Source organism: candidate division WOR-3 bacterium (assembly GCA_016934535.1).
Classification (GTDB): Bacteria; SDB-A; SDB-A; order SDB-A; family SDB-A; genus JAFGIG01.
In genome coordinates, this window is sequence record JAFGSQ010000019.1 from 1 (window position 1) to 57671 (window position 57671).

The 57671-nt window shown below is 45.4% G+C and carries 55 protein-coding genes and 1 tRNA gene (1 of these 56 running past the window's edge); 23 read left to right on the forward strand and 33 right to left on the reverse strand.

Translation table 11 applies throughout. From position 1 onward, the window contains the following. Nucleotides 1-197: 197 nt before the first annotated feature. Nucleotides 198-1289, reverse strand: coding sequence for an IS256 family transposase (locus JXL83_03760; GenBank protein MBN2363227.1), 1092 nt, complete (start codon nt 1287-1289; stop codon nt 198-200). Nucleotides 1290-1481: 192 nt separating this feature from the next. Between JXL83_03760 and JXL83_03765 the strand changes: the two genes are divergently transcribed. After that, nucleotides 1482-2528: a DUF4325 domain-containing protein gene (locus JXL83_03765; protein ID MBN2363228.1), complete on the forward strand. Its 1047-nt coding sequence runs from the start codon at nt 1482-1484 to the stop codon at nt 2526-2528. Nucleotides 2529-2731: 203 nt separating this feature from the next. On the opposite strand, the gene JXL83_03770 is transcribed toward JXL83_03765, so the two are convergent. From JXL83_03770 to JXL83_03855, 18 genes are all read right to left on the reverse strand, one after another. Next, nucleotides 2732-2807, reverse strand: a tRNA-Asn gene (locus tag JXL83_03770). Nucleotides 2808-2869: 62 nt separating this feature from the next. Further along, the gene (gene queA / locus JXL83_03775; GenBank protein MBN2363229.1) at nt 2870-3919 is read right to left on the reverse strand and encodes a tRNA preQ1(34) S-adenosylmethionine ribosyltransferase-isomerase QueA; all 1050 of its coding nucleotides are present in this window, start codon (nt 3917-3919) and stop codon (nt 2870-2872) included. Further along, nucleotides 3906-4112, reverse strand: coding sequence for a hypothetical protein (locus JXL83_03780; GenBank protein ID MBN2363230.1), 207 nt, complete (start codon nt 4110-4112; stop codon nt 3906-3908). Before JXL83_03780 ends, queA begins: the two co-directional genes overlap by 14 nt. Then, nucleotides 4102-5115, reverse strand: coding sequence for a Holliday junction branch migration DNA helicase RuvB (gene ruvB, locus JXL83_03785; protein ID MBN2363231.1), 1014 nt, complete (start codon nt 5113-5115; stop codon nt 4102-4104). Before ruvB ends, JXL83_03780 begins: the two co-directional genes overlap by 11 nt. Continuing rightward, nucleotides 5112-5693: a Holliday junction branch migration protein RuvA gene (gene ruvA / locus JXL83_03790; GenBank protein MBN2363232.1), complete on the reverse strand. Its 582-nt coding sequence runs from the start codon at nt 5691-5693 to the stop codon at nt 5112-5114. Before ruvA ends, ruvB begins: the two co-directional genes overlap by 4 nt. Then, nucleotides 5686-6165: a crossover junction endodeoxyribonuclease RuvC gene (ruvC, locus tag JXL83_03795; GenBank protein ID MBN2363233.1), complete on the reverse strand. Its 480-nt coding sequence runs from the start codon at nt 6163-6165 to the stop codon at nt 5686-5688. The genes ruvA and ruvC overlap by 8 nt, the downstream gene beginning before the upstream one ends. After that, nucleotides 6162-6914: a YebC/PmpR family DNA-binding transcriptional regulator gene (locus JXL83_03800; protein ID MBN2363234.1), complete on the reverse strand. Its 753-nt coding sequence runs from the start codon at nt 6912-6914 to the stop codon at nt 6162-6164. The genes ruvC and JXL83_03800 overlap by 4 nt, the downstream gene beginning before the upstream one ends. A gap of 2 nt (nt 6915-6916) precedes the next feature. Continuing rightward, nucleotides 6917-7519 carry an orotate phosphoribosyltransferase gene (locus JXL83_03805; protein MBN2363235.1) on the reverse strand — a complete coding sequence of 201 codons (603 nt, stop codon included), beginning with the start codon at nt 7517-7519 and terminating at the stop codon, nt 6917-6919. Further along, a complete protein-coding gene (gene pyrF / locus JXL83_03810) occupies nt 7516-8196 on the reverse strand; it encodes an orotidine-5'-phosphate decarboxylase (protein ID MBN2363236.1) in 681 nt (226 codons plus the stop codon). Before pyrF ends, JXL83_03805 begins: the two co-directional genes overlap by 4 nt. After that, nucleotides 8193-8654: a septal ring lytic transglycosylase RlpA family protein gene (locus JXL83_03815; GenBank protein ID MBN2363237.1), complete on the reverse strand. Its 462-nt coding sequence runs from the start codon at nt 8652-8654 to the stop codon at nt 8193-8195. The genes pyrF and JXL83_03815 overlap by 4 nt, the downstream gene beginning before the upstream one ends. Continuing rightward, entirely contained in the window at nt 8647-9555 is a 909-nt protein-coding gene (locus JXL83_03820) for a dihydroorotate dehydrogenase (protein MBN2363238.1), read from the reverse strand. The genes JXL83_03815 and JXL83_03820 overlap by 8 nt, the downstream gene beginning before the upstream one ends. Beyond that, the gene (locus tag JXL83_03825; GenBank protein ID MBN2363239.1) at nt 9552-10202 is read right to left on the reverse strand and encodes a hypothetical protein; all 651 of its coding nucleotides are present in this window, start codon (nt 10200-10202) and stop codon (nt 9552-9554) included. The genes JXL83_03820 and JXL83_03825 overlap by 4 nt, the downstream gene beginning before the upstream one ends. A gap of 40 nt (nt 10203-10242) precedes the next feature. Further along, nucleotides 10243-11466, reverse strand: coding sequence for a tetratricopeptide repeat protein (locus JXL83_03830; protein MBN2363240.1), 1224 nt, complete (start codon nt 11464-11466; stop codon nt 10243-10245). 152 nt (nt 11467-11618) lie between these two features. Next, nucleotides 11619-12653: a hypothetical protein gene (locus JXL83_03835; GenBank protein ID MBN2363241.1), complete on the reverse strand. Its 1035-nt coding sequence runs from the start codon at nt 12651-12653 to the stop codon at nt 11619-11621. A 5-nt stretch (nt 12654-12658) separates the two neighbouring features. Next, nucleotides 12659-13744 carry a tetratricopeptide repeat protein gene (locus JXL83_03840; GenBank protein MBN2363242.1) on the reverse strand — a complete coding sequence of 362 codons (1086 nt, stop codon included), beginning with the start codon at nt 13742-13744 and terminating at the stop codon, nt 12659-12661. An 83-nt stretch (nt 13745-13827) separates the two neighbouring features. Further along, nucleotides 13828-16335, reverse strand: a complete 2508-nt coding sequence (locus JXL83_03845; protein ID MBN2363243.1) for a polysaccharide biosynthesis tyrosine autokinase — start codon at nt 16333-16335, stop codon at nt 13828-13830. Between the two features lie 7 nt (nt 16336-16342). After that, nucleotides 16343-16924 carry a polysaccharide export protein gene (locus JXL83_03850; GenBank protein ID MBN2363244.1) on the reverse strand — a complete coding sequence of 194 codons (582 nt, stop codon included), beginning with the start codon at nt 16922-16924 and terminating at the stop codon, nt 16343-16345. Then, a complete protein-coding gene (locus JXL83_03855; protein ID MBN2363245.1) occupies nt 16921-17238 on the reverse strand; it encodes a hypothetical protein in 318 nt (105 codons plus the stop codon). The genes JXL83_03850 and JXL83_03855 overlap by 4 nt, the downstream gene beginning before the upstream one ends. 117 nt (nt 17239-17355) lie before the next feature. Between JXL83_03855 and JXL83_03860 the strand changes: the two genes are divergently transcribed. From JXL83_03860 to JXL83_03890, 7 genes are read left to right on the forward strand one after another with little or no spacing between them, the layout of a single operon-like run. Beyond that, entirely contained in the window at nt 17356-18342 is a 987-nt protein-coding gene (locus tag JXL83_03860) for an AAA family ATPase (protein MBN2363246.1), read from the forward strand. Next, nucleotides 18339-19259: a DUF58 domain-containing protein gene (locus tag JXL83_03865; GenBank protein MBN2363247.1), complete on the forward strand. Its 921-nt coding sequence runs from the start codon at nt 18339-18341 to the stop codon at nt 19257-19259. Before JXL83_03860 ends, JXL83_03865 begins: the two co-directional genes overlap by 4 nt. Continuing rightward, nucleotides 19256-20206 (forward strand): hypothetical protein, encoded by a 951-nt coding sequence (locus tag JXL83_03870; GenBank protein MBN2363248.1) that lies wholly within the window; start codon nt 19256-19258, stop codon nt 20204-20206. Before JXL83_03865 ends, JXL83_03870 begins: the two co-directional genes overlap by 4 nt. Next, nucleotides 20199-21158 (forward strand): VWA domain-containing protein, encoded by a 960-nt coding sequence (locus tag JXL83_03875; protein MBN2363249.1) that lies wholly within the window; start codon nt 20199-20201, stop codon nt 21156-21158. The genes JXL83_03870 and JXL83_03875 overlap by 8 nt, the downstream gene beginning before the upstream one ends. Beyond that, nucleotides 21155-22168 carry a VWA domain-containing protein gene (locus JXL83_03880; GenBank protein ID MBN2363250.1) on the forward strand — a complete coding sequence of 338 codons (1014 nt, stop codon included), beginning with the start codon at nt 21155-21157 and terminating at the stop codon, nt 22166-22168. The genes JXL83_03875 and JXL83_03880 overlap by 4 nt, the downstream gene beginning before the upstream one ends. Next, nucleotides 22156-23016 (forward strand): tetratricopeptide repeat protein, encoded by an 861-nt coding sequence (locus JXL83_03885; protein MBN2363251.1) that lies wholly within the window; start codon nt 22156-22158, stop codon nt 23014-23016. The genes JXL83_03880 and JXL83_03885 overlap by 13 nt, the downstream gene beginning before the upstream one ends. A gap of 4 nt (nt 23017-23020) precedes the next feature. Further along, nucleotides 23021-24706 carry a BatD family protein gene (locus JXL83_03890; GenBank protein MBN2363252.1) on the forward strand — a complete coding sequence of 562 codons (1686 nt, stop codon included), beginning with the start codon at nt 23021-23023 and terminating at the stop codon, nt 24704-24706. Here JXL83_03890 and JXL83_03895 read toward each other — a convergent pair. Genes JXL83_03895 through JXL83_03915 form a run of 5 tightly spaced genes read right to left on the reverse strand, consistent with a single transcriptional unit; the run spans nt 24690 to nt 29803 of the window. Further along, on the reverse strand, nt 24690-25406 hold the full coding sequence (locus tag JXL83_03895) for a ComF family protein (GenBank protein ID MBN2363253.1): 717 nt from the start codon (nt 25404-25406) through the stop codon (nt 24690-24692). The genes JXL83_03890 and JXL83_03895 overlap by 17 nt on opposite strands. Beyond that, nucleotides 25403-26794, reverse strand: a complete 1392-nt coding sequence (locus JXL83_03900) for a rod shape-determining protein RodA (GenBank protein ID MBN2363254.1) — start codon at nt 26792-26794, stop codon at nt 25403-25405. Before JXL83_03900 ends, JXL83_03895 begins: the two co-directional genes overlap by 4 nt. Beyond that, complete coding sequence (gene miaA / locus JXL83_03905; GenBank protein ID MBN2363255.1) at nt 26727-27644, reverse strand: tRNA (adenosine(37)-N6)-dimethylallyltransferase MiaA; 918 nt, start codon at nt 27642-27644, stop codon at nt 26727-26729. The genes JXL83_03900 and miaA overlap by 68 nt, the downstream gene beginning before the upstream one ends. Then, nucleotides 27641-29335 carry a DNA mismatch repair endonuclease MutL gene (gene mutL, locus JXL83_03910; protein ID MBN2363256.1) on the reverse strand — a complete coding sequence of 565 codons (1695 nt, stop codon included), beginning with the start codon at nt 29333-29335 and terminating at the stop codon, nt 27641-27643. The genes miaA and mutL overlap by 4 nt, the downstream gene beginning before the upstream one ends. A 6-nt stretch (nt 29336-29341) precedes the next feature. Further along, the gene (locus JXL83_03915) at nt 29342-29803 is read right to left on the reverse strand and encodes a tetratricopeptide repeat protein (protein MBN2363257.1); all 462 of its coding nucleotides are present in this window, start codon (nt 29801-29803) and stop codon (nt 29342-29344) included. A 147-nt stretch (nt 29804-29950) separates the two neighbouring features. Here JXL83_03915 and JXL83_03920 point away from each other — a divergent pair, with 147 nt between their 5' ends. The 15 genes from JXL83_03920 (at nt 29951) to JXL83_03990 (ending at nt 47188) form a co-directional block, all read left to right on the forward strand. Then, entirely contained in the window at nt 29951-30607 is a 657-nt protein-coding gene (locus JXL83_03920) for a PHP domain-containing protein (protein MBN2363258.1), read from the forward strand. Then, entirely contained in the window at nt 30583-31836 is a 1254-nt protein-coding gene (locus JXL83_03925; GenBank protein MBN2363259.1) for a B12-binding domain-containing radical SAM protein, read from the forward strand. Before JXL83_03920 ends, JXL83_03925 begins: the two co-directional genes overlap by 25 nt. 121 nt (nt 31837-31957) lie before the next feature. Next, nucleotides 31958-33553, forward strand: a complete 1596-nt coding sequence (locus JXL83_03930; protein MBN2363260.1) for a T9SS type A sorting domain-containing protein — start codon at nt 31958-31960, stop codon at nt 33551-33553. Between the two features lie 845 nt (nt 33554-34398). After that, on the forward strand, nt 34399-34986 hold the full coding sequence (locus JXL83_03935; protein ID MBN2363261.1) for a hypothetical protein: 588 nt from the start codon (nt 34399-34401) through the stop codon (nt 34984-34986). Beyond that, on the forward strand, nt 34983-35927 hold the full coding sequence (locus JXL83_03940) for a hypothetical protein (protein MBN2363262.1): 945 nt from the start codon (nt 34983-34985) through the stop codon (nt 35925-35927). Before JXL83_03935 ends, JXL83_03940 begins: the two co-directional genes overlap by 4 nt. Further along, nucleotides 35917-36627, forward strand: coding sequence for a hypothetical protein (locus tag JXL83_03945; protein MBN2363263.1), 711 nt, complete (start codon nt 35917-35919; stop codon nt 36625-36627). The genes JXL83_03940 and JXL83_03945 overlap by 11 nt, the downstream gene beginning before the upstream one ends. Beyond that, entirely contained in the window at nt 36624-38255 is a 1632-nt protein-coding gene (locus tag JXL83_03950) for a nucleoside kinase (protein MBN2363264.1), read from the forward strand. Before JXL83_03945 ends, JXL83_03950 begins: the two co-directional genes overlap by 4 nt. Continuing rightward, entirely contained in the window at nt 38252-38623 is a 372-nt protein-coding gene (gene acpS, locus JXL83_03955; GenBank protein ID MBN2363265.1) for a holo-ACP synthase, read from the forward strand. Before JXL83_03950 ends, acpS begins: the two co-directional genes overlap by 4 nt. A gap of 6 nt (nt 38624-38629) precedes the next feature. Further along, nucleotides 38630-39601, forward strand: a complete 972-nt coding sequence (locus tag JXL83_03960; GenBank protein MBN2363266.1) for a Gfo/Idh/MocA family oxidoreductase — start codon at nt 38630-38632, stop codon at nt 39599-39601. Then, entirely contained in the window at nt 39573-40685 is a 1113-nt protein-coding gene (gene lpxB, locus JXL83_03965; GenBank protein MBN2363267.1) for a lipid-A-disaccharide synthase, read from the forward strand. The genes JXL83_03960 and lpxB overlap by 29 nt, the downstream gene beginning before the upstream one ends. Continuing rightward, nucleotides 40669-41325, forward strand: a complete 657-nt coding sequence (locus JXL83_03970; protein MBN2363268.1) for a lysophospholipid acyltransferase family protein — start codon at nt 40669-40671, stop codon at nt 41323-41325. Before lpxB ends, JXL83_03970 begins: the two co-directional genes overlap by 17 nt. Then, the gene (locus tag JXL83_03975) at nt 41313-42560 is read left to right on the forward strand and encodes a glycosyltransferase (protein MBN2363269.1); all 1248 of its coding nucleotides are present in this window, start codon (nt 41313-41315) and stop codon (nt 42558-42560) included. Before JXL83_03970 ends, JXL83_03975 begins: the two co-directional genes overlap by 13 nt. After that, nucleotides 42557-43513 (forward strand): tetraacyldisaccharide 4'-kinase, encoded by a 957-nt coding sequence (gene lpxK, locus JXL83_03980; protein ID MBN2363270.1) that lies wholly within the window; start codon nt 42557-42559, stop codon nt 43511-43513. Before JXL83_03975 ends, lpxK begins: the two co-directional genes overlap by 4 nt. Continuing rightward, nucleotides 43510-44463, forward strand: a complete 954-nt coding sequence (locus JXL83_03985) for a hypothetical protein (GenBank protein MBN2363271.1) — start codon at nt 43510-43512, stop codon at nt 44461-44463. Before lpxK ends, JXL83_03985 begins: the two co-directional genes overlap by 4 nt. Continuing rightward, a complete protein-coding gene (locus tag JXL83_03990; GenBank protein MBN2363272.1) occupies nt 44405-47188 on the forward strand; it encodes a hypothetical protein in 2784 nt (927 codons plus the stop codon). Before JXL83_03985 ends, JXL83_03990 begins: the two co-directional genes overlap by 59 nt. 89 nt (nt 47189-47277) lie before the next feature. Here the strand turns inward: JXL83_03990 and JXL83_03995 are convergent, their stop codons facing one another. From JXL83_03995 to bamA, 9 genes are all read right to left on the reverse strand, one after another. Then, complete coding sequence (locus JXL83_03995) at nt 47278-48240, reverse strand: T9SS type A sorting domain-containing protein (protein ID MBN2363273.1); 963 nt, start codon at nt 48238-48240, stop codon at nt 47278-47280. 201 nt (nt 48241-48441) lie between these two features. Further along, nucleotides 48442-51210 (reverse strand): hypothetical protein, encoded by a 2769-nt coding sequence (locus tag JXL83_04000; protein ID MBN2363274.1) that lies wholly within the window; start codon nt 51208-51210, stop codon nt 48442-48444. A gap of 301 nt (nt 51211-51511) precedes the next feature. After that, entirely contained in the window at nt 51512-53434 is a 1923-nt protein-coding gene (locus tag JXL83_04005; protein ID MBN2363275.1) for a hypothetical protein, read from the reverse strand. A gap of 124 nt (nt 53435-53558) precedes the next feature. Beyond that, the gene (gene lpxA, locus JXL83_04010; protein ID MBN2363276.1) at nt 53559-54350 is read right to left on the reverse strand and encodes an acyl-ACP--UDP-N-acetylglucosamine O-acyltransferase; all 792 of its coding nucleotides are present in this window, start codon (nt 54348-54350) and stop codon (nt 53559-53561) included. Next, entirely contained in the window at nt 54347-54790 is a 444-nt protein-coding gene (gene fabZ, locus JXL83_04015) for a 3-hydroxyacyl-ACP dehydratase FabZ (protein MBN2363277.1), read from the reverse strand. Before fabZ ends, lpxA begins: the two co-directional genes overlap by 4 nt. Then, nucleotides 54783-55634: a UDP-3-O-acyl-N-acetylglucosamine deacetylase gene (locus JXL83_04020; GenBank protein MBN2363278.1), complete on the reverse strand. Its 852-nt coding sequence runs from the start codon at nt 55632-55634 to the stop codon at nt 54783-54785. The genes fabZ and JXL83_04020 overlap by 8 nt, the downstream gene beginning before the upstream one ends. Further along, the gene (gene lpxD, locus JXL83_04025; protein MBN2363279.1) at nt 55627-56613 is read right to left on the reverse strand and encodes a UDP-3-O-(3-hydroxymyristoyl)glucosamine N-acyltransferase; all 987 of its coding nucleotides are present in this window, start codon (nt 56611-56613) and stop codon (nt 55627-55629) included. Before lpxD ends, JXL83_04020 begins: the two co-directional genes overlap by 8 nt. A gap of 12 nt (nt 56614-56625) precedes the next feature. Continuing rightward, nucleotides 56626-57570 carry an OmpH family outer membrane protein gene (locus JXL83_04030; GenBank protein ID MBN2363280.1) on the reverse strand — a complete coding sequence of 315 codons (945 nt, stop codon included), beginning with the start codon at nt 57568-57570 and terminating at the stop codon, nt 56626-56628. A gap of 15 nt (nt 57571-57585) precedes the next feature. Next, on the reverse strand, nt 57586-57671 hold the 3' end of the coding sequence (gene bamA, locus JXL83_04035; protein MBN2363281.1) for an outer membrane protein assembly factor BamA. It continues 2278 nt past the right edge of the window; the window shows 86 of its 2364 coding nt (coding positions 2279-2364); the start codon falls outside the window, past its right edge — the gene reads right to left on this strand; it ends in the stop codon at nt 57586-57588.

Genomic DNA, 57671 nt, shown 5'->3' on the forward strand with positions numbered 1-57671 from the left:
AAATCAGTGATAAAAATCAAAAGAGCCAGCAACAGTGCTATTGCCGCAATAATCAAATGCGTTCTGGTTCTTAAAGACAAAGTCCTTCCTTTTTCGGATATTTTACAGGAATTTGATTTTTTTTGAAACAGCGAATTTTTAATGTCTTCAGCCGCAAAATTCAATGGCTATTGAACAATTTGATCTTCCTTTTTCTTTCATGAACATGATACAATCCAGCGTAAATGTTTCTCGGGGCATCTTTTTTCCTTTTTTAGAGTAAAGACTGAAGATGCCCCATTCCTTTTATTGATGCAACCTTTTTGGGATAATCCGCTTTTTATTCGTAAATATACATGCCGCACGACTCGTAAATTAACATGCCGTTGTACATCAAACGCTTTCAGTGCATTTTCCTCCGTATCAGCCATGTACATTTCCTGAATCATGAACTTAGCCTTTGATTGAACACTCTTCGTCATTTTGTCAAGAATGTTTGCGGTTTTATGCACCCAACACCGCTGCCGTTTTGTTTCAGGGAACACCTCATCAAGAGCTTTCCAGAAACCCAATGCCCCGTCACCGATCGCAAGCTTTGGATCAACCTGCATTCCTTGTTTTTTGAGCCCCAAAAGCATTTCTTTCCAGCTTTCCGTACTTTCCCGATACCCGTCGTTAACTGCCAGTAATTCCTTGTTTCCAGAGCTGTCAGCCCCCATAATAACCAGGATGCAGCTTCGTTCACTTTCCAGCCGGACATTGAAATAGATGCCATCAGCCCAAATATAGGCATATTTATTTTTGCTTAGATCTCGTTTTGACCAAATCAGGAAATCGTTTTCCCAACTCTTTTTCAGACGGACTATATTGGTCGCTGACAAACCTTTAGCACCCTCTCCTAAAATTGATGCCAAGGCATCCTGAAATCCATTGGTAGATATTCCCTTCAGGTAGAGCACCGGAATCAGGTTATCGACACTTGGAATCTTTCGGAGATATCGGGGCAGGATGGCGCTAGTGAATCGTTCTTCCGTCCCCTGATCAAGTTTTCTGTCGTCTACCCGAGGCGCTTTCACATTGAATGGACCCAAGCCTGTAATAATTTTTCTCTCCGGATAATATCCGTTCCTCACGACTATCCTACGGCCTTTCTCATCGACTCTCTTTGAGTGTTTTTCAATAAATTCGTCTATCTCGTTTTCAATGGCCTGGATCAACATCCGTTGAGCTCCTTCTCTCAAAACTTTTTCCAGTACAGACCAACTGTATGTATCTTTATCTTGTTGAATTTTTGTGGTATAATCCTTCATAGAGCATCTCCTTTTGTTGCTGGTGTGGTACCAACATTTTACAGGAGGATTTGCTCTTTTTTTATCTCATCCACAACTTTTGATTATAACTCAAGCACAGTCAGTTAAATTCCCTATTATTTTATAATGTGGTTGACAATAAAAATAAATAAGTTGACAATATGAAGCGATTACATTGACAAAAGAGTTTTAATGAAAGGATACAAATTGAAAGTTCGAGCTAGAGGTGAGCAGGTCCGTCGATTTATTATAGAGAATGTAGAGAAATATCCAAAAAATATTGCTAAGTTAACAGCCAGAAAATTCAATGTCTCCCGCCAAGCAGTTAATAAACATATACAAAATCTTGTCCTTGAAGGAATTGTTTCGGTTCAAGGAAGCACGCGTAGCAGAACATATAAACTACGCTCCTTGGATCAATGGGATAAAACATTTCAGATTGTTCCAGGGCTGGCAGAAGATGTTGTCTGGAGAACAGATATATTACCATCTCTAGGTAACCTGCCTGGGAATATTATTGATATTTGGCATTATGGATTTACGGAGATGTTTAATAATGCAATCGATCATTCTGCAGGTACTTTGATTTACATACAACTTACAAAAACAGCGGCAGGCACAGAAATGATATTATCAGATAACGGGATTGGGATATTCAGGAAAATTCAAACTGAATTAAATCTTCTTGATGAACGCCATGCGATTTTGGAATTGTCAAAAGGTAAACTGACTACAGATCCAGCAAACCATACTGGAGAAGGTATTTTTTTTACTTCCAGAATGTTTGATGATTTTATTATTTTATCCGGAGGTGTTTATTTCTCACATAAATATGGTAACGAGGAAGATTGGATACTTGAACTTGATAAATTTTCTTCAGGAACAACAGTTTTTATGCTTTTGCATAATCATACATCTCGAACTCTTAAAAAGGTCTTTAATCAATTCACATCAGATGACGATTTGGGATTTTCAAAAACAATCGTTCCCGTTCGCTTAGCACAATATGGCGATGATAAACTAGTCTCCCGTTCACAGGCCAAAAGGCTATTAGCACGTATTGATCGATTTAGAGTTGTTATATTCGACTTTAAGGGAGTCGAAACAATAGGACAAGCTTTTACTGATGAGATATTTCGTGTATTTCAAAATAAACATTCCGATGTTGAACTAGTTTATATCAATGCGAATTCAACGGTATCACAGATGATAAAAAGAATAATTATTTCTAATAAGTGAAAAGGTGGATATAATAATAAATTTTTTGACCAGAGTATCTTCGTTTATACGGTATAATCTTATAGGTAATATTTGTTTTAAATATTGTACAAAAAGTATTGTCTTTTTGTTAACCACCCTGTTGTTGAAATATTTTACAACATACCGATATTAAACAAGATAGGCAGAACCTCAAATATTGAAGTTCTGCCTTTTATACAAACTGGCTGCTCGGGTGGGACTCGAACCCACGACCTAGTGGTTAACAGCCACCCGCTCTGCCAATTGAGCTACCGAGCAGTGCAGGTTAAAATTCTATCTCATTTAATCTTTTTGTCAAGAAATATCGAAAAGGCACGAGTTCAGGGAAGAATGAGCATGGCGTCCCCGTAAGAAGCGAAGCGGTAACCGCTGTCCAGCGCTTTCCTGTATGAACGCAATATGTTTTCCCTGCCGGCAAACGCCGAAACCAGGCACAAAAGAGAAGTTTTTGGAAGATGAAAATTAGTAAGTAGACCGTCAACGGTTTTGAATTCGTAAGGCGGGTATATAAAAATACTTGTCCACCCGCTCGACTTTCCTACTAATCCCCTCGATTCGGCGCAGGATTCCAAAACTCTGACTGTCGTCGTTCCCACGGCGAAAATCCTCCCTCCCTTTTTTTTAGCCGTATTTATTTTTTCAGCAGCAATTTCCGGCAGTTCGTAATATTCGGCGTGCATTCTGTGTTTTTTAAGGTCTTCAGAAAGATACGCGAATGTCCCGGGACCGACGTGCAGTAAAAGATAAACGGCTTCAACGCCTTTTTCCTCTAGATTTTCGAGGATTTCTTCGGTTATGTGAAGGCCGGCAGTCGGCGCGGCCACAGCTCCCGGAACGCCGGCGTAAATTGTCTGATACCTTTCTTTGTCAGAATTCTCGGCTTTTCTTTTTATATACGGCGGAAGAGGAGTTCCGCCGATTTTGTCTATCTCTTCCCAGGAAATCTCCTTTTCAGTGATGAATCTCACTGTTCTGAAAGAACCTTCTCTTCGGGTTTCGATGAGGATTTCAGTGTCAGAGTTGTCTAATTTTATCAGGTCATTCACTCTTATTCTCTTCGACGGCTTGACAAGGGAGTTGAAAACATTTTTTTCGGAAGTTTTCTCTGTCAGAAATATCTCCGCCGCTCCGCCCGTGGCTTTTTTTCTGCCCAGAAGTCTCGCCGATACGACTTTAGTGTTGTTCATAACGAGAACGTCGCCTTTTGATAAAAATGAAGGAAGATCAGAAACCAAATAATCGCGGGATATAGAGTTTTCGGATTTAGAGACGACGAGCATTTTAGAAGCGTCTCTTTTTTCAAGAGGAAACTGGGCTATTCTTTCCGGAGGAAGCTCGTAATTGAAATCTTCGGCTTTATAGTGAACCACTTGAAATGAATTTTTTCAGTGTTCTTCTCGCCTTGACCTTGTCTTTGACGCTGACATATACCGAGTAAATACCGTCTGCCGCTTCGGGATTTTCGACAGAAGAAGCTATCAATTCGGCGCTCAGGGCGTTCATCAGCCTGTAAGCCGGATTTCTGCCGGGGAACTCAGCAAGTTTGAAAACCTCAGTTTTCATCGAACAATCTGCCGTCAATTTTGACTCCAACGTAGGAATACGCCGCCGATGTGGCCATTCTGCCTCTCGGCGTTCTTTTTATCATGCCTTTTTTAATCAAAAAAGGTTCGTAAACCTCTTCAATCGTGTCGTCGCTTTCGCCGAGAGCGAGCGCGAGAGTTGAAAGGCCGACCGGCCCTCCTTCAAATTTCTTTATAATTGTTTCGAGGATGTCCCTGTCTATTTTTTCAAGTCCGAGCGAGTCAATGCCGTGGTTGTCCAGAGCCTGACAGGTTCTTTTGACTGAAATTCTGTTCTCCTTGCTCACCTGCGACCAATCTCTGACCCTCCTCAGGAGCCTGTTTGCTACTCTCGGCGTGCCGCGCGATCTTTTTGCTATTTCCACTGCCGCTTCCCTGTCAATTTCAATGCCGAGTATGGATGAAGATCTTTCGATTATAGTCGAGAGCTCCCGCACGTCGTAATAATCGAGCCTGAAAGTCATCCCGAATCTGGCCCTGAGAGGAGGCGTCAAAAGCCCGGTTCTCGTTGTAGCCCCAATCAGAGTAAAAGGTTTGAGTCTTATTTTTATAGTTCGCGCCGCAGGTCCTGAATCAATAATTATGTCCAGAGCAAAATCCTCCATCGCTGAATAAAGGTATTCCTCGACTATTTTGTTCATTCTGTGTATCTCGTCAATGAAAAGAACGTCTCTGAAAGAAAGGTTCGTCAGAATTCCGGCAAGATCTCCCGCTTTGTCAAGCACCGGCCCCGAAGTTGAAAAGAACTTCACTCCCATTTCCCTGGACACGATGTTCGCCAGAGTCGTTTTACCAAGCCCCGGAGGGCCGACAAAAAGGGTATGCTCAACCGCTTCTTCCCTGCCTTTAGCGGCGCTTATTGCAATTTTAAGGTTCTTTTTCAGGTCTTCCTGGCCCGGAAATTCTTCGAAAGTCTGCGGTCTTATAAGCTGTTCTGTCTTTCTGTCGCCTTCCTGAACTTTTGGATCGGTGTTTTCTTTCATATTTTCGCCAGGCTTTTTCTAATGAGCTCTTCGACGTCTATTCCGGGTTCTTTCGAAACAACCGATGCGACGGCCTTGTACGCGGCGATTCTCGAATAACCCAGTGTAACCAACGCGTTGACGGCGTCTTCTGACGAAGAAGACTCGAATTTCGCGGTTTTTCCTCCCTGAATTTTATCTTTCAGTTCAATTATCATCCTCTGAGCGGTTTTTTTCCCGATTCCTTTGAGCGTCTCCAGAAAACCGAGTTCTTCTGAACCAATGGCTTCTCTCAATCTGTCGGGATTGGATGCCGAAAGCATGGAAAGTGCCATCTTTGGACCGATTCCTTTTACTGTAGTCAGGAGAGAAAACAACTCTCTTTCATTTTGTGAAAAAAAACCGTACATCTCTATGTTCTCCCTGCCCTGCGAGGCCGAGAAGCACAGTTTTGTCCACAAAAAGGCTTCCGATCCCTCTTCCGGAAGGCTTTCAAATGAAGTGACTGAGGTAAGGACTTTGTATCCGATGCCCTGTATTTCAAGAACAGCGAAAGCAGGAGTCTTTTTTAGGAGCTTCCCCTTTAAAAATTCAATCACTGCAAAAAGACCTCTTGTTTATGTGAGTCAAAGCGATTGCTATGGCGTCGAATACGTCAAAAGCATATTCGTCTATTTCGCCTAAAATGCTTTTCACCATGTACTTGACCTGTTCTTTTCCGGCGTTTCCGTTTCCAGTGAGCGATTTTTTTATCTCCCGAGGGCTGTATTCGAAAACGCTTATTTTCTTCTCAGCAAAAAGCTCGAATATCACTCCCCTCGCGTGTGACATCATCATGGACGAACGAAAATTTTTTGACAGGAAAACAGTTTCGCACGCGGCTTCAGTGACTTTCGATCCGTCAATTACAGTTGACAAACCCTCCCGTATCAGTCTGAGCCTGTTACCCAGGGAATCGTCAGGTTTCGTTCTTATCATGCCGCAATTTTCCAGTCCGAGTCTGTTTCCGTCAGAAAAAACGAGACCGTAACCCGTAACGGTGAGACCGGGGTCTATCCCCATGACAATCACTGATTTTCCAGCGCTCCGAGAATCTCGTCAGATATGTCGAAATTGGCGTGGACGTTTTGAACGTCGTCCTGATCTTCAATACTGTCCATGAATTTCAAGATTTTTTGAGCTTTTTCCTGATTCGGGATTTTTACGGGATTGTCAGAAATCCATGCTATTTTTGCCGACAATACGCGGAATGTTTTATCAATTTTTTCCCTGACGGAATTGAAACTCTCGAACGAGGTGTATATGAAATACGAGTTTTCAGCGGGTTGAAAATCTTCGGCTCCCGCGTCGAGAGCCGCCTCCATGGTTTTGTCCTCGTCCAGACCCGAAGAATCTATTTCAATTATCCCTTTTCTGACAAACATCCATGCGACGCAGTTCGGCGAACCTAGGTTTCCGCCGTATTTTGTAAACAGGTGCTTCAGTTCGGAAGATGTCCTGTTTTTATTGTCTGTGGCAGTTTCTACAAGGACCGCGACTCCCTCAGGTCCGTATCCTTCATACAAGACCTCTTCATACACCACACCGGGCATTTCGCCAGTTCCTTTTTTTATTGCCCTGTCAATATTGTCCTGGGGCATGTTCGCGCTTTTCGCCGCGATGACGGCCGTTCTCAGTCTGGCGTTGCCGTTCTGATCGCCGCCGCCTTCTCTTGCCGCCAGAGTTATTTCCTTTATCAGTTTTGTAAAAATCTTGCCCTTCTTGGCATCGATTTTTTCTTTTTTCCTCTTTATCGTGCTCCACTTGGAATGCCCGGACATCGTCACCTCCTTAAAATCTCTTCTCCGGTTTTTGGATTTAGAAGCGGAACATTGGCCGCACACTGGGGACATTCTTCGGGCGCGTAATCTTCGCCCTGGGCGCTGTGAAGAGCTAATATCGGGGATTCGGAAGTTTTGTTTTTTCTCCTGTCAATCATTACTGCGTTGAGAACAATTATTCCGCCGGCATTTATTACCGCTTTCTCAGCCGCCTGGATCGATTTTCCAGTCGTCAGGACATCGTCAACTATTACAGTTCTCGCTCCCTGAGGTATTTTCATGCCCCTCAGAAGGCAGAATTCATCACCATTCTTCTCAAGATACACACAGCCCAAACGGAGTGTTTTTGCAACTTCGAATGCGAGTATCATTCCTCCCGTCGCGGGACCGCAAACAATGTCAATGTCTCCTGAATGTTCTTTTATTATCATCTCGGCGATCCTTCTGCACAGGATCGAGGTCATCTCTGGTTTTTCGAGAATCCTGAATTTTTCAAAATAAAATGAAGAATGCCTTCCCGAAGTCAGAACGAAGTGACCCTTTTTAACAACACCGAGATCGCGCAGAATCTCTTCGGTGCTCTTTTCAATGTTCTCTTTGATCAATTCAAAATCTCCTTTATGCTTTCTACGAACGCGCGCGGATCGGGCGACTTGATTACGGGTCTTCCCATGACAATGCCGTTCACTTTGGCAAGTTTTGCTTCTTTTGGCCCGTAGGCTCTGCGCTGATCGTCGGAAGTTTCCGTCAATCTTATTCCGGGAGTTATTATAAGAAAATCTTCGCCGTGGCGTTCCCGCAAAAAGGCAGCTTCTCCCACCGAACAAACAACGCCGTCCGCGCCGGATTCCCGGGCGGCATCAGAAAGCTTCAAAGCGTGCTCTTTAATATTCCCTGTTCCGGAAAAGCACTCTTTGAAAGATTTATCGTCAATACTCGTCAAAATTGTAATAGCGAGAAGCTTTGTCTTCGATCCCGAAATCGCTTCAGAAGCGACCCTGATCATCTCTCTGCCGCCGGAAGAATGAGCCGTCAGATATTTTACTCCAAAAGCCGCGGCTGCCTCCGCCGCTTTTCCGACGGTGTTCGGTATGTCGTGAAGTTTTAAGTCGAGAAAAACTTTCTTTTTCTGCGAAATAAATTTTTTGACCGCATCGGGACCTTCACGGCTGAAAAGCTGAAGCCCGACTTTGTAAACATCGACGGAATCGTCCAAAACTCCGACCCATTTTTCAGCTTCTTGTAAACTGTCAAAATCCAGCGGAAATATGAATTCGATCATCTAAGAATCTCAATTTTGACTCTGCCTTTGGAAAGCAGGTCGATTCTCCTAGCTGACTCGTAACTGAGATCGATTATTATACTCTCGTCCACAGGTCCTCTGTCGTTGATTCTGACGACGACGCTCTTTGAATTTTCCAAGTTGGTCACTCTCACCAAAGTTCCGAAAGGAAGGGTTCTGTGGGCGGCCGTTAAAGCGTACATGTTGAAAGTTTCGCCGCTCGCCGTCCTTTTACCGTGAAAAGCTTCTCCGTAGTAAGTCGCGTATCCGGTCGTCGAATTGTCTGTGTCCGTTCTGTCATTTTGACCGGAAGACGTGTCCCTGTCGTCTGTTTCAACATGCTGATTTAATCCGTTTTCCCTGTTTATATGCGTTGTCGACGAATTGAACATGGCGGTCGCGCATCCGGCCGCCGCAAGCACTGAGGCAACGAGTGTGAAAATTATGATTTTATTCATGTTCCAATTTTATATCATTTAACGATTTTAATCCATGTCTTGAACAGTATTTTTTCAATCCATTAAAAATTTTTTTAGGAGAATCAGGATCTGAAAACAAAACTGTTCCAAGGGATATGGCGTCGACTCCGGCGAGAAAAAACTCGACCGCGTCATTGTAATCCGTGATGCCTCCGCCGCCTATTATCGGAAGTGAAGTTGATTGCCTCAGACAATAAACGGCATAGAGCGCGAGCGGTTTTATGGCAGGTCCGCTAAGTCCGCCGGTTTTGTTGCCTATGGCAAAAGTTCTTTTTTCAGTGTCGAATAGCATTGCGGGAAAAGTATTTACAAAAGACAACGCGTCAATGCCGGTGTCTTCAGCCGTCCTGGCTATCTGAGTGTACGCGTCGCCCTGGGGAGTGAGTTTGAGTATGAGAGGTTTTTCAGTGGCTTTTCTCACTGAGTCAATCAACTGTTTCGCGGACTCTTTGTCTTTTCCGAAAGAAATGCCGCCTTTTTTAACGTTCGGACAGCTGATATTTATCTCAAAAGCCGCAACTGTTTCGCTTTCGTTCAGTTTCTCAACGACTTCGACATAATCTTCAGTTTCTTCGCCGGCGACGTTGACTACTATTTTGACAGGAAAATCCTTGAGTCCGGGAAGAATTTCATTTCTGAAAATTTCCAGGCCCGGGTTGGCAAGACCTATTGAGTTGACAAGTCCGGAATGACATACTGCAAGCCTCGGAGGGGGATTTCCCTCTCTCGGTTCTGGGGTCACTGCTTTCGTGATTACGGCTCCGACGAATGAAAAATCAGTCAAACCTTCCAGTTCAGGTCCGTTGCCTGCCGTGCCTGAAGCCAAAAATACAGGTGGACTGAATTTTACTCCCCTCAGCAACAGGGCCGATTCTTTCAATTCAGATCCTCTAGCCTGAAAACAGGCCCTTCAGCACAGACTTTTTTGCGCTCTTTCAGAAGAGGGGACACACAACCGGCGCATGCTCCTATTCCGCATACCATGTATGCTTCAAGACAAAAATAGGAATCTATTTTCTTTTCTCTGCAGATTCCGGCCAGTTTTTCGAGCATGACCGGGGGTCCGCACGCGAAAACAATTTCCTCAGGATTTCTGTATTTACTAAAATTATCCGTCACGAGGCCTTTTCCTCCCTGGCTTCCGTCTTCCGTTACAACGAGAGTTTTCCCTGGCGGCAGGTTATAACCTGGAACGGACATTGAATTTTTGGCCCCTACAAGATACCTCGCGTTAAAACCACAGCTTTCGAAAACTGCCAGAGGGGCGCATCCAATACCTCCTCCGACAGCCAGGATTTTCTGTCCGCGATCAGGATTGAAACCGTTGCCCAGGGGTCCAGTCAAGTCGGCGGTTTTCCCCTCCTCAAGACGCGCGAGAGATGCACTGAAGGCTCCTCTTTCTTCGACGAGAAACTCTATCTGTTCGCCGGAATACCTGTGAACAGAAAACGGATGCCTGAATCCGAAGTTTTCATCGATTTTTATCATAAAAAAATGCCCGGGAAGGATCTGAGTCAGACCTTGCATTTCGAAAACGAGATGCCAGGTTTTTTCCGACGCTCTATTTTTATTCTTCAGTACCGCTCGTGTCCGCATATCCGAGTTTTCCAAAAGCGTATTGAGAATAATCGGTTGACGGAAAAAACTCGATCACAGATCTGTATATCGAATCCGATTTTGAATAATCCCCTTTTTCTCTCAGGATATTCGCATACATAAGCAGGGCTTTCGGATAATATTCGGATTCAGGATAATTGACAATGATGCCCAAAAATTTCTGTTCGCCTATTTCGGAATTGTTGAGTTCGAAGTTGTAAAGCTCTGCGAGAAAAAATTCTATTTTGTCTTTTCCTTCGCCCGTCATTGTCTCCGCCTGAGCTTCGTAAACGAAAATCCTTTCGAGTGAAAGAGCTCTTCTCATCGAGAGTGAAGCCGTCAGATCATCAGGATTCGAAAGCCTCGCCTGATCATAAAGCTCCTTGGCTTTTGCAAGATCGAAAAGGTCTTCTTCGTATATTTCCGCCGAAAGGTACAACGCCTTGGCGGCTTCTCTTGTCCTGGCGTATGTTTTTACAATTTCGTCGTACATAGAAATTGCCTGCTGATATTCGCCTTTTTCTCTAAGGCATTGCGCAATTTCAATCGCAACTTCAGCGTCGTTCGAACCTGTCGTCATGCGCGATCTGAGAGATTGGAGAACTTCTATCGCTTCGTCGGTTCTGTCGAGGTGTCTCAGCGCCTGGGCGAATCTCAAATTTGTCCTGTAGTAAAGAGGAAAATTCTTTTCGTCAAGAACTTCGTGTATCTGCTGTTGCAAAAGAAACAACTGGGTCCAGTCCTCATTTTTAAAATATATTTCCGATTCTTCAAGAAGAACGGGCAGGTAAAAAGAGCTTCTTGGATATTTATCCTTGAACTCAGAAATCTTCGAAACTGCTATAGAATGTTCTCCCGACAAAACGTAAACTTTTATCTCGTTGTAAAGCGCTTCGGGCATAACATGCCTGTCTCCGGTCATGTATGCCTTGATAAAATAACTGAGCGCGTTTTCGTACTCGCCTTTCAGCGTGTAAGCCACACCAGTCTTCAGAAGCGCCATCGCGTGAAAAGAACTGCCGGGATAGAATTGCACGATTTCCTGGAATTTCCTTATGGCCATCTGATACTCGCCTTTGAGCAGAAATGCATTTCCCATCATGTAAAGCGCGTCATCAACGAACGGACTTGAGGAATTGTACTTCACTATTTTTCCGCATCTTATTATCGCCGAATCGAGTTCAATGATACCCACAAGGAGGGTGTCTCTGCCTGACAAAGCGGCGCTTTGTCTAAGTCTCAGCGCCGCACCGTAGTATTTCTTCGCGTTGTAGTACGTGTTGAAATAAGCCCTGTAGCCGCAGGAAAAAAAGACGGCTGAAAAAACAAGAACAGCTGACAGTTTTATTATTCTTTCCTTAATTCCATTCCCCTTATGAAATCAAGTTTCGCGTTGTCCCTTTCTCCGAGCTTTTCTTCGCAAATAGCCCTGTTCGTGTATGCGTCGGGGCTATACGGGTCTATCGCTATGGCTTGAGTGAAAATATTTTTCGCCTGAGTGTAGAGTCCGCTTTCCATAAGCATAACACCGTAATTGAAATACAGAAGAAATGAAGTACTGTCCAAAACCGTCGCTTCAGAAAAGCATTTCAGCGCATTTTCCTTGTCGCCGGTCATCATTTCAAGCATCGCGCGGTTGTATAATGCCGAGGCTTTTATCTCGGAGGAGGTGTCTTCGAGCGCAAAATCCAAACAGGATCCAATTTCAGCTTTGTTTATCAGGACCGTTTCCTCGTCAAGAGACATCAGCATTGAAGTTCCTAACATGTAATACTCGGCCGGTTTTAAAGACGAGTAATTTTTCAAAAAAGCCGTCACTTCAGCGTATTCACCCGATCTGAAAAGAGCGATACAATAGTTTTGTCTCGCCTCTTCGTAAAGGTTGTCCGCTTCGAGAGACTTCTCCAGGTAAACGACCGCCTGGACATTGTTATCCTCTTCCAGCATGGAAAAGCCGGCTAAATTGTAATAATAAGACGCCTCGCCGGATACAGACGCCGCAGCGACAAAACATCTCGCGGCGTCTTCGAAAAGATTTTGTCCGAGGTATTGAAAACCGGCTTCGGCGTATATTGCTTCGACTGAAAATCCGGCTTTTTCAGCATCTCTCCGAGCCTGGGTTTCCCCAAGACCCAGCGCAAAAGAAGTGTCCGCCTCAAAGGCCGCTTCCAGATATTTTCCGCTCGCATGCAGGATCAATGCGTACCTGTATCTGACAACCGCATCGCCGGGCTTTTTCGACACTTCTTTTTCCATCGTAGTCAGCGCTTCGGAATATTTCCTTTCGCTTACAAGTCCGAGACTCTTGTCCCAATATCCCGAAAAGCTCAGACAGCCCGTCAAAAAAATTGAAACGGCGAGAAGATATAAATTCCTTTTCATTTATCTCAATCGCCTAATTCCAGAGCCCTTCTGAGATCGTCCTGAGCCTTATCCCTCATATCGAGGTTGTTGTAGCTATCCGCCCTGAGGTTGTAGTATTTTGCTTCTTCTTTGATCTCTATTGCCAGGGTGATCGCATCGACGGCTTCCTGGTGCCTTCCCAGTTTGTTGTAGCTCAAACCGAGATTGTAGAGAAGTTTATCCTTGTTGGGGTCAGTATCTTCAAGTAATTCGACCGCTTCATTGATCACCGGTATTGCATCCTCGTATCTCTCAAGATTGACAAGGCATATCCCCCTGTACAGGGCTATTTCGCTTATTCTCGAAGAAGGATCAATTTGAACTGATTTCGCGAAGGCTTTTTCAGCCATGTCCATGTTTGCCGTTCTGCCTTCGATGTCGCCTTCAGAACCGAGTTTATTGGCGTTTTGAATGTAAGCAAGCCCCAGGTAGTAATTGAGCGAAGCCGACGTGTCATGAAATACCTGAGCGTTGTTAAAGGTTTGTATCGCGTTTTCGTAATCGTTAACTTCCGTAAGGTAATAAAGTCCGAGATTTCTCAGAGCCGGGAAATTGTCAGCGTCCAGAGAGAGAGCGTAATCATAGTATTTCATCATTGAATCGAACTGTTCAGATTCCTTGAAAATCGAACCCAAAATTGCATAAGGAGTCGCCGAATCCGGTTCCATCTCAATACTGTATTTCAAAAAAGAAGCGGCTTCATCGTATTTCTTTTCTCCGAGTGATTGGACGCCTCCAGCCAGAAACACCTGAAAAAAGTTCCACGCATCGATACCTTCGCCTTTGCCCCTCTTTTCTATTTCCTGAATATCAAGTCCTCTGTCCATGGCTTTTTCGAGGTAACGGCATGCTGTTGCATAGTCCTGTTTTTCCACGTAGGCAACACCCGTCCAGTAATACGGTTCCGGATTGTTGGGTTCCATTGAAATTGCCGCTTCACCTTCTCTTATGGCTTCGGGAATTCTTTTTTGCTGAAGATAAACTTTGAGGGCTGTCAATCCGCTGCTTTCACACGCAAAAGATCCAATAATTACCGCGGTCATTACCGCGCCCAATAACGCCTTTTTCATATTTTCTCCTTTCATGATTTCCATTTTTCTGAACGCTGAACACAGCAATATATCATAAGCGCTTTTTCCGTTCCAGTTCAAAGTCAAAAAAAGAAGCGCCTGACTTTTTCTTTAAAACTTTTTTCAGTCCGGGTCTTTTTCTCTCCTTCATGTCCGTAATGGTACTGATAATAATATTTGTAATAATAACCGTAGCCGTATTTTCCCGTTATGTCGACGTTGTTGAAAACAGCTCCTTTGACATCAGCTCCGATGTTTCTGAGCGCTTTCAGAGCCGCTTTTGCCGCGTCTTTATCCGTTTTTTCCGAACGGATTACAAGAATTGCTCCGTTTGTCTTTTTTGACAGTATTACGGCGTCCGTCACCGCAAGGATCGGAGGCGAATCAAAGACAATAAAACCGAAATCCGACAGCTCGTTATTAATTAAAAAATCCATTTTTTCCGAGGAGATTACCTCGGAAGGATTGGGGGGTATCGTTCCGCATGGTATAAGAAACAGGTTGTCAACTCCGGCGGGTTTAATAATTTCACCTATCTCTCTCATTCCGAAAAGGTAATCAACCAGACCAGGCGTTCTATCTGCCGAAAAAACGTTGTGCAAAACAGGTTTTCTCATATCTGTGTCAATCAGAACCGTTTTTATGTTCTGCTGGGCAAACGCTACGGCAATATTTGCTGCGGTCGTAGATTTTCCCTCTTTCGGCAAAGCGCTCACCACGGTTATCGATTTTACTTTCTTGTCAACCGAACTGAAAGTTATGTTGGTTCTGACTGTCCTGTAGGCCTCCGAAACCGGCGATTTCGGCGATACATGAGTGATCAGGCTTCTCTCAATGGCTTTTTCAGGAGCAAACTGAATTTTCGGACCGGTCTTTTCAACGTCAGCAATGAAAGGAATGATGCCGAGAAGTTTTATCTTCAGAACATTTTCGATTTCTTCCGGATCACGGATTGTAGTGTCAAGCTTGTCGAGTGCGAAGGCAATGGCGAATCCCAGAACCGCCCCTATAAAACCCGCAATGATTACGTTTTTTTTCTTCTTGGTGCCGATTGGCCTGACAGGGGTCATCGCGCTGTCTATCAGAGATAAGTTGCCAACCTGTGTTGCTTCAGAAATTTTAGCCTCCTGAAGTTTCTGAAGGAGCATTGTGTACGTCTGTTTTTCCACCTCGACCATCCGGTAAACGCGTTCAAATTCGGCTATTTCACCGGGGAGGCTTTCAAGTTCAGATTGAATCGAATAAACGGTTTTTTCCAGCGCGGAGTAACGCGCCCTCGACGACGCAAGTTCGACTTCGGTCAGGACGTAATCTTTAACTATAGCCGACCATACCGGATCTACAGGACCGGAGCCGTAAGTTTCCATCATGATCTGGGTTTCTGCTGCAATTTGTCTTTTGAGGTACTCTATTACGGAATCGAGATGCCTTACTGAAGGATGGTTTTCAGTGTATTTTCCGAGAAGTTCCGATTTCTGAATTTCGTAATTGTTTATCTGATCCTGAATTGAACGAAGCGTCGGATTTGAACTTAATTCGGGGATTGCCTGTGATTCACCGTAAAGGCTAAAAGCCCCGTTCCCTTCAAGCTGTGACCTCAGAGCGCTGATTTTCTGTTCAAGCACCCTCACTTCAATCATTGTGTTGACTCTCGCCTTTATCAGTTCCGAAAGCTGTTGTTCCACTCTCACTTTTTCTGTCTGCGCCGTAAGCCAGCCGTATTCCTCCTGAAGTTTTTTAAGATTCTTTTCGGCGTTTTCCAGACTGCTGTTCGTTATCAGCAATTGACCTTCGATGAATTCCCTGACATTCTTTGCCGTTTGTCTTCCGCTTTGAATGTCGAATTCAACCATGACTCCCGCAAAAGCGTTTGCCATTTTTCTCGCTTCTACAGGATCTGAATGATTGACGGTTACGAGCAGTATGTTTGTTTCCTCCACATTCGTTATATAAACCAGCCTCCTGAGAACATCCGCCATAACGTTTACGGGCAGTAACCTTACGTGAATTGTTCCGGTGTCGCCTTCGTCTGTTCTCAAGGTAAAAGAGACTAAATCGAGCCTGATTGTGTCTCCTAAATGAAAGGTTTCTGTCGTGTGAGACCCCGACGAATCGAACATGATTATTTCGGCGGAGTCATTTTCTTTTACTTTCAGAGAAAAAGAATCAGTTTCAATAATCTCGGCCATCCATAGAACATGTATCCCGACGTCATTTGGCCGTTCAAAACCCGTTGTATTATACATGAAGTTTTTATTAAGTTTTCTTACAACTCCTTCGGCGACAGACCTTGAACTGAGAAGCGCTATTCTGTCGTTAATCGGATTTATGTGGTAGGAATAACCCTGAAATACGTTTCCCCAAAGACCCAGGTTCTGAGTGGCGACAGACATTTCATAGTCTATCCTCAGCGCCGCTGTGGCGCTGTATACGTTTACGGATTTAGTAGTCGAGTAAACGGAAATCAGAAGTGACAACAAAAAGACAACAAATATAAGCCATCTGAAGCGCACGGCTGATTTCACCAACGCGTTGTCAAAAAGATTTATCTGCTCTGTAGCATTTTCAGTTATACCGTCAGGTTCCTGCATGCGCTTTTTATTGGGAAAGTTTGTAAAGAGTTATCATGAAAGTCATCGTCGTCATAATGGTCCCCCATTCGGTCCAGGAAGGCCACCAGACTTTGGGTACGTATATCACGTCACCTGATTTCAGTTCCACGTCCTTTTCAGTTCCCGACATTGCGAGACATTCTTTGAGATTCAGATGGATTTCATTTCCATCCCTGTACAAAGCTGCTCTTACAAGATCCGCTCTCTGAGCCGGACCTCCCGAAAGAGACAGAAGTCTGGAAGCGGTTATAGATCCTTCGACGTCATAAACCCCGGGAGATTTCACTTCTCCCAGAATAGTTATATTCCAGACAGGTATGACATATACCGTCGGGTCCCTGTATATATCCCTCAGGTAACGGGAAATTTCATTCTGTGCCTGTTCGATCGTCAGTCCTTCGACCATGATCCTGCCTACGACAGGAAGGATGATCGTTCCGTCACTCTGAATCGTGTAAAGATTTTCTCTGCTTTCGGCTGATTCGGCGACAAGTATCACTTTTAGCTGGTCGCCTTTGGCGAAGACCTGAGAGACGGAACATAAAACAATTAAAATGAGGGAATTCATCTGAGAAACTTGTAATACAGGTATGCGAAGGCGGAAAGAGCGGACACCGCCGACAGCAGTTTGAACATCAGCGTTTTTTTAAGCTGGATAGTTAAAAAATAAATAACTGAAATTGCAGTTAGAAAAAATCCCGCTTTTACCGACGCTCTCACAAAAATGAAGAGAGAACGCGGTACGAGATCGACTGAAAACACCGAAATAACGAAAAGGAACGCCATCAGAATGAATGGAAAAAGCACTCTCAATGGAAATTTACTCAAAAAACCAGTTTCGTCGAAATTTTCATGCACGGTAAATTTTTTTCGCAGATTCATTTTCTCTCTTGCTTGATAAAGAGTTAAAATTCCGAAATATTGCATTATTCTGAATCGTAATTATAATATAATGGTACATTCTTCGCCATAATAAAATTTCAAAGGAGAAAGACTGTCATGAGTGAAATAAAAGAAATTACAGAAAAAATCAAACGGAACCGCCAGATCATCGACCAGATAACTATTTCAATAAGGAAAAGAATAGTTGGACAGGACAAGATGATAAACAGGATACTGGTTTGCCTTTTGGCTGACGGGCACATATTGATAGAAGGCGTGCCCGGCCTCGCCAAAACTCTTACTGTTTCAACTCTGGCGGAATCAGTCAGAGCCATCTTTCACAGAATTCAGTTCACTCCCGATCTTCTGCCTGCGGACATAATTGGCACGCTGGTTTACAATCCAAAAGAAGGCACTTTTTCGACAAAAAGGGGGCCCGTCTTCGCCCAGATAATACTGGCTGACGAAATCAACAGGGCTCCCGCCAAAGTTCAGAGCGCCCTTCTCGAAGCAATGCAGGAAAGACAGGTGACCATAGGCGAGACGACTTTCCCTTTACCAAAGCCTTTTCTTGTACTGGCGACCCAAAATCCTATCGAACAGGAGGGGACTTATCCTCTTCCGGAAGCTCAGGTCGACAGATTCATGCTCAAAATAAATCTTGACTACCCGACTCCCGAAGAAGAACTGGAAATCCTGGACCGTATGACACAGCCCGACGACATAGTGATAGAACCGGTCGTCAATTCAGAGACAATAATAGAACTCATGAATCTCACAAAAAAAGTCTACGTCGAAAAATCAATAAAAGAATACGCCGTCAGGATAGTCGCCTCTTCGAGATGGCCCTCAAAATACAAGTTAAACGAATTGAACGGCCTGATATCATACGGAGCTTCCCCCAGAGCGTCCATTTACATAATAAAAGCCGCGAAAGCCCTCGCCCTCATTGAAGGCAGAGGTTACGTCTCCGATTACGACATCAAAGAGATCGCCCGGGACGTTCTCAGGCACAGAATAATAATCACTTACGAAGCTGAAGCTGAAAAAATTACAACAGACCAGATAATTTCGACCATACTTTCTAAAATTCCCACGCCATGAACAAGACGCTCGAAAAAAGAATCGCCGGAAAAATAAGAAACATCGAGATAAAAACAAAAAAACTCGTCGAATCGGCCATCGGCGGAAAATACACCAGTGCGTTCAGGGGATTGGGGATCGAATTCAACAAAGTGAGGGAGTACGAACCAGGAGACGACATCACTTCCGTTGACTGGAACGTCACGGCGAGAACAGCTGACGACAGACTGTACGTCAAGGAATTCATCGAAGAAAGGGAACTGCAGGTCTTTCTTGTCGTCGACACTTCGGCTTCGATGGTCTATTCAAGCCTGAAAACAGGTGAAGATGACCTCGCGCCGCTTAAAATTGACATTGCCGCTGAAATAGCGGCCGTCCTCGCGCTCAGCGCCATTAAGAACAACGACAAAGTCGGTCTCATGACTTTCTCGGGCGCCGTTCAGGAATACATTCCGCCGAGAAAAGGCAAAAGGCATGTTCTTCACATAATCCGGGACATTCTTTCCAATACAGAAGCCGTGGGACAGACAAAGCTTTCAACGACCCTTGAAAACCTTTACAGGGTCATAAACACCAAGGCAGTGATTTTCATTATCACCGATTTCATGCTCGGACAAGACGACGATTACGCAAAACCTCTGGCTGTCCTTTCAAGGAAACACGACTGTATCGTAGTCAGGATCTCGGATCCTTACGAAGAAGAATTTCCTGACGTTGGTCTTGTCAATCTGATAGACCCTGAATCGGGCAAAGAAATACTTGTGGATTCATCCTCCGGTTCTTTTCGCAGGACATTCAAAGCAAGAATGGAATCCGAAAGAGAATTTCACAGAAAGATATTAAATAAAACGGCCGTTGACGTCATTGACGTCAAAACCGACGCGGATTACATTCCAATTCTTTATAATTTCTTTAAATTGCGGACAAAAAAGAGATGAATTTCATCCTGTTTCAGGTTTGCCTTTTATCGCAGTTTTGCACGTTGAATCCCTCGAAAGACAGCGTTTACCTTGGTGAAATCTTCCAAATTGAGATCTCTTACTCACACCCGAGAAATTGTTCGGTAACGGTATCGGGAGACAGTGCCGAATGGCACCCTTTCATTATGAACGAAGCGCCCGCCAAATTCCTTCTGACAAACGGAGAAGACAGCCTTTCCACGGTTTTCACTTTATCAGGCGCCGTATACACCGAAATAGACTCGGTGTCGATTCCCATACCGCCGGCGAGTTTCCATTTACCGGACACTTCCTGGACAGATTCTCTCAGAACATTGGACATGACAATGCTTTCTAGCCTCACCGGACCAGACGACACGATTTTGTCACCTTTGAGGCCGAGGCTTGACTTCCCTCCGAAACCTCCGGAACCCCTATACAAAAGACTTTTCAGAATGACACTGCGGTTCTGGTATATCCCTTTGCTGATTATCTCGATTATATTGATTGCCTCAGCAGCTTATCTGCTTATTAAAAAATCAGCTAAAAAAGGATTCTTTGTTTTGTCTCCAAAAGAAAAAGCCATGGATGAGCTGTCTAAGATATTCAATTCATATTTGAAAGAAAAATCTCCGGTTTCAAAAGAGTTTTACGAAGAACTGACTGAAGTTTTCAAAGATTATTCGGAAAATGTTTCTACGCTTAAAACGAAAAAGATGACTGTCAGGGAAATAAGGGATGTCTTCCTTAAATCATTTTACGTTTCAAAAGATGTTGAAAAATCCCTGTCCTCTTTCAACATGACGTCTGAATTGGCAAAATTCTCCAAAAAAACCTTCGATTCCGAAAAAGGACAGGAAGATTACGAAGCCGTAAAAAACTTTGTCTGGGTCTTCCCTCTTTTTAAAAAAGACGAGAACGGAAAAAAAGGCGGAAAAAATGTTTAGGTTTTCCCATCCCTGGCTTCTTATATTCATCCCCCTGGTAATCGGTTTAGGCTTCTACCTCCAATTTTCGAAAAAGCCTTCCGTCATCTATTCGGCTTCATCTTTTTTTGGAGAAAAAACCACTTTTAGGATTTTTGTAAAAAAATCGCTCCTCTGGCTTTACGTAGCAAGTGCAATCGCGGCTATATTCGGCGCTGCGGAACCTCTGGGAAAACCCATAATAATTAACAGGGAAAAAATCGGAATAGACATAGTGCTGGCTCTCGATTTATCGACGAGCATGGAGGCGCCCGATTTTTCACCGACAAGATTCGAAGCCGCCAAAAAAATTGCCATCGATTTCATCAAATCACGGGAAAATGACAGAATAGGTCTGGCAGTTTTCGCCTACGACGCATATCTTCTCGTCCCGCCCACCCTCAATCATTCATTCCTCGTCAACAGTATTGAAGATCTGTCTCCGGGTATAATAACCGACGGGACAGCAATCGGTATGGGCCTGGCACTCGCTGCGAACGGTCTTCGCGATTCGGACAGCCCGAGCAAGGTGATAATACTGATCACCGACGGCGCCAACAATGCCGGATACGTGGACCCGGTAACGGCCGCTGAAGCGGCGAAAACACTCGGAATGAAAATATACACAATAGGCATCGGGACAGAAACGTCTTTCACTTACAACAGCCCGACTTACGGATATGTTTATGCGTCGACAGCCGATTACGAATTACTTTCAAAAATAGCCTCTTCCGAAAACACCTCCTTCAGGGCGACGGACAAAGGAGCCCTTAAAAAAGCTTTCACGATGATAGATCAACTTGAAAAAACAAGGGAAAGCGGCGAAATTCTGGCGTTGAGTCCGTCAAAGGCTCATTTTTGGGTTGCAATGTCCATTATTTTGCTCACAATCCCGTTTATTCTCGACAGGACTTTTTTCAGGAGCATACCTTGATATTTACAAGACCCATATTCCTCTATTTGATCCCTGCCGTTGTTTTACTTTCTGTCATACTCCAGACCATCAATCTTATCAAAAAGAAAAAGCTGGTCGGCAGACTTCTCGCCACCGGTCATAAATCGAGGTTGTCGCTGTCCGATTTGAGAGTGGAAATAGTCAAAGAGTCTCTCATAGCGCTCGCTTTGACTTCTTTTCTTTTCGCCGCCGCAGGTCCCGCGAATGAATCAGAAATATCGTCTCTGACAAAAAAAGGCATTGATATAATTTTTCTCTGCGATATCAGCCGCAGTATGGAAGCTTCGCAACCGGTGAAAAAAATTGAAATAGCAAAAAAGATTATGACCGGAATCATAGAAAGGAGAACCGACGACAGGATTTCTCTTGTTTTGTTTTCCGGAAGCGCGACAATCGCAAGCCCGTTGACTTTTGACCACAGAAGTCTCAGGAACTCCATTAAACAGCTGTCAACAAGAGCTACTACCAGCACCGGCACTTCATTTTTAGGAGCTTTCACGGCTGTTGAAAGAGTGATAGAAAAAGAGGCAAGCCGTTCGACAGTTGTCGTTTTACTGTCCGACGGAGAAGATTTCGGACCTGAAATATCGAATGAACTTGACTGTCTTTCCGGAAAAGGAATACCTGTTGTTTCCGCGGGAATAGGCAGTGTCAAGGGAGACCCTGTCCCTGAAATTAATTTTGAAGGTGAAATTGAGGGATACATAATGCTTTCCTCATACGACACCGCGAAAACTTATCTGGAAGAAGAAAATTTGATGTCGATATCGGACAAGACCGGCGGTGTATATTTAAGGGCGGAAAATCCGTCGAGAACCGCGGAAGAGATAGCCCGGTTTCTTGAAACCGTTCGAAAACAGGCCATAACTCAAAAACAGGACGCCATGTATGTTTACCATTATGAAATACCGCTTGCTATAGGCGCGGTTTTGATTGCCCTGTCAGTCACTGTGGAGAAAAAAAGAAGGTCATCAAAATGGTACTTTTGATTTCATTGTTTTTAACATTTTCGATTCCTCCCGACAAAGCATACGAAGGAGCACTGTCACAAGACGCTGGAAATTTCAGCAAAGCCATTGAACTTTACAGTAAAGCACTCGAAGAATCTCCTGGAAATTTTACAATTATCTACAATCTCGCTTGCGCTTATTACGACAACGGTGAACCTGAAAAAGCCGCTCTATTTTTCGATTCGATCCTGTCTCCGGATTCTGTTTTCGCCGATATGAAACCCGACATTTTATACAACGCGGGAACATCATATCTCAGATCCGCGCAATCCGGAACAGACTCCAGTTCGTCTTTTTTGGATTTATCAATAGAAAGGCTCATACAATCTCTCGTTTTAAACCCTTTCGATAACGAATGCCGGCGTAATCTTGAAATTGCCCTAAAAATGAAAAATGATCAGCAACAACAGAATCAGGATCAGCAAGATCAGCAGGACCAACAGGACCAGCAGGACCAGCAGGATCAGCAGGATCAACAAGACCAGCAGGACCAGCAAGACCAACAAGACCAGCAGGATCAGCAGGATCAGCAGGATCAACAAGACCAACAGGATCAGCAGGATCAACAGGACCAACAAGATCAGCAGGATCAACAAGACCAGCAGGATCAGCAGGATCAGCAGGATCAACAAGACCAGCAGGATCAGCAGGATCAGCAAGACCAACAGGATCAGCAGGATCAACAGGACCAACAACAGCAGGACGATTTACCTCCCATGTCCAGTGAACAAGCTGAAAGGATTCTCGACGCGGCTCTGAACTCGCCCGGTCAAGATTCGATTCTCCCTCAAAGTAACGGTAAGTCGAATCCCAGCGGCCAATGGTGATATTATGATGAAAAACGCCCTCATGATCATTTTTCTTGTTTTCGCTTCTTGTCTTTACGGAGCTGAATTGACTGTCAGGCCGGACAAATTAGAGACGGTTGTCGCCGGATCCTGTATTTTTTCTGTTGAAATAAAGACGTCGGGTTCCGAAATTCTGACGGATATTCAAATTGACGCAGACAAAACATTTCAGCTGTCAATGCCGTCGATCTCAACGAGCACAATAATTGTCAACGGCCAAAAAAGTTCTTTTCATATTTACGCTTATTCAATCTACCCGATATCCGGCGGTACTTACACAATATCCGTAAAAGCAGTCGTCTATGACGGAAAAACAACAAGAAATATAACAGGAACTCTGCCGGTTTTTGTCAAAGGAGACTCGGTTCCTCTTTATTCATACGACAGGACAAGCTCAGGAATACCGGTTTTGACGGCTATAAATCCCGTCAAGATGGCAATGACTGTTAGCGATCCTGAACCCTACGTCAACGAACAGCTGGTCGCCGAACTTTCGATTTACTCGAAATTCAAACTTTTAAAATACCCGGACTTCATTTATTATCCCTCCTTCAATGGATTCTGGACCGAGACCGGCGACAGTTATTTCACGGCATCTCAAATACATACGGAATTCGGCACAGTTTATAAATACTCCGTCAAATGGATACTTTTCCCTGTTCAGGCTGGAACGGCAACTATCGGCGGTGCGGGGACCGAAATCGTCATTTCTTCTTACCCGTTGCTGCCGCGAAAATTGAATCTGTATTCAGACTCCATAATTCTATTTGTCAAACCATTGCCGAATAATTGTGTGCCTGCTTCATTCAAGGGAAGCGTCGGTAATTATTTAATTTCCATGGAAGCTCCGCGGTATATTGACTCTACCGCTGAAATATGCGTCGTCGTTTCAGGAACCGGCAACATAAAAGGTATCGAAGAAATTGAGATCCCTGAAATAAATGGTGCGGACATATACTTCGCGTCTTCTGAAATCGAAATAGAATCACGGGAACCGCATCTAACGGGCAGAAAAATATACAGATGGACAATAATACCCTACTCTGACGAAGAGATAATCATTCCACCTCTGCAATTTTCCTATTTTGATCCTGATCTTTCCAGTTACGTCACGAGTCAAACACCTGTTTGCACTCTTGGGATCACAGGATGCGCGTCTTCATCACCTGTTCCGTCTCTGACAGACACCTTGCCCCTGAATTCTGAAATAAGCGTATTGAAATTCCCTGGCCTGCCTGACAAGGTCTTGTTTGCCGCCTTCGTTTTTTCTGCTTCAGTTTTCACTCTGGGTACCGCGCGATACCTCGCAAAAAACAGCAAAGTTTTTACAAGAAAAAGAAATCGCTCGAACAGATATAAAACATACTTGAAAAATGCCATCAAATACGCCCACGCAGAAGATTACGACAAGTCTTTTGACTTTCTTAAAAAAAGTCTTCAGTCGTTCTTTTCTGAAAAAGAATCGGAAAAAATGAGTTTGAAGGAAATTTCGGAAGCCGTTTTCGAACTGACCGGCGACAGATCCTACGAAGAAATCTTTGCCAGGCTCGAAGAGATTGATTTCACTGAAAAGACGGCCGTAAAAAGCATAATCTACGACATCAAAGCAGTGGAGAGGCTTTATAAAAGAATCGAGAAAGCCGGAATTACAATCAGTCGACGGTTATAGCTGCAACAGCCGCGTATATACTTTTAGCCCCGCTTTTTTTCAAAACCCTGTGAGCTTCTTTTAAAGTCGCCCCGGTGGTCATGACGTCGTCTATCAATATTACGGTTCTGTCTCTCAAAAACCGGAATTCTTCACCTTCGGACATTTTTCCCTTCATGTTTTCAGCTCTTTCTTCCCTGTTCAATCCCATTTGATTTTTTTTCTTCCCCTTTAACTTGAGGACTTTGCGTCGGCATTCACCGTCCAGTAGCCGGGCGGCGGATTCCGCCATCAACCGTGCCTGGTTGAAACCTCTCTGCCTCAAACTCTTTCTCGAAGAAGGTACCGGCACAAAAACAACGGATTCCTCAAAAGCCGGTATTTTTTTTGACAGCTCCTCTCCCAATCTCTTAGCGAGTCTGGAATACCCGTTGAATTTCATGGCCAATATGCTTTCTTTAAGAGGGCTTCTGTAGGGCCCCAAATAGAACAAGCCGGCAAAAGGCAGTTTCAGTTTTTCTGCACAGTGCTGGCATTTGCCTTCACCGGGCAAGGGAAGAGAACAAAAAGGGCACTTGTCAAATATTCCGCACAGCTTCAGGCAATCATCGCAAAGAAAAACTTCTTCGTACCCGAGCATTTTACCGCAGAAGCGGCATTTGGAAGGCAGAAAAAATGAAAATACGGCAGAAACGAATCTTGCCGTGGAAGGGAATATCATTGTCCCGACGATGTCAGATTGAACAGAACGCCCAGCAAAAAGAACGACATCAACATCGAAGACCCTCCGTAGCTTATAAAAGGAAGAGGGATACCTACAATTGGCAGAGAACCGAGAGTCATCCCGACGTTCACTGTAATCTGAAAAGCGAAAAGACTGCTTATTCCTATTATCACCAGATGCTGACTCATTGCTTTGGTTTTGTACGCGAGAGTGATGGTTCTGACCAAAAACAGAAAATACAAGATCAGCAGAAAAACAGATCCGACGAAACCGCTCTTTTTTGCTATTACAGGAAAAATAAAATCCGTGTGTTGTTCCGGAAGAAAAGACAATTCCCTTTTTTCAAGATGCAGGATACCCTCTCCCCATATTCTTCCGGATCCTATGGCCATCTTCGATTGAAGTATATGCCATCCGGCTCCGGTTGGGTCTTCGTTGGGATCAATAAATGTCATTATCCTTTTTCTCTGATACTCTTTCAGAGTTCCATTCCATATGAGAGGAGCCGAAATCATCATGACAATATTCACAGTCAGCACAATGAAGACAACAGACCATTTTATCCTGAAAATAACAAAAGTCGCAATCAGAACTGTGTACAAAGCCGCTATCAGCGCGGTATTGAGAACGGAATAGGAGTTTATAACAAGAAGAATAGCCAGAATAACGGACACAAACGGCGAAATCAGGTAAACAATCGCCGTCAAACTTACACCGGAAAAGTACAACATTGTAAGAAAAATAAAAATGTAAATCACCGAAGTCCCAAGGTCCGGTTCCGCCATTACAATCAAAAAAGGCAGGAATGTTATGAGGAATGCTTCAAAAATTATCAGGGGATCGTTTGATTTGCGCCTTGTCGCTGCGGGAAGTTTGTAAAACTTGTCTTTTTTTGAATGTTTCCATTTCAAAAAATTTCTTTTGACCGCGTCATAAAAACTGTATCTTTCTGAAAGATACCTTGCCAAAGCAAAAATCAGACCCAGCTTGGCTATGTCCGACGGCTGAGCTTTAAAAAGTCTGAAATCTACCCACCTGTTCGCCTGTCCCGCGCCCAAACCCGGAATGAGGGGAAAAAGAAGAAAAAGGACAGTCAGAGCGTAGAATATGTATGAATACGACATGACAAAAGACATTTTAAGATTCAACGAAATCAAGAACATCACGACAATCGACACGGCTATCCAAATTATCTGTTTGAGTAAAAATGAAGGCCCCGCCCACAAAGTAGCCTGATTCAGAGCGAACAATCCGAACAGTATTATCAGGGCTGTTACTGTTATCAGCGCGGCGTCGGGCGCGTTTTTTTCTTTTACTTTATAATCCATTGTCTTTCCAGTGTTCCATTGCTCTTTCAGCCGATTCAGAAACGCTAATATTATCACAATCTATCCAAAACACGTCCTTAATTTTTTTCAGCCACACAATCTGTTTTCTCGCGTACTGCCAGGTGAGGGTAGATATCTTTTTGAGAGTTGTCCCAAAATCGGCGACTCCTTCATAATATTCGAGGGCTTCCCTGTAACCTATTGAATTCATCGGCCAGGTTTCGATTCCGTGTCTATCCCTCAGAAGAGCGGCTTCTTCAGGCAAGCCTCCTTCAATCATTCTTCGGGCTCTTTTTTCTATTCTTTCCCTGAGTTTTCCGGCCGTCATTGTCAATCCGACATACTGAGCACTAAAAGTATTTTCCTTTTTTTTTTCTTTCCAAAGCGTCCTCATCGGTTTGCCTGTCTGATAATAGATTTCGAGCGCTCTAATTATTCTAACGGCGTCATTCTTATGTATTGACATAGCAGATTCACGGTCGAACCGACCGAGTTCGGTCCAAAGTTTTTCAAGTCCCTCTTTTTTTATCCTTTCTTTCAGTTGTTTTCTCAGTTCGACGTCGACAGGCGGAGCGTCAAACAGGCCTTCGAAAAGGGCTCTCAGATAAAGACCGCTTCCGCCTTCGGCAAGGGGATTCCCTTTTTTAAAAGTTAAAATTTCAAATGCCCGTCCGGCAAACTCTTTCGCCGAAAAAATTTCGCTGGGCTCGCATACGGCGACCATTTCGTAGGAAAATTCTTTTATTTCTTTCTCTCCGGGAGAAGCGCTTCCTATTGTCAGCCCTTTGTATATCTTTCTCGAATCGGCGCTGATTATGTAATCGGCAAAACCCCTTTTCACAGCAGTCTCGGCGACTTCAGTTTTCCCGACAGCAGTCGGGCCGACAATCACCGGTACGATTTTCATTTTGTCCTTCCGAATCTTTTTTCCAATTCCCTCGTAGTTATTCGTACAATAGTCGGCCTTCCGTGCGGACAAACGTGCGGACAACGGCAAAGAAACAATTTCCCGATCAGGCTCTCTATTTCAGACGGCTGAAGCCTGTCTCCAGCACGAATGGAAGCCTTGCAAGCTATCGCCCGGGCTGTCTTTTCTGCGGTGTCGTTTTTCCCGTTCTGAGAAAGTATGTCCTTTACAAGAGAAGAAATTTCCCGGGGTGAATTGTTTTCTATACCGGACGGGACTCCTTCCACTGAAACAGCATGACTTAACAGTTTGACGCGGAATCCGGCTGAATACAGCATGTCCCCTTTTGTTTTTTCGAACTTGTCCCAGAGTTCATCGTTTAAATTCACTATTACGGGGAACAAAAGATTCTGAACTGTCAGATCTTTGTTGAAAAGGATTTCCTCGTACAGAATTCTCTCGGCGGCGGCGTGCTGATCTATCAGCATTATGCCTCCTTTAGTCTCTGCAATTATGTACGTGTCATGTATCTGGAAAAAAGCCGCGCCTGAGATTGCTATTTTTTCCGGATTATAAAATACTGTTTCCGGTTCCTTAAGAATTTCGAAAATCTCACTTTCGCCGGTATTTATTATGGCTGTTTCCTGAGTTTTTTCACTTGCAGGAGAGTCGTAGGAATCATTGAACGCTGTTTTTGACGATTTATAAATCCGGGCGGGAGATATAGCGTTTGAAACTGCTCTTTTTATTTCTCTGAAAACAAATCCCGGATCACTGAATTTCACATTCTCTTTTGAAGGATGGACGTTGACATCAACAAGGGAAGGATCTATTTCAACGAAAACTGCAAACAAAGGAAGTCTGTCAAAAACCAGAGGTCCGTACCCGATCCTCACAGCGGCGCTGAGGCTTTTGTCTGTCACCGCCCTTTTGTTGACGAATAACGGACTGAACGGCTTTTTCGAAGCGATCGAGGGTTCTCCGAGAATTCCGTGAACCCTGAGATCGGGCAGTGCATGTTCAAACGGGACGAAATGATCGCGCAGGTCGCCTGAAAAGAAAGCGCAGTATCTTTCGATGATGTCGTCCTCAGGGGAAACGGATAAAGGCTTTTTCCCTTCGTCGTTCCACAAAAAACTGACACCGGGATTGGAAAGACAGAGGCAGGCAAACGCTTTTTTCGCCCGAAGAGCTTCTCCTGAAGCCGTTTTAAGAAATTTCCTTCTGGCCGGGACGTTAAAAAAAATGTCCTGAACTTTGACAGACGTCCCCTTCCGGAATACAGAAGGAAATGTCTCCGTTATTTTTCCTCCTTCGGCGGTCAGGGTGAAGCCTGACAAACCTTGTACGGAACTGGTCAGTTCGAACCTTGAGACCGAGCAAATTGAAGCGAGAGCTTCACCCCTGAAGCCGTACGATTCGAGCTCGAAAAGGCAATCAAAACTGTCTATCTTGCTCGTCGCATATCTGGTCACGGCGAGTTCCATGTCTTCGGGAAGTATTCCGTCTCCGTCGTCTTTTACCAGTATCTTTCCTAATCCGCCGTTTTCGAGAAAAACTTCAATTTTTAAAGCGCCTGAGTCTATGGAATTTTCCACGAGTTCTTTGACGACCGAATGAACTCCGCCAAGAACTTCTCCGGCGGCTATCTTCGAGACGAGATAACCGTCGAGTTTCTTTATATTTCCCATTTCAGATCAAATCGCTTCTACGTCTCCGATTTGTTCTCTTACATGTTTTTTGTATTCTTCATCCTGTGATATTTCAAGGATCTTGTTGAGAAGAGCGAGAGCGTCGTCTTTCTGATTTCTTTCCGCGTAAAGGGTTGCCAGATTCCTCATGGCATGAATATTCCTCGGATCCAGTTCAACAGCCGTCTGATAGGCGATTTCCGCTCTTTCAAACCAAATCTCGCTGTCAGTACTTTCTTCCCAGAGTTCTTCGAAGGTCAGGTCCTTGAGATATACCATTCCGTAAAGGACTCCGAGGTTGTAATGAGCTTCCGACGAACCGTTTTCCCCGGCTCTTTTGAAAAGTTCTTCCGCTTCCTTGTACCTGTTCTCTTCTGTTAAAAGCAGACCCAGGTTTATCATTGCGTCAGTATCTCCGGGATTCTTTCCCAATCTTTCTTCGAGTCCTCTTATCTCTTCAGACGGCATTTTTTCTCCTTTTTTTTATGTCTAAAACCGCTTGTCCTTTCAAATTAATATTCTATATTATATGGGCTGACGGAATTTTGCTCAAGATGTATAATTTCAATCTCTAAAAAAGCGGCTCTTTGGAACTATTCGAAACAAAGGATTTTGATGAACGCAAAAATAAAGGTTGAAACTCACCTTCACACGGAAGTTTCAAAAGACGGAAAAATAAGATTGAAGGACATTGTCCGCGCGATAGAATCCGGTATAATAGATAAAGTTATCGTAACGGACCACGACGAGACTTCAAACGCGCTGTTTTTCGCCGGAAAATTCCCTGAGAACATCTTCCCCGGCGAAGAGGTCATGACACTGTCGGGTGAACTCCTTCTCTTATTCGTCAAAGAAAAAATACCCGGAGGACTTAGCCTGTCAAAGACACTGGAAATTGCTAAAGAACAGGGATGCTTCATAACTATACCTCATCCTTTTGACAGGTTCAGGAACTCGAGAATAAAAGACGCCATAGAAGAGGCCTCTCAGGCGGCGGACGCTATAGAAATATTCAATTCAAGATGTCTGCTGGCCTCCGACAATGAAAAAGCCCGGATTTACGCCCTCGGAAAAGGTTTTTTTTTCACCGCGGGCAGTGATGCTCACGTCCCCTCGGAGATTGGCACGAGCGGCCTTTTGATGCCTGACTTCAAGGACTCAGTTTCATTCAGGGAATCCCTGAAACGTGCGGAAGTTTTCGGCAAACTCAGCCCTTTTTTGGTGCACGCGCTTTCCACATGCGAAAAATGGCGAAAAAAAACCCGTTCCTGAAATCCGCAGTCAACGTCGGTATGATATGTCCTGGCGGGAACGCCGCGACTTTTTCCTCTCTCAGCCTTCACTACATGAAACAGGAACTGGCCGAAGAACCGGGCGTTTTCGCCGATTTCCTGTCAGAAGAAAAGGGCGTGCTAAAAGGTTTCGAAAGCGGTTTTGATCTAGGTAAATTTGACGTTTTAGCCGTCACTGCCAGCTGGCCGGGAGATTTTTTCAGCCTCAGGAAAATCCTCGACGCGACTCCTCCTGAAAAACGCAGATTCAGGATACTGTGCGGCGGGCCAGGCGTATTGACGGCGCCTCATTCGTTTCTCGGAATATGCGACGCAGTATTTTTCGGCGATGCGGACTATATTTTTACAGACATCGTCGGAGACTTTTTGGCTGAAAAAACCGAAATGCCGTGGCTTATATTCGCCGGAGAAAAAAGAGCGCCGAAAATAAGGTTCAGCAAAATTGGAACAGGCAAAATGACACTGCCGGGAAATTCTTCAAGTTTCGGCGAGACCGGACTCGTCGAAATTTCCAGAGGGTGTCCATTTTCTTGCAGGTTCTGCTGGCTCAGCGGCGTGAGGAAAAATTTTCAACCCAGAGACACAGGAGAGATTCTCCGCGACGTGGAGAGTTTCCCTAAAGGAAAAATAGGCCTCGTCAGCGCGGCGTTTTTGAGCCACCCCGATATAACAAAAATCATTTCTGTTTGTCCTTCCGTCTCTCCACCCTCGTGCAGAGTAGATCTTGTCACTCCCGAAATATTATCGCTCCTCGCTGAAAAAAATGTCAGAGCGCTAACACTCGCACCCGAGACCTGTTCGGAAAAGCTTTCAATTCAAATCGGCAAACCTTTCGACAAGAGAAAATTCTTTGAAACGGTCAAATTCGCCGGATTGAAAGGAATAAGGAAAATAAAGCTTTACATGATGACTGGTCTTCCCGGAGCGTCCCAGGACGACGCAAAAGAGACAGTTGAAACTCTTTTTGAACTGGCGGCTCTGACTAAAATCAGAATTGAAGCTTCCTTCAGCCAATTCATACCGATGCCTTTTTCTGAATTCAATTCTATGCCCCTCGCCGAGGGGCAATGTTATTCAGACGAGATCAATACACTAAAAGACGGGCTTAAAAAATGCAGAATTGCTACGAGGTTTTCATCTGACAAAACACAGAAAAAAATTTTCGATCTTATAATAAACAGTCAAAAGTATGTGACATGGTCAAATTAGATATTGATCTTTTCAATTTATTCGCATGGATAAGTTATATCGTGTTGATTTATGACAGCTTTAATATTATAATCTATTATTAACCTTGTGCAATGTTGTACAACAAATAACAGGAGGTGCTATGATGAGAATGTTTTTAGTGCTGTCTCTGGCACTGCTGACGCTCGCCTCGGCTGCTTTTACCGAGAATTTTTCCAGAGCCGGGAATCCCGACCCTGAAATACTTCCCTCTATAACCGGAACCATGTTCAGACAGGGCTCCAGGGCCGGCGACGTACTTTTCGTCGAGGCTTGCGGTCAGCCAGGTTTCGGCCCGGCTACAAAACCCGACCCGAGATGGACGATGTATCTCGACTCGACTCTCGGTCCCGGCAACTACGACTGGTACGGACCGATAAACGACACCGGCGACGGCCCGACGGTCGACACGATGCTTATGTACGATCTGGTCATCTGGAACACTTACGATTGGTGGTGGACAAGTCCGACTTATCCGTCTACGACCTCTCTCAACAACATGGCGTTGTACATGGATCAGGGCGGAAAGGTCTGGTTCATAGGCCAGGACGCGCACTGGAGCACGGGCACAGGTATGAACGCCTGGCTGCTTTCATATTTTGAAGTCCAGAGCGTCACAGACGATGTCATAAACGGCGTCTCTCCAATAACCTGCACCGGCGAAAATTTCCTCACCGGATTCAGCTACTCGAACGCTTCCGATTTTGCTTCGAACGATTTTTACTCCGACGGCCTGACTATGACCGCCAACGGACAAACCGTTACAGCGTCTTCCGGCTATCACATCAACTCCCTGGCCAACGACTCTAATGCAGCATACTGGACTAACGACCTGAGAACAATATCTCCAAACTCCACACCGATAGCCATAGTAGATACAATGCTGGATTACCTTTTGGGCACCGGCACAGGTCCCGACTACTGTGACACCATCACTTACTGGAACTGGGGAGACATTGAAAACGGAATAAACTACGGAGATCCGCCGGAATGGATGGCGATGGCGATCAAACTGACCCAGACAGAACTCTCTCCCTACACCGGAAGATACATCCGCAATGTGTGGTTCCAGCTCAGAACGGGCACCAACCCTGCCGCTGACGCCAGGGTAATCGTCTTGGGCGATACTGCTGTGGGCGACACACTCGCAGTAGTTCCTTTCACGGTTACCGGAGATTCCGGATGGTATTACATATCTCTCGGAGATGATTCCGTTCTTATCAACCCGACTGACACTCTCTGGATAATGGTCGGATTCACTTATGCTTCCGGAAATTATCCCTTCCCCTGCAACGCCGGATCTCTTATAGCTCAGAAGAGCGATTGGGCCTGGACAAACTCCGGAGGATGGGAATATCTCAGCGCTTACGGTCTCAACTACGGTTGGTGCATAGTCGCGACGACGTGCGCCGCCAACTCCGTCGAAGAAGAGATAATCGGTTCGCCGATATATCCTTTTGACGTCAGAGCAGTGACACCCATAGGAAGAAAGACTGCGATAAGCTTCTCGAGTCCTTTCATGGTCGGCGTCAATGTCAACGTATTTGACGTCACCGGAAGAATCGTCGAGAACCTCTTCTCGGGATCAATTCAGGGACAGAGGACTTTTGAGTTCACTTCAGACGTTCCGGGGACCTATTTCTATCAGGTCAACGCTTCGGGTGTAAACTACACGGGTAAACTGACGATCATAGACTGAGGATCTTTTCCTTATAAAGAGGGGGGCCCTGCTCCCCTCTTTTTTTTATTCACTTTGCGGTAGAAGTTATTTTTTTCATACTAGTTTTTAAGATAAAGAAATTTCTACCACGAAGTATAAAATTTTGGGACAAATTTTATATGACACTGTTTTATTTCTTCCTGCTTCGTGTAGGAGGATTGCTTGCAATCCTCTTTTCGTGCAGGTGGGAAGCGATGCTTCCCACCCTTCGTGGTTGATATCTCTTGTTCTTTCTCTTTATATTAAATACAAAATACAATTTTTACCACGAAGCAGAGGCATGTTAAATTACATTCAGCATGCCTCTTACACGAAGGTCTGCTTATTTGCACAGAGCAAATAAGCAGCCTACACGAAGTATAAAATTTGTGAAACAAATTTTATATGAAAAAGTTCTTTGGATTAATTTTCTTCACCTTCGTGAAGATGGATTGTTTACAATCCATCCTTCGTGAAGCCGCTAATATTCGCGGCCTTCGTGGTGGATATCTCTTTTTGTTTTTATTTCTAAGTTTAATTAAAGAAATAAGAGAATTTCTACCACGAAGCAGAGACATGTTAAATTACATTCAGCATGCCTCTTACACGAAGGTCTGCTTATTTGCACAGAGCAAATAAGCAGACTACACGAAATATAAAATTTGTGAAACAAATTTTATAAATAAACCTCTTTCTGCTTTCTTTCCTTTGTGTTCCAATTTTTGTTTGCAAAAATTGTATCCGCGGTTATATTCTTTTTCTTAAACTTCATAATGAAATCCCAAGTTGTGATTTCAGCCGACGAAAGTTTTATGTTATAATAGTTTTTTTTGAAAAGGCGGAAAATGGTATCTGTTTGCCCGCAATGCGGAGGAAAGGTAACACAGCGGATTTCCCCCCAGGTGGTCCTTTGCCCTTACTGCGGCAGTTCAGTCGAAGTTGAGGCGCTCTCATCTGAAGTCTGGACTCTGAACCCCGTGATAGAGAAAAAGGCGGCGTGGAATCTTGCCTCGTCCTGCATCGGTGAAATAAGTTTCATCAAAGGATATCTAGTGCCTTTTTCCTCTCCTCCGATAAGCGTTCCGCTCAACGAAAAAGCGCCGCGGGGTCTCAAATTGAGCTTCGGCGACAGAATTTTCAAGGACAGACTGGACGGATTCGAGACCTTGTCTTCAAAGAACAAACCTTACGCCTACATACCTTTCTGGCAAGCAAAAAAAGACGGAGCCTGCGTATGGATTTCGGCATCCGACGGTTCTAGGACAGTGATAAAAGATGAAAAAAAACCGTCCAAAACTTTCCTGCTTGAAACAGTAGCGCTGGCATTATCGATAGCGGCGGGAACCGTCTGGAAATTGAGTTTCGCGCTTTCCGTACTCGCATTTTCCGCGATTTTCACGTTAAGTCTTTTTATAAGACCGGGAAAAAAATGAACGTATCAATATCATGCCCGTCATGCGCTTCGCCGGTTTCATACGCGTCAGGCAACAAAGTCTGCAGGTGCCTGTCATGCGGAACGGTGCTGAAAATATTACTGACTGGCGGGATATTCAGTTACAGGAAGGAAATTCAGGAATCAATCCTGGAAAAAGCCGTGAAAACTTCTCTCGACGACTTCTGCCAGAACAATGATTACAGAATCATAGACAGAGATGTTATATTCCTGCCGATTTGGTGTGCAGAAGGAAGAGTTACCGGCTGGGTTTCCGGAAAAGTGAACAAAAAAAGGACACCTTATTCAGTGGAGGACGGAAAAGGAAAAAAAAGGGTTTTGTTCAGGACCGAGGGAGGAGAAGTACTCAGGAGGATAATTGACGTCCCTTTGACCTTTTTCGACGTAGACAACTCATTTTTCAGGGAATATTTTCCATCAGTCGATTTATTCTCCGGCGCCCGAGAAGACAACCTTCTTCTTTTCGATGAAGATAAAATGAAAGATTCCGGAAAAATATATTTTCCGGAAAAGGAAATTGAAGAAGCGAAAGCGGTTTTTGTAAAAAAAATGAAAGAAACCGCACTTTCGCATTGGGACGCGAAAAAATTCGACTTTTTCAGATCAGTTTCTGAAGTTTTGAATTTCAACCTGACCCTGATATTCTATCCTGTCCTGTTAGTCAGGTTCGTTCTTTCAAAAAGAGAAGGATTTGTAATAATCGACTGTACGACCGGAAAAACAGCGGGCAGGAAAATGACAGTGCTCAAATCCGGAGAAGAGAATTTCCTTGCCAAAAAAGGGCTTTTTTGCCTTGCCTCCTCTGTTGTGGGCTACGTCTCGGGGATACTGATATCTAGAGGCGGTTTTTTTGCCGGCGTGGGGATTTTTCTCGCTCTCCTAGGCGCTGTTTTCCTGTTCAGGAAGAATTATGGCGATTAGAATCGTTCCGCTCGTATGCGGTATATGCGGCAACAGCCTTAAAGCGAAAGATTCAGACCAGGTGTTTTTGTGCTCTCACTGCGTCAAGGCATTTGAACCGCAGGAAACGACTGACAATGTTTTTAATGTATTGTCGTCTTCTTCTGAAGACTCCAGCGTTTTTCTTCCCTATTTCCTTATCAGGGGCACCGTGACAGAAAATGAAATTGAAATCATAGACCTTGACGATCTCGCCGAACTGAGCGCCTCTGATTATTTCGGGACACTTAATCCTTTTCATGACAACGAAAAGACAAAAGAAGAAATTGTCATCAGCGCCGGCAAAAAAATGATAGAGGCAAAGATCCTCAAAAAACCATACTCATTATCAGTAGCCGTACCGGCTTTTAAGTCCAAAAACGCGATTCAATACGGTATGGAATACGGCAAAATTTTTCCCGCTGAACCAAGGTTTGAAAAAAAATACGCCGAACCGTCCCTTTCCCTGCAAATGTCTTCAGGCGGCGCGGTTTTAACGGCAAAAAACCTTATTCTGAACGCGAGAGCTAAGGAAAACTCCTACATTCTCAGCATTGACTTCGACTGGAGAATTGATATTATAAGCGTCGTGATACTCGGTTTCAAAGAAACCGGCGGTGTTTTGGAAAACGAAGAAACCGGCCTGAAGATTCCGAAGACAGCCCTGAAAGAGGACAAATGACAGAAAAAACAAAATTTTCAATAAAACGGGGACAAATCCCTTTTGAAGTGTTCAAATCTTCCGGCCTCAATCTTGAAAACGTCATAGCCTGCCGCCTGAACGGTTTTCCCGCGGACCTGCTTCTGCAGGTAAAGGATTCATTCAATGTCACTCCTATAACCGCTTCCGATACTGATTGGCTGAGGATATACAGAAACTCGATGACCTTTCTCCTTTTCAGGGCGGTCAGCGAGATATTCAGAAACACTCGTGTGGTAGTCAACCATTCCATTTCTTCGGGATATTATTACGAAATTGTGTCGTCAGTTCTCCCGAGGGCCGACGAAATTACGGCCATCGAATCGAGAATGAAAAAAATCGCCGAAAACGACGAAGAAATCCAGCGGGAAGTAATTTCAAAAGAAAAAGCCGTCAAACTTTTTGAGAATAAAGGCAGAAAAGACACGGCCGGCCTTTTAAAAAATTACGACCGTGACGAAATCGTCCTGTACAAATCCGGCCCCGTTTTTGATTTTTATAATTCTCCTCTCGCTCCCAAAACCGGCATTCTCAAACATTTCGCTGTAAAATCATATCCGCCTGGAATCGTCGTTCAGTTTCCGTCTGCCAATAACCCGTCAAAGCTCGGTCCGTGGAAAGAACAGAAAAAGCTGTTTAAAATATATCACGAACAGAGGAGATGGAATCAGATACTCGATATAATCAATGTCAGAGACCTGAATCAGGCTATTGCCCGAGGAAAGGGAGGAGAAATTATCCGGGTCGCTGAAGCCCTGCACGAAAAGAAGCTTTCCGCTATAGCCGACGAAGTTTCCCACGACCGCCAGAAAAGGGTCATTTTGATTTCCGGACCGAGCTCGTCAGGAAAGACGACTTTTTCGCGCAGACTGACAATAGCCTTGCAGGTAAACGGACTCCGGTCGGTGACTCTCTCGCTTGACAACTACTTCGTCGACAGAGAACAGACTCCCCTCGACGAAAAAGGGAATCCCGATTATGAGTCTCCTAAAACAATTCAGACCGATTTATTCCGTGAACAGCTCCTGAGCCTCCTAAACGGCAAAAAGGTCCGGGTTCCCAAATTCGATTTCACGACGGGAAAGAAAAAAGTCAATTCGGTCGAGACGTCCATAGAACCGGGTCACCCGATAATAATCGAGGGCATCCACGCCCTGAACGAAGATCTGACTGATATGCTCGAACCCGAAGTGAAACTGAAACTTTACGCAAGTCCGTTGACGCAGGTCAACATGGACGATCACAACAGAGTAACTACGTCCGACTGCCGTATACTGAGAAGGATTGTCAGGGACAGCCAGTTCAGAGGCTACAGCCCCACGGACACAATTAACAGATGGCAGAGCATCTCCCGCGGCGAAGGAAGATGGATCTACCCTTATCAGGAAACCGCCGACATCATGTTCAACACTTCTCTCATATACGAGATACCGGCCTTAAAAAGAAAAGCCGTCGAAATGTTAAAAACAGTAAAAGAATCTGAACCGGCGTACATGGAAGCAGTCAGGCTTCTATCAATTCTCGAATTTTACTCCGAGATGGAAACAGATGAAATACCATTCACTTCCGTCCTCAGGGAGTTCATTGGCGGAAGCGTTTTTAAATACTGATGATTCAGGGAATTGGCATAGACATAGTCGAAAAGAGAAGAATAGCGTCCGCTTTGAGCAAATTCGGCGTCAGATTCGCTGAAAAGATATTGTCTGAATCCGAACTTGCCGAATTTACGTCGAGAGAATATGATATCGAATGGCTTGCGGGAAGGTTTTCCGCCAAAGAAGCGGCTTCCAAAGCTATCGGCACCGGAATGAGAGACGGGATATGGTTCAAGGATTTTTGTGTTGCCTCTTCGGATGGAAAACCAGCAATAATATTGAATGGCAATGCTAAAAAACGCGCAGGCGACGGATTTTTTCATCTTTCAATAAGTCACGAAAGAGAATACGCAGTTTCAGTAGTAATATTCGAGAAAGGATAAAAGTGAATGAACGACATAAGAACGGGAGTAATCGGCGTCGGCCACCTCGGAAGACACCACGCGAGAATCTACAAACAGCTTGGCTGCCTGGAAGGAGTTTACGACCTTAACCAGGACAGAATGAATGAAGTTGCCGCCGAATTTTCCTGCAAACCTTACCCTGACATGAACGAACTTATAAAAAAAGTAGACGCGGTCTCTCTCGCGACGACAGCTTCAACCCATCACACAATAGGCATGAAAGTGCTTGACAACAAAAAACATCTTCTCGTAGAAAAACCTGTAACAGTCCTGACCTCTCACGCCGAAGAAATGATTAGATCCGCTTCAAAAGGAGGCGTTGTACTTCAGGTCGGGCATTCTGAACGATTCAATCCGGCTTTTCTTTACGTCAAAGACAAAATACGGGATCCCTTTTTCATTGAGAGTCATCGAATCGGTTTCCCCTCGGAACGTGGCCTCGACGTAGCCGTCGTTTTCGACTTGATGATCCACGATATAGACATCGCGCTTCAATACATAAAAAGTCCCATAAAGGAGATATCCGCAATCGGCGGACCGATTTTCTCAAGAGAAATCGACATTGCAAACGCGCGTGTCGAATTTGAAAACGGAGCCATAGCAAATCTGATGGTCAGTCGGGCGGCTCAGAAATCAAAAAGAAAAATCAGATTTTTCCAGATGGACGCTTACATATCACTCGATTTTCAGGAAAGAATCGTCGAGATTTACAAGCGGACTCTGGAGAACGGAAAATACAGCATTTCCGTGGATAAATCCGAGCAGAAAGAAGGAGAGCCTCTCATGCTCGAGATCAGTTCTTTCATAAACTCCGTAAAAGAGGGTAAAAAGCCTGAAGTCAGCGGTGAAGACGGCATGAGGTCGCTTGAAGTCGCCTGGAAAATTATTGAAAAGATAAAAACGAGATATTCAAGCATGATAGGTTTTTATGCGCAAGATACTCATAGTAACCGGTGAACTTTCCGGAGACATTCACGCCTCCGAATTCATAAGGGAATCACTGGCCTTTGACAGCGATATCGAATTTTTTGCTATCGGCGGAAGCAACATGGAAAAAGCCGGCGCCGCTATAATAATGCCTTATGACTCCCTGACGGCCATGGGTTTCGTCTCTCCGGTTCTGAACATATTTCACTACAGGCGAATACTCGACAAAATACACAAATGGATGAAGACCGAAAAACCGGATGCCGTCGTACTCGTCGATTTTCCCGGTTTCAACCTTCAGGTCGCGATGTTCGCTCATTATCTTAACATTCCGGTTGTCTACTATATTCTGCCTCAGGTGTGGGCGTGGGGAACATGGCGAATCAGACAAATTAAAAAATATGTAGACCTTGCCCTGGTCATACTCCCATTCGTACCGAAGTTTTTTTCCCAGTACGGTGTAAGATCCGTATACGTGGGGCATCCGGTCCTCGACACTGTTGTTAAACGCGGGAACTACCCTGAAACCGCAGACGAAAAAAATACCGCTACTGTAGGTCTTTTCCCCGGTTCGAGAAAGTCGGAAATCAGAAGGCATATCCTGGTAATGTTAAAAGTAGCGGAATTAATAAGAATCCGGCATCCAGAAGTCAATTTCCTCGTCGCCTGCGACCCGAAAAACGCAGACACGGCATACTTGCCAGGTTACATAAACTTCGTGCCAGACGATCCATACGGCGTCATGAAAAGATCCAGTATCCTCATAGCCGCTTCAGGTACAGTGACACTTGAGGGAGCCTTTTTTGAAAAACCCATGATCGTCATATACAAAACCGAGGCTCCGACCTATTTTCTAGCAAGGCTTCTCGCAAAAGTACCTTACATCAGCCTCGTAAATATAACGGGAGGGGAAAAAATATTACCTGAGTTCATTCAGAAAAACGCCGACCCGGAAAAAATAGCTCAAAGCGCCGAAAGCCTTCTGTACGATAATGCTGTGAGAGAAAAGATGATAAACAAAATTAAAACCGTCAAGAAAAAACTCGGCTCTCCAGGAGCGTCAAAAAGAGCGGCCGAATATTTTTTGAGATTCATAAATGAAAATAAAAGATAAACTTTTTCTCGGCCCCGGCGTGTACATTGGTTATCTGTTCATACTTTTGTGGGGCAAAACTCTTTCCATTGTCAAAAGGAACATCGAAGAAACACTGTCCGATAAAAGCAATTACCCGGCCGTCTATCTTCTTTGGCACAGAGACCTTCTGGTCCCGGCTTTTTTCTTCAGAAACAAAGGGTATAAAGTACTCATCGGAAAGCACAGGGACGCAGAATATATTTCGAGGATATCGCTGAAACTCGGTTACAGAACACTGAGGGGTTCTGCAACCAGGGGATCCGCTTCGGCGATGAGAAACATCGTCAAATCTCTCAAAAAAAATGAAATCGTCGTTATCACTCCTGACGGCCCGACTGGTCCGCCTCAGGAAATAAAAGAAGGCTCCCTCCTGGCCGCCGTCAAAATAGGGGCTCCCGTGATACCTGTTGTACTTTCGTACAAAAAATTTTACTCTTTCAAATCGTGGGACAAGTTCCGTCTCGCAATTCCATTTTCAAAAGTGTGCATTCTGTTCGGCAAGCCTGTTTTAATGAAGGATTGCGGGTCCAGGGACAACGTCCGCAGAATAAAACCGATCCTCGAAAAAAAAATAATCGGACTCGAAAAAGTTGCAGAGAAGGCGTTGTGCTCAGCGTAATCGCGTACAATATCTTTCTTGCTATATTTTTCCCCTTTCTGGCTCTTGTCATTTTTGCGAAAATACTGCAAACACGCAGAGAATGGATGAACAGATGGGGATTTTTGCCAAAATTCAAGAAAAGATACGTAATCTGGATCCACGGTTCATCTGTCGGAGAAATAAATTCTCTCAAATCAATTTGCGCGGACCTGAGTGTCAAACACCCCCGCTTCAGGTTTCTGGTGACCTCCTACACAAGGACAGGTGTCATTCGCGCAGAAAATATAATGAACAAAAAGAACATCAAAACGGCTTTTTTCCCTTTCGATTTTCCTTTGAGCGTAATCAACGCGGTCAACAGAGTAAAACCTTCATGTGTCCTTTTCACGGAAACAGAAATATGGCCGAATTTTCTTTTTTACTGCAGGCTTAGAAAGATACCGGTATTCCTTTTGAGCGCAAGAATATCCGACAGGACTTATCCCCGATACAAATCCTTCCGGAGATTTTTGAAAAGGGTCCTTTCCTCCTACACATTCGTTTTCGCCCAGGACGAATTAAACGCCCGGCGCTTTATAGAAATCGGCGTGCCCAAGGACAGAATATCCAGGTCAGGCTCTCTGAAAGCTTCTTATGAAATACAGTCGCCTCCTCCTTTACCAATCCGGCCCGGAACAATTCTATGGACAGCCGGCCCTTTGAGAAAAGGCGAATTCGAGCAGATTTTAGAGGTTTTCTCTTCCCTGAAAAACAGGTATTCTTCCCTCGCTCTTCTTTTGGCTCCAAGATATCTCGACATGACACAGGATATTCTGCGGTGTGCCCGATCAAAAAGCCTCGAACCGACTCTTAGGTCTCATTCTGCGGAGATATTGCCGGGACTGACCATACTTGACAGCCTTGGCGAGCTTTCTCGTTTCTACAAAGAGGCTAAAATAGCTTTTATAGGGGGTTCTTTTGTCAACGCGGGAGGTCACAATCCCCTCGAAGCGGCTTTTCAGGGAGTACCCGTGCTGATGGGACCGCATTATCAGAACGTCGAAGACACGATGAACAAACTCGCCGAGGCAAAAGGAGCCTGGATAGTCGAATCTCAACAGGATCTTGAAAAAGCGCTCGATAAGTTACTCTCCAACGAAGACATGAGACGATCGGCCTCGGAAAATATACAAAAAGCCGCACTGTCGCAGCTCGTTTCAAAAAATGAAATATACGAGATGATTGAGAAGAAAACTCCCGGATTCCCATGTTGAAATTCCTTTTAGTTCCTCTCGTTCCTCTGTATTTCTCACTTTACTGTTTAGACAAAAAAATAAAGACCTCCAAAAAAACAAGATTTTCAGCAAAGACGATAAGCGTCGGAAATATCGAAGCAGGAGGCACCGGTAAAACCCAGTTTGTATCTTACATTCTTTCTATTCTGGAAAGAAAGAATGTCCGTGCGGCTGTGCTGGCGAGAGGATACGGGGGATCTCACAGAGGTTTCGTGAGCCCAAACACTCCTGAAGCGGGTGACGAAGTAAGAATGATCTCCAGGAAATTCAGCAATTTTCCTGTCGTCGCTTGCGGCGACAGACAGAGAGGTTATAAAATGCTGATCAAAGAAAATCCGGGAGTCGAAGTCATTATACTCGACGACGGATATCAGCAATACGGAATTGCCAAGGATCTCGATATCCTTCTTCTCGACTGGGAAAATCCCAAAGCCGGAGGTCTCATTCCCATGGGGAGCCTGAGAGAACCTCTATTGGCTTCAAGAAGGGCAGACCTTATAATTTTCACAAGAACCAAAGAACCTGTTTTACCGGCAGGTTTGGCAAGATTCCCGGATTCACTCAGTGTTCCATGCCTTTTTTGCGATTTCGAGACAACAGGAGTTATAAAGAAAGGCGTCTCTCTGTCGCGAAGGGAAAAATATTTTTTTGTAAGTTCCATAGCAAAACCCGAAAGACTGCTCAGACATCTGAACTCCTCAGGATTCGACATCACAAATTTCATGTTTTTCAGGGACCACCATTCCTTTTCTGACAGAGACGCCGATAAAATCATTTCGAGCACAAAAAAAAGCGGATGTAAGGAAGTGCTTTGCACAGAAAAAGACGCTGTGAAACTGCCCTTCGAATGCGCAATAATAGAATCTGAAATAAAATGGTTCGGCAATTCGGGAGACATTTTTATTAAAAAGCTCACGGAGACTGTACTTTGAAAGCGGGAATCATTGAAGGAGGGGGCGGCGGACTTCGCTTTTTCGTATTCAATGGCTGGAAAATAGTGGAAAAAGTGTCGCTTCCCGAGGGCAATTATATGAAGATAAAAGAAAATTTACCGGATTATTTAAAAGATCTCCTTACAAAAAGCTCTTCATACGATCCTGTCTCCCCTATCGGCGCCGCCCTTGCAGGTCTTTATACTGATTCTGAAAAAGAGCATTTTAAAACTTCGCTCAAAAAAGCCGGGCACCTGGGCGAAGCTTACATAACCAACGACGCATTCGCAGCTTATCATGGAGCTTTCAAGGAATTCGGGAATATACTAACACTGTCCGGAACGGGTTCGATAGTTTTTTCCGTTTCAAAAGAAGGATTTCTTAAAAGACGCGGCGGTTGGGGACATTTGCTGGGAGACGAGGGCAGTGGATTCTGGATAGGCAGGCAGGCTCTCAGGAAAGTCACCGGATTATACGACAAAAAGATCCAAAGCTCTTCTCTCGTTTCATTTCTCCTGAACAACAGACGGTTCGAAACAATGGATTTTGTCAGGCAGTTTTTGTCTTCGAGCAATCCGGTCAAAGATATTTCACTTCTCACATACGATCTGAATAATGCCGCGGAAAATGGCCTCGTTGAGGCGGCGGATATTTTCCGGGAAGCGGCCGATAATATCGCGGAAGAAGTATTGAGCCTGTCCATTGAAACAAAATCACATTTTTATGCCCTGCGCGGCGGAGTGGCGATGAACTGCCCTGTTTTTTATGATAGAATTACGGAAATACTTGAAAAAAAGGGAATGGAAATGAAAGACGAAAAGTTGACTGCCGTCGGAGGATTATTGGCGATAATCTTCGGCGACGAAACTTTTCAAGAACTCAGGAGGCATAATGATAAAGAAGTCGTTCTTATTGTTAATCCTTATGATTCCCGCAGTGGCGTTTTGTGACGACTCCTGCTGGATAAACACATACAGGTTCACTGACATAGAGATCATACCGGAATACGATTCCGTTATTGGCATGGCTGTGGAAGATTTTGTTTGTTTGGATGCGTCGGACACTATAAGATTGGACTGCGTCTCCCCGGTTGCAGACAGCGTAAAAATAGCGACTCAGAACAGGTATTTCTACCAAACTGACAGCCTGCTCGTCATCTCTTTGGACAGGACATACAATCCTTCAGAAACGCTTGAAATTGCAGTGTACTTCAGAGCGGTGCCGGTCAACATACCCATTCCTTTCGCAACCGGAGGAATATTCATTACTCCCACTCTTATTTATTCGTGTCACGCTCCTTTCGGACTAAAGACGTGGGTGCCGTGTCTGGATAATCACAGACATAAAGCCGCTGTGAGACAGTATTACACTGTCCCTGAAAATCTGTACGTCGTCTCTAACGGCGTACTCGACTCAGTGATCCAGCTTTCGGGAAACAGGAAAAAATATTTTTGGAGGGAGACGGAACACCTGTCACCGTACCTGCAGGGACTGGCCGCTTACGACTATTCGCTGAGCAGTTATTCTGTCGGCGGAGTTCCAGTTCTGCTCGCCGCGTTCCCTCAGGACTCATCCGCCTTGGCCTATGATTTGAGAAGACTCGACACAATGCTTTTGGCCTACGAAGAAAGATACGGAGATTATCCGTTCGAAAAAATCGCTTACGCTGAAGTCAACCTGCCGGGAGCCATGGAGAATCAAAACTGCATACTGGCCGGCTCTTCAGTAATAACAGGAACTGGCGCCAATGAAATTCTTTTCGCTCATGAACTTTCACACATGTGGTGGGGAGATTATGTCACCACGGAAAGCATAAAAGAGGTCTGGTTCAACGAAGGAATGGCGACTTTTTCCGAAGGAATTTTTGTTGAAAAGATTTCAGGCGTTCAGGCAATGCACAATTACATGCATCAGCGCAGAACCCAATACATCGGATGGGAAGGCACGAACGGAATTTATCCGATGTACGACCCGCCGTGGGAGCATTATTATTCGGAATTGACCTACGAACGCCCCGGAACCGTATTTTACGCTCTGAGGTATATGATCGGCGATTCCGCTTTTTTCGCTTCTTTGCAGAACTTAACAGCAATTTTCGGCTCTTCGACGGTTACATGGCAGGACGTCGATTCAATATTTTCCGACGTATCCTGTGAAGATTTGACCTGGTTTTTCGAGCAATGGGTTCTAGGTTCAGGGACTCCATGGATGCGCTGGACAGCTTTAAGTAAAAGTGCCGGAACTGACAGCGTTCTTGTCAGGGCCTGGACATTTTCAAATTCTTCGACAGACTTCACAATAAAAGCGCCCCTTTTTATCTATCAGGGCAACGACACTGCTTTTTACAAAGTAACGGCCTCAAGAGACACTTTTGACAATTTTTTCGCATTTGCGCCCGATTCAGTTTGTCTCGATCCCCTAGGAACTCAGTTCACCTCTTCTACGGCCAGAGAAAACCCTGAAATATCAGCGCTACTGGCACTCGACGAAGCGATTCTGGTTCAATGGTCTCCGTGTTTTTTTGGCGATCTGACTGGCTACAATGTATACGGAGCCCCGTACGGAACAACCTTTTTTGAAAAGCTGAACCCGGCTCTTCTCACTGACACGACATTCCTGGCTCAAAATTTAACAAACGGCGTAAAATACACTTTCTTTGTGACGTTCGAGATTCAAGGGGGCTGGGAAAGTTATCCATCGGACACTTCTTCGACAACTCCGGTGCCTTTTCCTTTCGACAGGAGAATTCTTGTTGTAGATGAAACCGAGGGCGGAAACGGGACTCAGCCTCATTTACCCACAGACGCTCAGGTGGATTCCGCTTACGCCGCCCTTTTGATTGGCATTAACCATGACGTATATCACTGCGACACATCATTGCCCGACTTGACTTTACTCGGACATTACCAGTGTGTAGTATGGCACAGCGACGAATACACATCGACAAGTCTGATAAAAAACCAATCACAACTGATAAGGTCATACATCACAGCCGGCGGTAAGATTATCCTGTCAGGCTGGAGAGTGTTCGAATTGTCGCCGCCGGATTTCCTTGCGCTTTTCGGAGTCACTCAAGCCTCCGTCGTCACTCAAAAGAACTTCGAAGTCTCAGTCGGAAAAAACGGTTTTCCCGACGTTTACGTCAATTCCTCCCTCATGCCCCCGTCTTGGAACGGAAAAATGGACAGAGCAACTTATTTTGAGACTTTTGGGTCAGATACGTTGGGAGTTTGGGGCAACGGTTATCCCCAGACGGGGAAAACGACAACCGCGGGAAGTAATGACTCCATCAAGTTTGTCGTCAACGGGTACCCTCTTTATTTTATGGAACATCAAAACGCGAGAGATTTTCTTGTTTCCTGTTTTACATACCTTGGTCAGGTCGGAATAGACGAAAACTTCTCTGGTCAGGAACCGGCGATTCTTCCCGTCCTGAGACTGTGCCCTGAAGGCGTCGAAATTCTTCTTTCTTCAGGTCTCGCCGGCAGTAACTTTGACCTAATGATCTATGACGTCGCGGGAAGGCTTGTTTTCAGGAGAGAATTCGGGTTCTCGGAAAGAACTGTCTATCACTGGACGGATTCCGAAGGAAAATTACTGCCTCAAGGCAACTATTTCATCAATGTCGAATACAACGGTACAACCGTTTCGGGCAAGTATTTTTACATTCAATAATCATAAATTTTCTCGGGGTAGAAGAATTTTAATAAAAAAGGGCGGATTTAAAAATCCGCCCTTTTTACTGACAACTAAACCGGATTACTTTATTCGGCTACGATTATCTTGCCCGAGAAAACGCTTCCCGAAGCTTCTAATCTGTAAAAATATGTTCCCGTGCTGAGGTTCTGATCAAGAGAAACGGTGTGAGTTCCCGCTCCGGCATTGAGGTTTTTGGAACCGATCGTCCTTCCCGTGACGTCCATTACTCTGAATGAAACATCTGACGAGGAAGGAAGAGCCAATTCAACGGCTACTTTGCCAGAGAAAGCCGACACGAGTCTGCACTGCAATAAGGAAGGAATCTGCACGGGATTTTCTTCAACCGCATTGGGATTTCCGTAGAGAATGAATCCGGCTTCGGATCCCGCGTAGCCCTGAGCACTGGCAGAAGTCCATTTCGTTATTCCGAGAAGGACAAACGCCTGGTACCATTCCTGGCCGTTGCCTATGCCGACTGAGCACTGCCAGCCCGTCTGGCCGTTGGCCGCGAAAGAGGTCGAAGGCTGAGCGACAATCCACCATCTGCCGACGGGGATCTGCATTCCGAGTCCCGTCAGGTTCATGTGAACGCTGTAAGGATTCGCGCCGTATGCCGTGTAATTGGCCGCTTCGACTATGATCGTCTGCGTCGGCGTCATTTTGGGCATGGGTGTCGCTATTCCGCTGTCTTCGTAAACCAGTACGCGGATGTTGGGAACGAGGGTCCAGCTTGAAAATCCGTTCCAATTGCTCCACCAAGTCGTCATTGAATCAATATTCCATGCCGAACCTGAATTGTTCTCGACGTCGTCTACAAGTTCAGATTCGAAAGGATAGACTGAATCTATCTGACTGGACATACCCGCTCCTGATATTGAATCTGGAATCTGGGACCACAACGTCGCAAGAGGCAATGCCAGATCCTGATTTGGAGCGGTTGTATTGTTTATCTGACTGTGAGTTTGCAATCCCGCAAAAAGTCCCGTCGCAATCATCATTGAGCACAGTACCAACATACTTCTCTTCATTGAGTCTCCTCCTTGTAAAATTTAATACATTTTAATAAATTCCTTATAATTTGTCAATTGTTATCGTCTCTGACATTATCCGTTTTCCCAAACCATATGATTCGTTATCTTTTTGCTGAAAACCTTACAAGAGAAGGGACGGGTTTTGAAGCCCGTCCCATGAAGGCGATTGCCCGCCTTCGTATTTCGAGGATAATTCGCTTATTCGGCTACGATTATCTTGCCAGAGAAAACGCTTTCCGAGGCTTCGAGCCTGAAGAAATACGTTCCGGCAGATACTTCGTCGCCGTTAGTGTCCCTGCCCTGCCACACGAGATTGTGCGCACCGGCTCCGACATTGCTGTAATTATCCAATGTAACTGTTCTTCCCGTCACGTCGTAAACCGTGAACCTGACGTTCGACGACATAGGAAGATTGAACTCTACCCTTAGCTCGCCTCTGAAGATGTTCGAAGACACGAGTTTAGCCGTGAAGACTTCCGAAATCTCTCCGGGAACTTCTTCTATGTAGTTGAAAGAATTCGTGTGCAAACATCCGAATGCGGCAGAATAAGGAGTGTATCCGCCGGCGGCGAATATAAGACCCTCAGCCATGTCCGTGAATGAAGTGTCCACCCAAGCTGCGCATCCGCCGACGTTCGATCTTCCCGGGCCGAACATGTTGGGCATCTGAACCCAGCCGTCTGAAGTCCTGTATCTCCAGCAGTCATTGACATAGGTTGTACCGTAACCGCCGTACAGATAAAGTGCGTCGCCGAGATCGGCGTAACCGCATCTGTAACGAATTCCTCCGGGGCAGTCCGTTGCCGCCGACCATGTTATCGTCGTGGGTGTGACAGGGTCTATCACTCCGAAAAGTGAAGTCGCCACGTAAGCAGCTCCCGAACGTCCGCATGATATAAACAGCGTGTCATTGCCAAGATAAGCTGCTGCCCCTGACATCCACGTCGCGGGTAATGCTGTTCCGTCGGTGATCGTCAAAGTATTTATATCGAAAACCTGAACGTAATTTACCTCAGTCCAGGATCCATTGTCTCCTCCGCCCATGATGTATATGAGCTCTCTGCCTTCATCGAGCGCGCACATCGCGTCGTTGACAGGATGGTTCAAAGCGACTGTGTTCGTGTAGAAAGTGTCTCCGTCGCAGTCGTATATCATTATATGAGTGGGGCTCGACCATGATCCGATGAGATATATCTTATTCTCATACGATATGCATCCGCCGTAATGTTTCGGATACGGCATCGTGACAGGTCCTGACCATGTCTTCGTCCCGTAGTCGAAAGAATACATTATTGTGTTCTGAGCCGCCGGATTTCCGCCGAAAACGTGGATAATCGCGTTACCGGTCACTCCATCCCATTCCCAGCCTACGAGCGGTCCGCTGATGGCTACCGCCATGTCAGTCAGAACTTCCCAGAACACCGCAGTGCAGACAGTCGTTCCGACGGCAGTGTCGTTGGCGGGATTAACGTCGCCTGCAAGAAGCGTCGCCATCGTCATTGTGTATGTCTGACCGTCCTGCATAGCGACCTGTCCAAAGTCGAGCGTGTCACGTCCCCCTATAAGCGTCGTCGCGTTGACAGTCGTGTCGAGAACGACGGCGTCAGTAAGGTCTGTCACAACGCAGTGGACGTCGAACGTCTCATCAAATCCACCGAAGTTTCTGACTACACCGATAATGTCCTGGTTCGAAGGAGCGACTGTCGCTGCTGGTGACAAAAAGTCGACGCTGGCGACATCATGGAAAGTGACGGGAGGAAGTACGACGGGTCCTATGTTGTCAAAAACGCCGTACCAAGCGTAAGAAGAAGAATCGCTGTAATATATTCCCATCTGAAGAGTGTCAAAAGTCAGCCATGCCGAAACGTCAGCTGAATCCCATCTCGAGGGGACGTCCACTCCGTTGGGGTAGTAGTAAATAGTGTCCCATGCGCCCCAAGAAGTTCCGTTGTGGCCTCTCATGATGAGATAAAGTCTTTCGTTCGCGCTTATAAAATTGAAAGCTATTCCCCATTTGAGCCATCCGCCGGGGACGTCTGTAAATACAGGAGATACGGCAGTGTCGCGTATATCCACACCAGAACCTGCTGCGTCCGAATCTACCCAAAGAGAAGAATCGCCGTGATCGGGAGTTACCCAGGTTGTTCCGTTTTCATTCCAGCCCCTGACTGACCAGCCTGCCGGCCATGGATTGCCTGTGTGAGTCCATCCCTGCCAGCCATCTTCGAAGTCCCAAGTTGTTCCTGAAGAAGCTTCTTCTCCGTAGAGAATGAATCCGGCTTCGGAACCTGCATAGCCCTGGGCACTGGCTGAAGTCCACTTCACTATTCCGAGAAGAACAAAACACTGATACCATTCCTGGCCGTTGCCTATGCCGACAGATGTCTGCCAGCCGGTCTGGCCGTTGGCCGCAAATGAAGTCGAAGGCTGTACAACCAGCCACCATCTGCCGGCGGGAATCTGAAATCCGAGACCCGTCATGTCAAGGGTGACCTGATAGGGACCGGAACCATAAGCCGTGTAATTGGCCGCTTCGACTATGACAGTCTGAGAAGGATTCATCTTCGGCATTGTCAATGTTCCGCTGTCCTCGTATAGCATAACGCGGAAATTGGGAACGAGAGCCCACGAAGAAAATCCGTTCCAGTTAGCCCAGTATGTGTGTATCGAATCTATGTTCCATGTTCCATCGCTGTTGTTTTCGACATCGTCAGCCAGCTCCGAAACGAAAGGATAAACCGAGTCCAACTGACAGGACATGCCTGCGCCCGCGACAGAGTCGGGAATCTGAGACCACAATACGGCTCTGTTGCCTGTAAATTCCATTCTTGTTCCGTATGTCGAGACACCCGGAGATGACACGGTCATTGTGCGGATGTTTCCGCTGTTGTCCTGATCCGCATTCGACGCGAACAAACACGCCGATGCGAGCATTGCTGTCAGGGCCAATACTGTTAGCCTTTTCATCAGCAAACCTCCTTTGATTTGGTTAAAAATCGGGCGATCGGACGACCGCCATTGCAAAAAAACACTTTTGCCATAGAACCATAATTTAACCATTTATTATTGTTCAAGTCAAATATTCTTCAATGATTACTTTTCGAACTTTTTTACAATGCCCGTCAAGTAGTCCACGCCAATAAATGATAAAATTTTGATCTCATAAATTTTCTTCACATTCTCACTAGACGGGTTTCAGCACATCTACGAAAATGAGTAAAAAAAGGGCGGGAAATCCCGCCCTTTTTCATCAATGAGTAGAAAAAACTTACTCAGCTACGATTATCTTGCCAGAGAAAACGCTTTCCGAGGCTTCGAGCCTGAAGAAATATGTCCCGGCAGATACTTCGTCGCCGTTTGTGTCTCTGCCTTGCCACACGAGATTATGAGCGCCGGCTCCGACATTGCTGTAATTATCCAGAGTTATTGTTCTTCCCGTCACGTCGAATACCATGAAGTTGACGTCCGTAGTCGCAGGAAGATTGAATTCAATTCTGAATTCTCCGTTAAATACGGAAGACACGATATTGGCTTCGAAGACATCGGATATCTCTCCGGGAGTCTCCTCGATGTAGTTGCATGTAATCCCCGTGTGAAGGCATCCGAACGCAGCAGAATATGGAGTGTATCCACCAGCAGCAAAAATCAATCCTTCAGCCAGGTCTGTGTATGAAGTGTCAATCCACGCCGCACATCCGCCGACATTCGATCTTCCGGGTCCGAACATGTCGGGCATCTGCTGCCAGCCGTCTGCAGTACTGTATCTCCAGCAGTCGGACACGTACGTCGAACCGTAACCGCCGAAAAGATAAAGCGCGTCGTCCAAATCAGCGTAACCGCACCTGTAACGGATTCCTCCGGGACAGTCCGTCCCTGCAGTCCACGTTATCGTCGTGGGCGTGCCGGCATCGATCGTTCCGATGTACGAAGTCGCTACGTATCCGCCAGATTCGTATCCGGATGAAACAAACAGCGAATTGCCGCCCAAATAAGCCGCAGCACCTGACATCCTCGCTGTCGGGAAAGGAGTACCGCTTGCAAGTGTCAGGGCGTTTATGTCGAATACCTGAACGTAGTTCGTCATCGTCCATGAACCGTTGCTTCCTCCGCCGATGATGTATATGAGTTCCCTGTCTTCGTCAAGCGCGCACATGGCATCGTTGACCGGATTTATAAGAGCTATAGTGTTGGTGTAGAAAGTATCTCCGTCGCAGTCGTATATCATTATGTGCGTCGGACTCGACCACGAACCGATTAGATAGATCTTGTTCTCGTAAGATATGCATCCGCCGTAATGTTTGGGATAAGGCATCGTGACAGGTCCCGACCAAGTCTTCGTCGCGTAGTCGAACGAGTACAGAAGGTTGTTCTGCGCCGCCGGATTTCCGCCGAACACGTGGATTATCGGATGACCGCTGCCGTCTATTCCCCAGCCTACGAGCGGTCCGCTCTTGGCTTCGGGTATGTCTGTCAGTACTTCCCAGAAAGTGTCGGGAGGAACTACTCCGGCGATTGTGTCTATTTGCACATCGTCGATCGCACAGTCAGCGCCGTCGTTGTGGACGTTGTGGAAACTGATTATGAGGTTGTTACCGGCATAAGCGTCGAGGTTCAAAGTTGCCTGGTACCATGTCCAGTTTTCCCACGGCCATACTCCGCCTGAATTGACGACATCCGCCGAGTCTCCTAACGTCCAGAGCTGGGTCCAGTTTGAACCGGCGTCGGTGCTGACTTCGACAAAAAGATCGCCGTTGTCATTAGGATCCACGAACCAATAGTAGCTGGCGTCCCACCAGAATGAAAGGGTGCAGTTTGTCGCAGATGTCAGGTTAAGACTCATGGTGTTAAGCCTGACGTCTACCGTGTAGCCCCAGCCGACCAAAGCCGCAGAAGAGCCTGTATGCTGATAGCTTGTGGAAAGATGCCAGTAACAGGGGGTTGTTCCACCCATTGTTCCGCTCGTAATTGTTGTGTCCCACCCTGTCGGAGGCACTGCTGTTTCAAAGCCTTCGGCCAGCATTACTCCGAAAGGAGAAAACGCAGAGGAATGAGTGCCGGAACTGAGCGTTGCAGGCATTGTCTTGCTGTCGATAGCAATGCCCTCCTGAATCTGTAACGGTGCGAAATCCGCTGAAGCGAATATGGCGGCCGACAGCAGAGCAAAAGCACAGAAAAAAAGTACTTTCTTCACACTAACCTCCTTTAATTGGTTAAAACAGAACAATCACTATTACATAAACCGCTTATGCAATAGAACCTTCATTAAACCACTTTTTGTTCACTAAGTCAAACAATTCTGTATAAATAACACTATTTTACCTTCTCGCCCTTCCGGCGAGCCCCATTTTGCTTTCTGACCCAATAAACGAGAGGAGATTTTCTATCTCAGGAATTTTCCTGCACTCCTCTTCTATCTTTTTCACTCTGTCGTCGAAAAGAGGAATTTTACCCGAGAATAAAAAACCGTAAGCCTTCTTGAGCTCCTCTAATGTCTCTTTCTTGAAATTTGCCCTTCTCAGAGCGACGAGATTGAGCCCCAGCATGCCTATGGGTTCTCCCACCGCTTTTCCGTATGGCAGAACGTCTTTGTTTATTCTGTAGCCTCCGCCTACGAAAGAAAATCGTCCTATCCTCGTGAACTGGTGAATCGGACAGAGTCCGCTGATGAAAACGTTGTCTTCGACGACTACATGCCCCGAAAGCGCCGATTCGTTTGCTATCGTTATATTGTCTCCCAAAAGGCAGTCGTGGGCTATGTGGACAAACCCCATAATGAAACATCCGCTGCCTATGACTGTTTTTTTGTATCCGAGATTCGTACCCCGGTGAACCGTGACATATTCCCTGAGGACGTTGTTGTTCCCGATAACAGTCAGGCAACCCTCTCCCGGATCCTTGAGGTGTTGGGGATTTCCTCCGATGAGACAGCCTTTGCCTATCTGGCAGTTACTTCCTATCTTTGTTCCGGGCATTATCTCGGCGCAGGAACCTATGTACGTGTTGTCTCCTATTTCAACACCCTCGTGTATTATAGCAAAAGGCGATATATCAGCATCTTTTCCCAGGACTGCTTGTTTCGAGACTATTGCCGTTTCGTGAATTTTCATCTGTCCGCCAGTTTAGCTTTTAAAACACCTTCACAGGCGAGCTCTCCTTCTACTGTGCTTCTGGCCTTCATCACGCATACCCCGTGCCTGTAGCTTTCGAGGTAAAGTTCGTGCCGGAGAGTATCACCCGGGACGACGGCTCTCCTGAACTTTACAGCGTCTATTCCGAGAAAAAGAAGTATCTTTCTATCGGGATTTTCCACTTTTCTAAGTAGCAGAAATCCGCCGGTCTGAGCCATTGATTCCACTATGAGAACTCCGGGCATGATGGGATTGCCGGGAAAATGACCCTGGAAAAAAGGTTCGTTCATTGTGACGTTCTTTATTCCGACGACCCTGTCGTCTGAAATCTCAATTATCCTGTCTACGAGCAAGAACGGATACCTGTGAGGTATCAGCCTCATAATTTCCTCAATTTTCAGCGAGTTCTGATCAGGCATCTTTCCCCTCCTTTCGGCCGTTATATGATAGAGACAGTTTTTGAACAAAATCAAGATGTAACGAGTGTCCCGGACAAAACGCGAAAATTCTTCCTCTCAGTTTTTTCGGAAAAAGCATGAGGTCTCCGAGAAAATCGAGGGCTTTGTGCGCACAGAGTTCGTCTTCGACCCTGAAAGAGCAGCCCTCCAGTAATTTTCCATGTTTTCCGACTACGAGCGCGTTCTCGAGGGATCCCCCGTTGATGAGGCCGCGCTCTCTGAGAGAGTCCAACCAGCTTTCGAAAGCAAAAGTCCTGGCCCCAGCGATTCTTGTTCCCAAGTCTTTTGAGAAGGCGTCGAATGTGAGATGTTCGCAATTGACTCCCTCTTCGGGGAACGATATCAATACTGTTATCACAAGGCTTTCTTCTCGCCAGGGTGCGAAAAGAATCTCGGAAAAACCTTTTTTTACGTAAACAGGCATTTCTTCTTCATATTCGTCTCTGAAATTTTTCGTGTCTTTTGTTCCGGACCCGTTAATAGCTTCGACAAAGGGAAGAGCGCTTCCATCGAGAAATGGTACCTCTTCACCCACGACTTCAATTCTCACATCCGTAATACCGGTAATAAAGAAAGCAGACATGACGTGTTCTATCACCTCTATCTGCGTACTTTTACCTTTCAGCGCCGTACATCTTCTAGACGAGTCCGCATTTTGCGGAAGCGCTTTAATTTCCTCACCTCTGGAAAAAAAAACTATCCCTCCGTCATCGGATGGCAAGATTTTCAAACTGCATTTTCCGCCATTGTGAAGACCGGTCCCAGAGATTTTTATCGTTTCTTTAAGCGTTCTTCTATTAGTCAAGTTTCCTCAATTTTTTAGCCATCTGAGGTAGGAATTTCAAAGAAGCTATCACTCTCCTTGCCAGGGATATGTCCATGGCAGGTATCCAAAGATATACCGCACCGTCCGGAACGTTTCCGGAAACTCCGCTCTTTGCCATTATGACGGCATTTTTCCCGATTTTGGCGTGATCCGCGATACCTACCTGCCCTGCCATCATAGTTCCGGATCCGACTTCGACGCTGCCGCTTATACCTGTCTGTGATGCTATGAGACAGTTTTCTCCTATGCTGACGTTATGTCCGACCTGTACGAGATTATCAATTTTCGTCCCTTTTCCCACTACTGTTTCGTCGAGCATTGCCCTGTCTACTACGGCATTGGCGCCAATTTCCACGTCATCCTCAATGATTACCCTTCCTATCTGAGGTATTTTTATCGCTTTCCCGCTTTCACGAAGATATCCGAAACCGTCGCTCCCGATGACGGTTCCCGGATGAACGATGACCCTGTTGCCGATAGAACAGTTCCTCAAAACAGTGACGTTAGGATAAATGGTGCAATCTGAACCGATTTGAGAGGATTCGCCGACATAACAGTTGGCGCTGATGACCGTGTTGTTGCCGATGACGGCATTATCCGAGATGACTACGTTTGGTCCGACCGATACACTGTCGCCCAAAACAGCGTCTTTTGATATCACGGCCGTCGGATGGATTCCTTTGTCCGTATTGATTACAGCGAAAAACTCTCTCATGACCCTGACGAAAGAAAGATAGGGATTCTCGGCCTCAATTCCTTTTTCAAGACCAAGACCCGGCATGCAAATTATCGCCGCCCCTTTTTCCGAGGCTTTGGCCAATTCATTTTCGTCTTTTTTGTCAAGGAAAGTCAGAGAACCTTTTCCTGCTTTTACGATAGAGGAAAGTATTTGTATCTCAAAATCCGGATCTCCGATTAACTTGCCGCCTGCTATTGCAGCGGCTGAAGAAAGTTTCAAGTGTTCCCCCTTCTACAGCTCTGTCGCAATGTCCGACACAAGGAGCTCTACGGCTCTTTCGAGGTTCTCTGATTTTTCGAAATTCTGCTCTACGGCGAGTAATTCTCTAAAAAGCTCCGCAGAATAAAGGAAAAGCTTTAAATTGTACTGTTCCCCGGTTTGAGTTATCTGCCCCCTGACAATGTAATCGGCGCCAAGGAAAGAAGCGAGCGCGGCGAGCTGGGATTCTGTTACTGATTCTATAGAAGTAATCGCGTTCTGGGTCATCCCCTGGGACACGTCGTCTCCTTTGGACATCTCTACGTTTGCAATGTTCATAAGAGCCGTATTGACCATTGAGGAAGCCGTCAAAGCTATACCTGACGCTCTGGCGTCGGCTGTAGTTGCCACGACAGATAAAAACGCAAGTATTGTCTTTTCTGCCTCCGTTGTGTCGACGACGGTAATGTATTCGGCGTTGAGTCTCGTAAGTATTTCGGATGTAATGTCAAGTCCGGGTTCAGCGTAAAGTATGACTCCCGACGAGACGTCCAAAACAACGGAGAGATTCTTTAATTCCGAGACTTCTTCTATGGTCCTGTTTATCTGAGCCACTGGAGATTCCGTCAATTCTTCGGTTTTGTTTTTCAACAAACCGTCCTCTCCCCACACAGATTGAATAAAAGACTCGTAATCAGTCTTTTTTTGATTTATGAGATCCCTCCTGCGGGCGATCTCTTCCTCGGAGAGTGTCACGGCTTCAGTTTCAAGTTCGGATTGAAGAGTCAGCCATTCCCTCTTTTTTGTTTCGGCTTCGTTCGTCCAGTTGTTTTCAAGTATCTGAAGCTGGGATCTTAGATCGTTCATCGCCGTATACTCTCTGAAAATCCTCTCTATGTCCACGTATCCGATTTCTCCGGCCGACAAAGTCCCGTAAAGAAAAAACGCGACAAATAATTTGAAAATTGCTTTTTTCATTCAAGCGCCCCTTGCTCAAAAGTTTGTGCCGAACTGTATATGCGGTTTCCAGTCTCCCGATGAAAAACCGTACGCGTAATCTACGCCGATTATGCCAAGCA

Excerpts from the sequence above, each read along its gene's own strand:
- JXL83_03840 (MBN2363242.1), bottom strand. The coding sequence starts at position 13,744 with ATGAAAAAGGCGTTATTGGGCGCGGTAATGACCGCGGTAATTATTGGA.
- pyrF (MBN2363236.1), bottom strand. The coding sequence starts at position 8,196 with ATGATCGAATTCATATTTCCGCTGGATTTTGACAGTTTACAAGAAGCT.
- mutL (MBN2363256.1), bottom strand. The coding sequence starts at position 29,335 with ATGGGAAATATAAAGAAACTCGACGGTTATCTCGTCTCGAAGATAGCC.
- JXL83_03875 (MBN2363249.1), top strand. The coding sequence starts at position 20,199 with ATGTTTAGGTTTTCCCATCCCTGGCTTCTTATATTCATCCCCCTGGTA.
- JXL83_03865 (MBN2363247.1), top strand. The coding sequence starts at position 18,339 with ATGAACAAGACGCTCGAAAAAAGAATCGCCGGAAAAATAAGAAACATC.
- JXL83_03960 (MBN2363266.1), top strand. The coding sequence starts at position 38,630 with ATGAACGACATAAGAACGGGAGTAATCGGCGTCGGCCACCTCGGAAGA.
- lpxA (MBN2363276.1), bottom strand. The coding sequence starts at position 54,350 with ATGAAAATTCACGAAACGGCAATAGTCTCGAAACAAGCAGTCCTGGGA.
- JXL83_04030 (MBN2363280.1), bottom strand. The coding sequence starts at position 57,570 with ATGAAAAAAGCAATTTTCAAATTATTTGTCGCGTTTTTTCTTTACGGG.
- JXL83_03915 (MBN2363257.1), bottom strand. The coding sequence starts at position 29,803 with ATGCCGTCTGAAGAGATAAGAGGACTCGAAGAAAGATTGGGAAAGAAT.
- ruvB (MBN2363231.1), bottom strand. The coding sequence starts at position 5,115 with ATGAAAGAAAACACCGATCCAAAAGTTCAGGAAGGCGACAGAAAGACA.
- JXL83_03780 (MBN2363230.1), bottom strand. The coding sequence starts at position 4,112 with ATGAAAACTGAGGTTTTCAAACTTGCTGAGTTCCCCGGCAGAAATCCG.
- JXL83_03825 (MBN2363239.1), bottom strand. The coding sequence starts at position 10,202 with ATGCAAGGTCTGACTCAGATCCTTCCCGGGCATTTTTTTATGATAAAA.
- JXL83_03925 (MBN2363259.1), top strand. The coding sequence starts at position 30,583 with ATGGCGAAAAAAAACCCGTTCCTGAAATCCGCAGTCAACGTCGGTATG.
- JXL83_03760 (MBN2363227.1), bottom strand. The coding sequence starts at position 1,289 with ATGAAGGATTATACCACAAAAATTCAACAAGATAAAGATACATACAGT.
- lpxB (MBN2363267.1), top strand. The coding sequence starts at position 39,573 with ATGCGCAAGATACTCATAGTAACCGGTGAACTTTCCGGAGACATTCAC.
- JXL83_03765 (MBN2363228.1), top strand. The coding sequence starts at position 1,482 with ATGAAAGGATACAAATTGAAAGTTCGAGCTAGAGGTGAGCAGGTCCGT.
- JXL83_03855 (MBN2363245.1), bottom strand. The coding sequence starts at position 17,238 with ATGAATCTGCGAAAAAAATTTACCGTGCATGAAAATTTCGACGAAACT.
- JXL83_03970 (MBN2363268.1), top strand. The coding sequence starts at position 40,669 with ATGAAAATAAAAGATAAACTTTTTCTCGGCCCCGGCGTGTACATTGGT.
- fabZ (MBN2363277.1), bottom strand. The coding sequence starts at position 54,790 with ATGCCTGATCAGAACTCGCTGAAAATTGAGGAAATTATGAGGCTGATA.
- JXL83_03995 (MBN2363273.1), bottom strand. The coding sequence starts at position 48,240 with ATGAAGAGAAGTATGTTGGTACTGTGCTCAATGATGATTGCGACGGGA.
- JXL83_03885 (MBN2363251.1), top strand. The coding sequence starts at position 22,156 with ATGGTACTTTTGATTTCATTGTTTTTAACATTTTCGATTCCTCCCGAC.
- JXL83_03895 (MBN2363253.1), bottom strand. The coding sequence starts at position 25,406 with ATGATATTCCCTTCCACGGCAAGATTCGTTTCTGCCGTATTTTCATTT.
- JXL83_03920 (MBN2363258.1), top strand. The coding sequence starts at position 29,951 with ATGAACGCAAAAATAAAGGTTGAAACTCACCTTCACACGGAAGTTTCA.
- JXL83_03945 (MBN2363263.1), top strand. The coding sequence starts at position 35,917 with ATGGCGATTAGAATCGTTCCGCTCGTATGCGGTATATGCGGCAACAGC.
- JXL83_03860 (MBN2363246.1), top strand. The coding sequence starts at position 17,356 with ATGAGTGAAATAAAAGAAATTACAGAAAAAATCAAACGGAACCGCCAG.
- JXL83_03815 (MBN2363237.1), bottom strand. The coding sequence starts at position 8,654 with ATGAATAAAATCATAATTTTCACACTCGTTGCCTCAGTGCTTGCGGCG.
- JXL83_03870 (MBN2363248.1), top strand. The coding sequence starts at position 19,256 with ATGAATTTCATCCTGTTTCAGGTTTGCCTTTTATCGCAGTTTTGCACG.
- JXL83_03990 (MBN2363272.1), top strand. The coding sequence starts at position 44,405 with ATGATAAAGAAGTCGTTCTTATTGTTAATCCTTATGATTCCCGCAGTG.
- JXL83_03890 (MBN2363252.1), top strand. The coding sequence starts at position 23,021 with ATGATGAAAAACGCCCTCATGATCATTTTTCTTGTTTTCGCTTCTTGT.
- JXL83_03845 (MBN2363243.1), bottom strand. The coding sequence starts at position 16,335 with ATGCAGGAACCTGACGGTATAACTGAAAATGCTACAGAGCAGATAAAT.
- JXL83_03940 (MBN2363262.1), top strand. The coding sequence starts at position 34,983 with ATGAACGTATCAATATCATGCCCGTCATGCGCTTCGCCGGTTTCATAC.
- JXL83_03930 (MBN2363260.1), top strand. The coding sequence starts at position 31,958 with ATGATGAGAATGTTTTTAGTGCTGTCTCTGGCACTGCTGACGCTCGCC.
- JXL83_03835 (MBN2363241.1), bottom strand. The coding sequence starts at position 12,653 with ATGAAAAGGAATTTATATCTTCTCGCCGTTTCAATTTTTTTGACGGGC.
- JXL83_03800 (MBN2363234.1), bottom strand. The coding sequence starts at position 6,914 with ATGTCCGGGCATTCCAAGTGGAGCACGATAAAGAGGAAAAAAGAAAAA.
- JXL83_03935 (MBN2363261.1), top strand. The coding sequence starts at position 34,399 with ATGGTATCTGTTTGCCCGCAATGCGGAGGAAAGGTAACACAGCGGATT.
- JXL83_03950 (MBN2363264.1), top strand. The coding sequence starts at position 36,624 with ATGACAGAAAAAACAAAATTTTCAATAAAACGGGGACAAATCCCTTTT.
- miaA (MBN2363255.1), bottom strand. The coding sequence starts at position 27,644 with ATGAAAATCGTACCGGTGATTGTCGGCCCGACTGCTGTCGGGAAAACT.
- JXL83_04000 (MBN2363274.1), bottom strand. The coding sequence starts at position 51,210 with ATGAAAAGGCTAACAGTATTGGCCCTGACAGCAATGCTCGCATCGGCG.
- JXL83_03850 (MBN2363244.1), bottom strand. The coding sequence starts at position 16,924 with ATGAATTCCCTCATTTTAATTGTTTTATGTTCCGTCTCTCAGGTCTTC.